The 51,750-nt window shown below is 45.1% G+C and carries 44 protein-coding genes; 21 read left to right on the forward strand and 23 right to left on the reverse strand.

The features are described 5' to 3' along the window. Nucleotides 1–288: 288 nt before the first annotated feature. Nucleotides 289–966 (reverse strand): MotA/TolQ/ExbB proton channel family protein, encoded by a 678-nt coding sequence (locus AAFP11_RS14595; protein ID WP_341737720.1) that lies wholly within the window; start codon nucleotides 964–966, stop codon nucleotides 289–291. Between the two features lie 104 nt (nucleotides 967–1,070). Further along, nucleotides 1,071–1,541, reverse strand: coding sequence for a hypothetical protein (locus AAFP11_RS14600; protein ID WP_341737721.1), 471 nt, complete (start codon nucleotides 1,539–1,541; stop codon nucleotides 1,071–1,073). Between the two features lie 76 nt (nucleotides 1,542–1,617). On the opposite strand from AAFP11_RS14600, the gene AAFP11_RS14605 reads away from it, so the two are divergent. The 3 genes from AAFP11_RS14605 (at nucleotide 1,618) to ppk1 (ending at nucleotide 8,434) form a co-directional block, all read left to right on the forward strand. Continuing rightward, the gene (locus AAFP11_RS14605) at nucleotides 1,618–1,830 is read left to right on the forward strand and encodes a helix-turn-helix transcriptional regulator (protein WP_341737778.1); all 213 of its coding nucleotides are present in this window, start codon (nucleotides 1,618–1,620) and stop codon (nucleotides 1,828–1,830) included. 79 nt (nucleotides 1,831–1,909) lie between these two features. After that, the gene (locus tag AAFP11_RS14610) at nucleotides 1,910–5,896 is read left to right on the forward strand and encodes a HEAT repeat domain-containing protein (RefSeq protein WP_341737722.1); all 3,987 of its coding nucleotides are present in this window, start codon (nucleotides 1,910–1,912) and stop codon (nucleotides 5,894–5,896) included. Nucleotides 5,897–6,253: 357 nt separating this feature from the next. Beyond that, complete coding sequence (gene ppk1 / locus AAFP11_RS14615; protein ID WP_341737723.1) at nucleotides 6,254–8,434, forward strand: polyphosphate kinase 1; 2,181 nt, start codon at nucleotides 6,254–6,256, stop codon at nucleotides 8,432–8,434. 88 nt (nucleotides 8,435–8,522) lie between these two features. Here the strand turns inward: ppk1 and AAFP11_RS14620 are convergent, their stop codons facing one another. The 3 genes from AAFP11_RS14620 to AAFP11_RS14630 form a co-directional block, all read right to left on the reverse strand. Continuing rightward, nucleotides 8,523–8,663 (reverse strand): hypothetical protein, encoded by a 141-nt coding sequence (locus AAFP11_RS14620; RefSeq protein WP_341737724.1) that lies wholly within the window; start codon nucleotides 8,661–8,663, stop codon nucleotides 8,523–8,525. Between the two features lie 19 nt (nucleotides 8,664–8,682). Beyond that, nucleotides 8,683–8,850 carry a hypothetical protein gene (locus tag AAFP11_RS14625; RefSeq protein WP_341737725.1) on the reverse strand — a complete coding sequence of 56 codons (168 nt, stop codon included), beginning with the start codon at nucleotides 8,848–8,850 and terminating at the stop codon, nucleotides 8,683–8,685. A gap of 295 nt (nucleotides 8,851–9,145) precedes the next feature. Next, nucleotides 9,146–9,406 (reverse strand): hypothetical protein, encoded by a 261-nt coding sequence (locus tag AAFP11_RS14630; RefSeq protein WP_340519013.1) that lies wholly within the window; start codon nucleotides 9,404–9,406, stop codon nucleotides 9,146–9,148. Between the two features lie 315 nt (nucleotides 9,407–9,721). On the opposite strand from AAFP11_RS14630, the gene AAFP11_RS14635 reads away from it, so the two are divergent. The 4 genes from AAFP11_RS14635 (at nucleotide 9,722) to AAFP11_RS14650 (ending at nucleotide 11,499) form a co-directional block, all read left to right on the forward strand. Beyond that, the gene (locus AAFP11_RS14635; RefSeq protein ID WP_341737779.1) at nucleotides 9,722–10,273 is read left to right on the forward strand and encodes a DUF2854 domain-containing protein; all 552 of its coding nucleotides are present in this window, start codon (nucleotides 9,722–9,724) and stop codon (nucleotides 10,271–10,273) included. A gap of 126 nt (nucleotides 10,274–10,399) precedes the next feature. Further along, a complete protein-coding gene (locus AAFP11_RS14640) occupies nucleotides 10,400–10,636 on the forward strand; it encodes an NAD(P)-binding protein (protein ID WP_341737726.1) in 237 nt (78 codons plus the stop codon). Nucleotides 10,637–10,705: 69 nt separating this feature from the next. Beyond that, nucleotides 10,706–11,065, forward strand: coding sequence for a hypothetical protein (locus AAFP11_RS14645; RefSeq protein WP_341737727.1), 360 nt, complete (start codon nucleotides 10,706–10,708; stop codon nucleotides 11,063–11,065). Nucleotides 11,066–11,079: 14 nt separating this feature from the next. Beyond that, nucleotides 11,080–11,499: a DUF3598 family protein gene (locus AAFP11_RS14650; RefSeq protein WP_341737780.1), complete on the forward strand. Its 420-nt coding sequence runs from the start codon at nucleotides 11,080–11,082 to the stop codon at nucleotides 11,497–11,499. A gap of 144 nt (nucleotides 11,500–11,643) precedes the next feature. On the opposite strand, the gene AAFP11_RS14655 is transcribed toward AAFP11_RS14650, so the two are convergent. The 3 genes from AAFP11_RS14655 to AAFP11_RS14665 form a co-directional block, all read right to left on the reverse strand. Next, nucleotides 11,644–11,988 (reverse strand): DUF779 domain-containing protein, encoded by a 345-nt coding sequence (locus AAFP11_RS14655; protein ID WP_341737728.1) that lies wholly within the window; start codon nucleotides 11,986–11,988, stop codon nucleotides 11,644–11,646. Between the two features lie 158 nt (nucleotides 11,989–12,146). After that, complete coding sequence (locus tag AAFP11_RS14660) at nucleotides 12,147–13,667, reverse strand: aldehyde dehydrogenase family protein (protein WP_341737729.1); 1,521 nt, start codon at nucleotides 13,665–13,667, stop codon at nucleotides 12,147–12,149. A 318-nt stretch (nucleotides 13,668–13,985) separates the two neighbouring features. Further along, nucleotides 13,986–15,227 (reverse strand): ATP-binding protein, encoded by a 1,242-nt coding sequence (locus AAFP11_RS14665; RefSeq protein ID WP_341737730.1) that lies wholly within the window; start codon nucleotides 15,225–15,227, stop codon nucleotides 13,986–13,988. Nucleotides 15,228–15,431: 204 nt separating this feature from the next. Here AAFP11_RS14665 and AAFP11_RS14670 point away from each other — a divergent pair, with 204 nt between their 5' ends. Together AAFP11_RS14670 and AAFP11_RS14675 are read left to right on the forward strand one after the other, a co-directional pair. Beyond that, nucleotides 15,432–18,113 carry an endonuclease MutS2 gene (locus AAFP11_RS14670; RefSeq protein ID WP_341737781.1) on the forward strand — a complete coding sequence of 894 codons (2,682 nt, stop codon included), beginning with the start codon at nucleotides 15,432–15,434 and terminating at the stop codon, nucleotides 18,111–18,113. A gap of 256 nt (nucleotides 18,114–18,369) precedes the next feature. Then, nucleotides 18,370–19,311 carry a site-specific DNA-methyltransferase gene (locus AAFP11_RS14675; RefSeq protein ID WP_341737731.1) on the forward strand — a complete coding sequence of 314 codons (942 nt, stop codon included), beginning with the start codon at nucleotides 18,370–18,372 and terminating at the stop codon, nucleotides 19,309–19,311. Here AAFP11_RS14675 and AAFP11_RS14680 read toward each other — a convergent pair. Beyond that, entirely contained in the window at nucleotides 19,274–19,825 is a 552-nt protein-coding gene (locus AAFP11_RS14680) for a hypothetical protein (protein WP_340519004.1), read from the reverse strand. The genes AAFP11_RS14675 and AAFP11_RS14680 overlap by 38 nt on opposite strands. Continuing rightward, the gene (locus tag AAFP11_RS14685) at nucleotides 19,815–20,027 is read right to left on the reverse strand and encodes a helix-turn-helix transcriptional regulator (RefSeq protein WP_096828795.1); all 213 of its coding nucleotides are present in this window, start codon (nucleotides 20,025–20,027) and stop codon (nucleotides 19,815–19,817) included. The genes AAFP11_RS14680 and AAFP11_RS14685 overlap by 11 nt, the downstream gene beginning before the upstream one ends. A gap of 382 nt (nucleotides 20,028–20,409) precedes the next feature. Between AAFP11_RS14685 and AAFP11_RS14690 the strand changes: the two genes are divergently transcribed. Both AAFP11_RS14690 and AAFP11_RS14695 read left to right on the forward strand, forming a co-directional pair. Further along, complete coding sequence (locus AAFP11_RS14690; protein WP_341737732.1) at nucleotides 20,410–21,015, forward strand: DUF3038 domain-containing protein; 606 nt, start codon at nucleotides 20,410–20,412, stop codon at nucleotides 21,013–21,015. Between the two features lie 156 nt (nucleotides 21,016–21,171). Next, complete coding sequence (locus AAFP11_RS14695) at nucleotides 21,172–22,809, forward strand: DUF4335 domain-containing protein (RefSeq protein ID WP_341737733.1); 1,638 nt, start codon at nucleotides 21,172–21,174, stop codon at nucleotides 22,807–22,809. Nucleotides 22,810–23,239: 430 nt separating this feature from the next. Here the strand turns inward: AAFP11_RS14695 and AAFP11_RS14700 are convergent, their stop codons facing one another. Next, nucleotides 23,240–24,067: a S1C family serine protease gene (locus AAFP11_RS14700; protein WP_341737734.1), complete on the reverse strand. Its 828-nt coding sequence runs from the start codon at nucleotides 24,065–24,067 to the stop codon at nucleotides 23,240–23,242. Between the two features lie 312 nt (nucleotides 24,068–24,379). Next, complete coding sequence (hemC, locus tag AAFP11_RS14705; RefSeq protein ID WP_341737735.1) at nucleotides 24,380–25,351, reverse strand: hydroxymethylbilane synthase; 972 nt, start codon at nucleotides 25,349–25,351, stop codon at nucleotides 24,380–24,382. Nucleotides 25,352–25,527: 176 nt separating this feature from the next. On the opposite strand from hemC, the gene AAFP11_RS14710 reads away from it, so the two are divergent. After that, complete coding sequence (locus AAFP11_RS14710; RefSeq protein WP_341737736.1) at nucleotides 25,528–25,983, forward strand: type II toxin-antitoxin system antitoxin SocA domain-containing protein; 456 nt, start codon at nucleotides 25,528–25,530, stop codon at nucleotides 25,981–25,983. Between the two features lie 77 nt (nucleotides 25,984–26,060). Here AAFP11_RS14710 and AAFP11_RS14715 read toward each other — a convergent pair whose 3' ends face one another. Then, complete coding sequence (locus AAFP11_RS14715; RefSeq protein WP_341737737.1) at nucleotides 26,061–26,621, reverse strand: hypothetical protein; 561 nt, start codon at nucleotides 26,619–26,621, stop codon at nucleotides 26,061–26,063. A gap of 191 nt (nucleotides 26,622–26,812) precedes the next feature. Here AAFP11_RS14715 and AAFP11_RS14720 point away from each other — a divergent pair, with 191 nt between their 5' ends. Together AAFP11_RS14720 and AAFP11_RS14725 are read left to right on the forward strand one after the other, a co-directional pair. Further along, complete coding sequence (locus AAFP11_RS14720) at nucleotides 26,813–27,898, forward strand: T4 RnlA family RNA ligase (RefSeq protein WP_341737738.1); 1,086 nt, start codon at nucleotides 26,813–26,815, stop codon at nucleotides 27,896–27,898. Between the two features lie 154 nt (nucleotides 27,899–28,052). Then, entirely contained in the window at nucleotides 28,053–28,901 is an 849-nt protein-coding gene (locus AAFP11_RS14725; protein WP_341737739.1) for an AAA family ATPase, read from the forward strand. A 119-nt stretch (nucleotides 28,902–29,020) separates the two neighbouring features. Here AAFP11_RS14725 and AAFP11_RS14730 read toward each other — a convergent pair whose 3' ends face one another. The 7 genes from AAFP11_RS14730 to AAFP11_RS14760 form a co-directional block, all read right to left on the reverse strand. Further along, the gene (locus AAFP11_RS14730) at nucleotides 29,021–32,986 is read right to left on the reverse strand and encodes a CHAT domain-containing tetratricopeptide repeat protein (protein WP_341737740.1); all 3,966 of its coding nucleotides are present in this window, start codon (nucleotides 32,984–32,986) and stop codon (nucleotides 29,021–29,023) included. A gap of 266 nt (nucleotides 32,987–33,252) precedes the next feature. Beyond that, a complete protein-coding gene (locus tag AAFP11_RS14735) occupies nucleotides 33,253–33,636 on the reverse strand; it encodes a DUF5615 family PIN-like protein (protein WP_341737741.1) in 384 nt (127 codons plus the stop codon). After that, the gene (locus AAFP11_RS14740) at nucleotides 33,633–33,893 is read right to left on the reverse strand and encodes a DUF433 domain-containing protein (RefSeq protein ID WP_340551919.1); all 261 of its coding nucleotides are present in this window, start codon (nucleotides 33,891–33,893) and stop codon (nucleotides 33,633–33,635) included. Before AAFP11_RS14740 ends, AAFP11_RS14735 begins: the two co-directional genes overlap by 4 nt. A gap of 149 nt (nucleotides 33,894–34,042) precedes the next feature. Then, nucleotides 34,043–34,867 (reverse strand): DUF1822 family protein, encoded by an 825-nt coding sequence (locus tag AAFP11_RS14745; protein ID WP_341737742.1) that lies wholly within the window; start codon nucleotides 34,865–34,867, stop codon nucleotides 34,043–34,045. Between the two features lie 2 nt (nucleotides 34,868–34,869). Beyond that, entirely contained in the window at nucleotides 34,870–35,793 is a 924-nt protein-coding gene (locus AAFP11_RS14750; protein WP_341737743.1) for a hypothetical protein, read from the reverse strand. A gap of 396 nt (nucleotides 35,794–36,189) precedes the next feature. Then, the gene (locus tag AAFP11_RS14755) at nucleotides 36,190–37,467 is read right to left on the reverse strand and encodes a hypothetical protein (RefSeq protein ID WP_341737744.1); all 1,278 of its coding nucleotides are present in this window, start codon (nucleotides 37,465–37,467) and stop codon (nucleotides 36,190–36,192) included. Between the two features lie 218 nt (nucleotides 37,468–37,685). Then, nucleotides 37,686–38,405, reverse strand: a complete 720-nt coding sequence (locus AAFP11_RS14760; RefSeq protein WP_341737745.1) for a hypothetical protein — start codon at nucleotides 38,403–38,405, stop codon at nucleotides 37,686–37,688. Nucleotides 38,406–38,477: 72 nt separating this feature from the next. Between AAFP11_RS14760 and AAFP11_RS14765 the strand changes: the two genes are divergently transcribed. Then, nucleotides 38,478–39,068: a Uma2 family endonuclease gene (locus tag AAFP11_RS14765; RefSeq protein ID WP_341737746.1), complete on the forward strand. Its 591-nt coding sequence runs from the start codon at nucleotides 38,478–38,480 to the stop codon at nucleotides 39,066–39,068. 143 nt (nucleotides 39,069–39,211) lie between these two features. On the opposite strand, the gene AAFP11_RS14770 is transcribed toward AAFP11_RS14765, so the two are convergent. Next, the gene (locus AAFP11_RS14770) at nucleotides 39,212–40,747 is read right to left on the reverse strand and encodes a mercuric reductase (RefSeq protein ID WP_341737747.1); all 1,536 of its coding nucleotides are present in this window, start codon (nucleotides 40,745–40,747) and stop codon (nucleotides 39,212–39,214) included. Between the two features lie 16 nt (nucleotides 40,748–40,763). Next, nucleotides 40,764–41,495, reverse strand: coding sequence for a TVP38/TMEM64 family protein (locus AAFP11_RS14775; protein ID WP_341737748.1), 732 nt, complete (start codon nucleotides 41,493–41,495; stop codon nucleotides 40,764–40,766). 78 nt (nucleotides 41,496–41,573) lie between these two features. Between AAFP11_RS14775 and AAFP11_RS14780 the strand changes: the two genes are divergently transcribed. The 3 genes from AAFP11_RS14780 to AAFP11_RS14790 all read left to right on the forward strand — a co-directional run bounded on the left by AAFP11_RS14780 (nucleotide 41,574) and on the right by AAFP11_RS14790 (nucleotide 43,387). Next, on the forward strand, nucleotides 41,574–42,590 hold the full coding sequence (locus tag AAFP11_RS14780) for an isochorismatase (RefSeq protein ID WP_341737749.1): 1,017 nt from the start codon (nucleotides 41,574–41,576) through the stop codon (nucleotides 42,588–42,590). 225 nt (nucleotides 42,591–42,815) lie between these two features. Beyond that, the gene (locus AAFP11_RS14785) at nucleotides 42,816–42,998 is read left to right on the forward strand and encodes a hypothetical protein (RefSeq protein ID WP_341737750.1); all 183 of its coding nucleotides are present in this window, start codon (nucleotides 42,816–42,818) and stop codon (nucleotides 42,996–42,998) included. After that, on the forward strand, nucleotides 42,986–43,387 hold the full coding sequence (locus tag AAFP11_RS14790; RefSeq protein ID WP_341737751.1) for a PIN domain-containing protein: 402 nt from the start codon (nucleotides 42,986–42,988) through the stop codon (nucleotides 43,385–43,387). Before AAFP11_RS14785 ends, AAFP11_RS14790 begins: the two co-directional genes overlap by 13 nt. A gap of 178 nt (nucleotides 43,388–43,565) precedes the next feature. Here the strand turns inward: AAFP11_RS14790 and AAFP11_RS14795 are convergent, their stop codons facing one another. Next, entirely contained in the window at nucleotides 43,566–44,588 is a 1,023-nt protein-coding gene (locus AAFP11_RS14795) for a cysteine peptidase family C39 domain-containing protein (protein WP_341737752.1), read from the reverse strand. A gap of 307 nt (nucleotides 44,589–44,895) precedes the next feature. Between AAFP11_RS14795 and AAFP11_RS14800 the strand changes: the two genes are divergently transcribed. The 3 genes from AAFP11_RS14800 (at nucleotide 44,896) to uvrA (ending at nucleotide 51,744) form a co-directional block, all read left to right on the forward strand. Then, the gene (locus AAFP11_RS14800; RefSeq protein WP_341737753.1) at nucleotides 44,896–47,664 is read left to right on the forward strand and encodes an HAD-IC family P-type ATPase; all 2,769 of its coding nucleotides are present in this window, start codon (nucleotides 44,896–44,898) and stop codon (nucleotides 47,662–47,664) included. A gap of 179 nt (nucleotides 47,665–47,843) precedes the next feature. After that, nucleotides 47,844–48,473, forward strand: coding sequence for a 7-carboxy-7-deazaguanine synthase QueE (locus AAFP11_RS14805; RefSeq protein WP_341737754.1), 630 nt, complete (start codon nucleotides 47,844–47,846; stop codon nucleotides 48,471–48,473). A 307-nt stretch (nucleotides 48,474–48,780) separates the two neighbouring features. After that, the gene (gene uvrA / locus AAFP11_RS14810; RefSeq protein WP_341737755.1) at nucleotides 48,781–51,744 is read left to right on the forward strand and encodes an excinuclease ABC subunit UvrA; all 2,964 of its coding nucleotides are present in this window, start codon (nucleotides 48,781–48,783) and stop codon (nucleotides 51,742–51,744) included. Nucleotides 51,745–51,750 lie beyond the last annotated feature (6 nt).

The raw sequence follows: 51,750 nt of genomic DNA on the forward strand, positions 1-51,750 counted from the left end.
TCCATACTTGTAGCTAAAATCAAATCCTGTATTCATGAGAATCATTCACATCTCTCCCCTTTCTCTGGTTCCTCTGCGTACTCTGCGGTAAAAAAAATCCGATAGTAAGCCCATGAGACATCTCCATACTTGTAGCTAAAATCAAATCCTGTATTCATGAGAATCATTCATATCTCTCCCCTTTCTCTGGTTCCTCTGCGTACTCTGCGGTAAAAAAATCCGATAGTAAGCCCATGAGACATCTCCATACTTGTAGCTAAAATCAAATCCTGTATTCATGAGAATCATTCATATCTCTCCCCTTTCTCTGGTTCCTCTGCGGTGAAACAATTCCGATCCAAACCGCTGACGATAAAGCAATTCTAATTGACCCCCATACTCCAGAAACAAAGCTCGTTGCTGCTGATAAAAACCTCGAAACAAATTGGCAAAAAATAAAGTAAAAATAGCAACAATTAACCCCGTGGCTGTAGAAACCAAAGCTTCACTAATACCCCCAGTAACACCAGCCGTACTACCACCACCAACCTCTCCAATTTTGAGCGCAGCAAAGGAGTTAATTAGTCCCAGAACAGTCCCTAATAAACCCAATAAAGGTGCCAGACTAATAATTGTTTCAAAAACTGTATGGAAGCGTTTTAATGAAGCTAATTCTGCATGAGAAGTAGTTTCCAAAGCCAAACGAAAATCTTCAACACTTGGCTGGTGCAATTGTAGCGCAGCTAAAAAAATGCGGGACACCGGAAGGTCGGCATTTTTCTCAAGACAAGGAATCAGCTTTTTTTTCACTACTTCCGACTTAGGAAAACGGGAATAGGAGTTGAGAAATTGCCGGATAATTGCATCTTGACGGCGGAGTATTTGCCACCAAAAGAATAGTCTTTCTAATATGAGAGTGGCTGCGAGGATAGAAAATCCTAGCAGCGGTACCATGACAATACCACCGGAAATTAATAGACGCAGCATATTGATTCTTGGTTGGATAACGCCGTTGCTATTGTCTTCCTGATGGTACGAGAGCAATTCCGTAAAGTTAAGTTATTTTTTTACTCCCTTGAGGCGATCGCACTTTAAAATTTCTCCATCAAGTATTTTTCCTCAGCATAAACATCTCGCAACTGTTGAAGCACTGTAGCAGCAATTACGGATTTAACACTACCCACCACCAAGCCCCACTCCCGCAAGCTGTCAACTGAAACCGCCCCTTTAAAATTGTACGTGTAAAATTTAGTCCAAAATACAGGTGCTTTCGTGCATTTCCAGCGTTTGTACCAGGCGAGATAATCGCGAGGTACGGGGGGATTTACTCCCACAATAGGGGGGAAATCGGCGTAACTGACAAAACGACTCAAGCCTTTTGCGTGAACATATACAATATTGTGACAACATTCGATGCGATAAATCTGCTCTGGTGAGATGTTGAACAATAGCGCTACAGTTTCTTCAGTCACAAATCTCGATCGCGGATTGACAACTAAAGACTTATGAATAATTTTAGATGCGGCGATCGTTGAAGATCTTGACTGATTTTCATATATCATGGTAGTTGCATATCCTGGTGGTACGTCAATTTTTTAGATGCAGCAATAATCGAACGCAATTGCCTTATTGTCAAGTATGGGTTTAGTCAGAATCAGAGTTCGAGAACTAGCAGCCGAAAGAGGCTGGACATTCAAAGAAGTTGCTGAGCGTTCTGGTGTAGTATACAGCACAATTACTACCTATGCTAGGCGATCGTCCATATCAATGGTTGACTTTACCGCAATCCACAAATTAGCGCGGGCTTTTGGTGTGATGATTGAAGATGTAGTGGAAATCATCAAAGAATGAGTTAAGTAGAGCGCCACCAAATGCGATCGGCTATCATAAAAATAACCCCCTTGCAGCAACGCATCAGGAGCACCCTCAAATGTCAGATCCGATTACCTTGGGCTTACTTTTCACAGTCGCTTGGCAAGGCATTCTCGGCACTCAAGTCAATGATGCAGCAAAGCATCTCTGTTTGACCGGGATAAAAAAGATATCACGAAACGGAAAAATTGTCAATCACGATTTAGAAAAAGCACTGAAAACATCTTTCCTGAAAGCTCAACAACAAATCGCCTCAGAATGCCAACAGGAAATCGATCCGAAAAATACAGCTAACCGAGAGAGTTTTGCCTATTCCCTGCAAGATAGGCGCAGGGACTTTGATTGGTTGAAACGAAAGCTCGAAAAGCTCAAATTAGAATTAGAACAAATACATAAAGAAACAATCCCCTCTGGGATTCCCATTGCCGGTTTAGATGAGATAGAATTGCTGCTGACTGCCACAGATGAGTTCAAACAGAATCGGGTTGAAAAACTCAACCAAAAACTGCTGGCAGTCGCCCTAGAAAATTGCGATGTCGCACCCTACAAAACTAAGTTAGAGCAAGAATTATTTGATTTATTATCAGCATACTTTGCCCAAGAAGTAAAGGAAAATGACAAAGTATTTCAGATTTTTACCGGGCAGAGTTTAACGCGGATTGATAGCAGAACCCAAGAGATGTATGATTGGCTTGAGGAGATAGTTAAAAAGAGCCGAATTGTTTACGTGCCGATTGATTGGCGGGATATTTGCCAGCAGATTTTAGACGAGAAAGAACAGCAGCGGCTTAGTAGCAATCAACTAACTTTTGGCAACCATCAAATTGATGATGTTTATGTGCCGCTGGGATTGGTGGAACGGCACAAAGTGACTCAGCAACGCGAGAATCTTGGGGCTGAGGAAGGTTCGGATTTGTATCGAGAAAAAGAAGTCACTCAGACATTTGAACATAGCGAATTTCTCGAACAAGTAATCCAGCAAGGAATTAGCCCTAAAAGCAATGGGAAGCGGTTAGGAATTATTGGGGAACCGGGGGCGGGGAAAACAACGCTGTTGCGGCAAATTGCGAATTGGGTAGCGGCGGGCCTTTCCGAGGCTATTGTAATTTGGGTATCCTTGGCGGATTTGCAGGGGAAGGAATTAGAGCCGTATTTATTTGATAATTGGCTGCTGGCCGCAATTAAGAGAATTGGGAAGGCTGAGGCGACGGCGGAAATTAAGGATGATTTTTTAGCACAGTTTAATGCCGATCGCGTATGGTTGGTGTTGGATGGGGCGGATGAGATGGCGGTGGGAGATGGGAATCCTTTGGCGGAAATTGAGCGGCAAATTAGGACTGGGGGCTGTATTCAAAGGGCGCGAATTGTGCTAAGTTGTCGGCAAAATGTTTGGGATGCGATCGGCTCTGCGTTGGATAGTTTTGATACTTATCGCACTCTGGAGTTTTCCTATCCCGAACAAGTGGAAATGTTTATCGATAAGTGGTTTTTAACTCCCTCTAATCCCCGGTTTGGAACCCCCCCTAACCCCCCCTTGGTAAGGGGGGGGACAAGAGAAGAAGGGGAGATTCTTACTCCCCCCTTACCAAGGGGGGCTGGGGGGGTGCTTTCTCAACAATTACCAGAAGCCGGAGAAACTCTTGCTCCCCCCTTAGCAAGGGGGGCTGGGGGGGTGCTTTCTCAACAGCTACGGGAAGCATTAGCAGCATCAGGAAAAGAGCGAATTCGAGATTTAGTAAAAAACCCCCTGAGATGTTCGCTATTGTGTGGCACTTGGCAATCCTTGGATGGTGATTTGCCGGATACTAAGGCTAAGCTTTATCAGCGGTTTGTGACTACTTTATATCAGTGGAAAAAACCGCACTTGAATTGGATTCAGCAGCAGGATTTGAATGCGGCTTTGGGGAAATTGGCACTTTCTGGGATGTTAAATGAAACGTCGCGGTTTCAGTTGCGAGAAAGTGTGGGATATCGGGTGATGGGTGCATCGCAGTTTGAGTTAGCTTGTCGTTTGGGTTGGCTGAATTTAGTGGCGAGGGATGCGGAGACGCTAGAGGGGATTTATGCTTTTTACCATCCGACGTTTCAGGAATATTTTGCGGCGTTGGCGGTTGAGGATTGGCACTTTTTCTTGAATCCTATTCCTGAAAATCCGCAACATCCTGATGCTAGGTATCGCATTTTTGAGAAGCAGTGGAAGGAGGTTATTTTGCTGTGGTTGGGGCGTGAGGAGGTTGGGAAGGAGGAGAAGGAGGGGTTTATTAAGGCGTTAGTTAAGTTTAAGGATGGGTGTGGTGAATTTTATGGATATCGGGCATATTTTCTAGCGGCTGCGGGGATTGCTGAGTTTAAAGATTGTAGTCTTGCTGATGAGATTGTGTCGCAGATTATTAAGTGGGGGTTTGGTTATTTTGATGAGGAAAAACAGGAATGGGTGAACGTCAATAAAATTGTTTCCCCGACAGCAAAGGAGATACTGAAAGAGATAGATCGGAAAAGGGCGGTCGCCGCTTTAGCCAAGTTAATCCGTAATTCAAGCGATGAACTTACCCGGCGGGTAGCGGCAGAAAAATTAGGGGGAATAGGCAAAGATAACCCAGTTGCGAGCGCCGTTTTAGTTGAGTTAATCCATAATTCGAGTGATGAATTTACCCGATTGGGAGCGGCACAAGACTTAGGGAAAATAGAGAAACATCACCCAGTTGCGAGCGCCACTTTAGCTGACTTAATCCGCAATTCACTTAATGAATCTATTAGGATGCGAGCGGCATCTAGCTTAGGTGAAATAGATAAAGATAACTCAGTGGCGATCGCCGCTTTAGTCGAGTTAATCCGCAATTCAAGTGATGGATATACCCGGCGTGAAGCGGCATCTAGCTTAGGGAAAATAGGCAAAAATAATCCAGAAGCGATTGCTGCTTTAGTCGATTTCATCCGCAATTCTGGTGATGAATATACACGGTGGGAAGCGGCAGCTAGCTTAGGGAAAATAGATAGAGATAACTCAGTGGCTCTTTCCACTTTAGTCGAGTTAATCTGCAATTCTGGTGATGAAAACATCCAGAGGCTAGCAGTATATAGCTTAGGAGAAATAGACACAAATAACCCTGAAGCGATTGCTGTTTTAGTCGAGTTGCTCCGCTATTCAAGCAATAAAGTTACCAGGAACCTAGCGGCAGCAAGCTTACTAAAAATCGGCAAATACAACCGAGAAGTGTTCGCCAAGTTAGCCGAGTTAATTCGCAATTTAAATATTAAGATTAGTCGGAGTAGGGTGACAAAGATCGTAGGGGAAATATGGGAAAATAACTCAAACCCAGAGGAGATCGCGGCTTTAGTCGAGTTAATCCGCAATTCAGGTAATGTATCTGCCCAGAGAGAGGCGGCATATAAATTAAGGAAAATTATGAAAGGTAAAAACTTCGCGATAGCAGTCTCTGGGTTGAATAATTGCCTAACTTCCGAAATCTACGAAAAGGATTTTAATCTCTATGAAAACTGCTTTAAAGTCATCTGGAACTGCGCCCAAAAGATGACTTACCCAGAATTTCATCAAGCATGGCACACCCAACCCACCAATTCCCCAACACCCGATCGCAACCACCCACAAAATCCAGATATCCCCACACTCCTCAAACAACTCCAACCCACCGATAAATCCTTCCCCGTTCCCCTTAACATACGTGCCTTAGAAGGCGAAACCGATACAAGCGCGATCGCCCAAGAGCTCTGTACCCAACTATATCAAACAATCTTCCCCGCAGATACAGACATTCCCGCCATTCGCAACGCCCCCGAATTCAAGCGATTAATTCCCCAACTCAAAAACCGCCTGCAAAAACAGCACATCGCCTTAATTTTGCACTCTTGTCCCTGCGAAGATGCGCTTTCATCTTTCACCCGCAAACTCGCTGACACTCAAATGGGAATTCATATCGCCTGGATTACCGATACACCGCTGGAATTGCCGTTAACAGGTTTTGCGGTGGATGGAGATGATTTGTTTGATGCGGTGGGGAATTGGATTGCGGGGATTGGTTCGTGATTCACAGGCCGGACACCCCACCGTGCCTTTCGTCGGGACAAATTAACGTTAAACCCAGTCACAGATTGCTGTTTGACTCTTAAATCTCGATCCCCCCTAGCCCCCCTTAGTAAGGGGGGGACAAGAGTCCGATCAAAGTCCCCCTTCTTAAGGGGGATTTAGGGGGATCGAGATTATGGTAAAAGCGAGATTTCTTAAAGGTTGGAGTCTTAAGTTGACACCTATGGGCAATGCCGTTTCCCGAAAGGTATTACAACAACGTGCGATCGACCAAAAACAAATATCAACAAATCCTTTAACCTACAATAATAATTTACCGATGCCATCAACCGAGCCTCCCCAAGACCCTCCCAAACCATGTCCAAGCAAAAAAAGACTAGCCCCAAAAACTACACTGAAATCAACCTCAGTGACCCCCAATACTACTTCAACCGAGAACAAAGCTGGCTAGAATTCAACAACCGAGTCCTCCACGAAGCCCTAGACCCCCGCACACCCCTCCTAGAAAGACTCAAATTTCTGGCTATTTTCAGTTCCAACCTCGACGAATACTTCATGGTGCGAGTAGCAGCCCTCAAACAGCAAGTAGAAGCAAAAGTCAGCAAACTCACCTCCGATGGCAGCACCCCCCAACAACAACTAGATGCCATTAGCAAACGACTTTTGCCCATGGTTTCCCAGCAACACTCCTATTTTGAGCAAACTCTCCGCCCCAAATTAGCAGCCAGCGGCATCCACATTCTCGACTACATAGACCTCAATCAAGAACAACGCACATACCTACATCGCTACTTCAAAGAACAAGTATTCCCCGTACTCACACCCCTAGCCGTTGACCCCAGTCACCCATTCCCCTTTCTTTCCAATCTCAGCCTCAATTTAGCAGTAGTAGTCAGGGACCCGGATACCCAGGAAGAATTGTTTGCCCGCGTCAAAGTACCGCAAGTCTTGCCGAGGTTTTTGCCCTTGCCGGCCGATTTGCAATGGCAACAAAGAGGCAAATCTGCTGTCTGGACTGGGGTGCCGCTAGAACAGGTAATTGCTCACAATTTAGATGCCCTGTTTCCGGGGATGGATATTCAGGAATATCACCCCTTCCGTATTACTCGTAATGCAGACTTGACAGTGGAGGAAGATGAGGCAGAGGATTTGCTGCTAGCCATCGAACAGGAACTCCGCAAACGCAGGTTTGGAGGTTCTGCGGTACGCCTGGAAATCCAAGCGATTATGCCACCTGGTCTGCGAGATATGCTCATGGACGAGTTGGATCTAGGAGAGCAAGATGTTTACGTCGTAGAAGGGCTGCTAGGCCTCAAGGATTTGATGTCCTTTGTCGGACTGCCTGTGCCGGAACTGAAAGACCCCCCATGGAGTCCCGTAGTCCCTGTCCGTTTGCGAAACCCGGAAGCCGGAAGAATTGACGAGTCCATCAGCCATTCTGAGGAGATGGAAGATATTTTTACCGCCATCCGCCGGGGCGATATTATGTTGCACCATCCATATCACTCTTTTGCTGCTACGGTGCAGCGGTTTATTACTGAGGCGGCGCACGATCGCTCTGTATTAGCGATTAAGATGACTTTATACCGCACTTCTGGTGATTCGCCGATCGTCAGTGCCTTAATTGAAGCAGCACAAAATGGTAAGCAGGTAGCTGTTTTAGTAGAGCTCAAGGCTAGATTCGACGAAGAAAACAATATTAATTGGGCTCGCAAGTTAGAACAGGCCGGAGTTCATGTAGTTTACGGTTTGGTGGGGCTCAAGACCCACACCAAGATTTTGATGGCGGTACGACGAGAGGACGGGTGCATTCGGCGCTACGTCCACATCGGTACTGGAAATTATAATCCGAAGACGGCGGGACTTTATACGGATGTGGGTTTGTTGAGTTGTCGGGAGGATTTGGGTTCAGATTTGACGGACTTGTTTAATTATTTGACTGGCTATTCGCGGCAGGTATCTTATCGTAATTTATTGGTAGCACCGGTCAATATGCGCGATCGATTTTTGGCCCTCATCCGTCGCGAGGCAGAATTTTGTCGCTTGAATGCTGAAAATGGCAACGGTAGTTGTGGGCGCATTGTCGCTAAAATGAATGCTTTAGTTGACCCTCAAATCATTGTTGCTTTGTACGAAGCTTCTCAAGCTGGGGTGAAAATTGATTTGATTATCCGGGGGATTTGCTGTTTGCGTCCCGGCGTTGAAGGTGTTAGTGAAAATATCAGAGTTATCAGTATTATCGGTCGCTTTTTGGAGCATTCTCGGATGTTTTATTTTTTCAACGGTGGCAACGAAGAGGTTTATATTGGTTCTGCTGATTGGATGCAGCGCAATCTCACAAGACGAGTTGAGGCGATAGTTCAGGTGGAAGACCCGACAATTGCTATGGAGTTGCAAGAAATTTTGGGGGTGATGCTGGCGGACAACCGCCAAGCTTGGGATTTGCAGCCTGGAGGTCACTATTCTCAGCGACGGCCACCTGTTAATTGCCCGGAAGTGAGTTCTCAGCAAATTTTGATGGATATGGTAATGAATTAGTTATTGGTTATTGGTTATTGGTTATTGGTTATTGGCTGATTCCCAATCCCCAATTCTTTCCCCCCTTGGGGGGGGTAGGGGGGGTTGCTCAATCCCCAACTCCCAATTCCCAACTCCCAATCCCCAACTCCCAACTCCCAACTCCCCATTCCCCATTCCCCATTCCTAATTCTTTCCCCCCTTGGGGGGGGTGGGGGGGTTGCCCAATCCCCAACTCCCAATTCCCCATTCCCAATCCCCAATTCCCCTTAACTAAAAGTGCGTTTGAATTCTTCTAACAAATCATCAATTTCTTCTATCGCCTGACTCACATCTATTCTCAAGGCACCCAAATCGGTTCTATCTAGTAGTCGCACTAGCGATTCCCGCTTGCTCTCGATTTCTGCTACCCGCTCTTTGATTGTTTGTGCATCCATGGTTTTTTCCCTTATTTACTATACATTACCAGCATTTTTCTTGTAGTTATTCTTCCCAAATCAACCTCAAACATTCCATGACATTGAATTGGTTGGAATCTCTGTATTTTACAACAAAATCTCTAACCTTGTCTAGTATATAGCCATTAATGTTGCGTTTTTACTCCATCAATATAGGAATTTTCTGGCTATTTTTCCCTCAATTAGCCTTTTCTATAAATTTCAAATTCAGCAACGAACTTGAAGTTTTAGGCCCCCACTACCCTAGCGCCGGCAACACCAGAGTTGGCGAACATCAGCGCAAAAAAGGAGGACGTTTGCTATCTGTGGTCTTGTTTTTCATCATTTCAGCTAAAAATCGCTTGAGGGCTTTTTCACGATTTTTCATAAACGCGGCCCAAAACCCTGGTTGATATTCATCCATTGTCTTGGCTAGGGCCCAGACATCTATGGCTAAGATGTTGTAAAGTCTTTCATCTTCGCGCTTGAGCGAGTTAATCTGCTCTAGAACTGACTTGCTTGCTCCAGGAGTTTGTTTGTCTTCGTCTTTTATCATGTCTAAAAAATTGGTTAAAAGGGCAAGAGGGTCGATCGCAACCCAAATCTATATAATTTAATGATACTGGTGATATCGATCGCCTTCTGGAAACAAAGACACACCATGAACACGGATATTTACAGGTGTTGGCGACAAGTCGATCGGGAGAATTTTTTTGAAGCTAGAGACCAGATGTGGGATGTATCTGAGCCCGCGCTCTTAGAGCTTAGCAGTTTTTGCAGGTATTTTGTGTAAAATTTTGAATTTATTCAAGACTTTTTGACTGATAATAATAAAAGTATCTTATTGCTTGCAGCTAACTACCTCACTGATATGTTCCGTAAAATTTCTTTAGCAAACTTAGCCTTAGTTGTGGGCTTTATTTTAGCAGCAGTCGGTTTCGGCGCCTACTTCACAGACCGACCGACTCTGAATCTGGCGGGTTTTTTTTATGGTATTCCACTGTTGCTGGGGGGTTTAGCCCTCAAAGCTGCGGAACTCGAACCTGCGGAGTTTAGCGAACCCACTACTCCTGAAGTTCAACTCCTGAGAGAACACCAGGCCACGGAGACTCAAAACCAAGTTCGCAAAGATGTTACCCGATTTCGTTACGGCCAACCGGCTCACTTGGATGATGCTCTGGAACGCTTGGGTTTGGCCCCTACCGACGAGGAAAGACCGATGCTGCGAGGGTTACGGGAAGTTTCTCTCGATGGTGCCTATGGATTAATTCTAGAGTTTCATTCCCCCTTAATCCCGATCGAACTCTGGGAAGAAAAACAGGCAAAAATAGCTACTTTTTTCGGTCCAGGTTTACACGCAAAAGTGAGTCAAACCGCTGAAGACCAAATCGAATTGGCTTTAATTACTGATGCGAAAGCTTAAATTAGTTAAAGAGAAGAGTTTGGCCTTGGGCCTTGGGCCTTGGGCCTTGGGAATTGGGCCTTGCAACCAACTAATAACTAATAACTAATAACTAACGACTTCCTGATTAAATCACAAGAGGTACAGATGGTTTCTTTAAACAGCAGGATAGGTATTATCGGCGCAGGAACATCGGGAGTTTATCTGGCGATTTTGCTGATTAAACAAGGGTTTCAAGTTACGTTATTTGAAAAAGCACCAAATCCGCGCACCGATGGATGTGGTATTCTGATCGTACAAGCAGGTATGGAAGCACTGCATCGGGGAAACCATCAAGTAACCCAAAAAATTATTAACTCCGGCGATGCGGTCAAAGTATTCTAGTTTCGCAACCTGCGCGGCGGTGTCATCAATTCCGAACCAGTCACCTATGAGGAAAATGAACTCCCAGGAATGCTGGTACACCGCAAAGCCATTCTAGAAGCCCTCCTCGATGAGTTACCCCCTGGCTGTATTCATTTTAATGCAGAATTAGCCTCGATCGCCCAAACCGATTCTAGCGAGATCGCCCACTTTAAAGATGGAACCCAGTGGGAAGGTGACTTATTAATTGGCGCTGATGGAATCGTCTCCAAAGTTCGTCAATTTATCGTTCCAGGCGTAGAATTGTTTTATTTAGGCGATATCGTCTGGCGAGGAATAGTCGAAGACAATAGCTTCTGTCCAGAAGGAAACTTTTTTGTGTATGTACGCGGTAGAGGAATTTATGCCAACTTCTTTATATCATCAGCCCTATCAACCCTCCCGATTTAGACAAAGTTCCTGAAATTTTTACGCGCCATCTCGGTACGTGGAAAGGAGAGTATATTAAAACCGATACTCGTGGACATTTTCTGCGCAGCTTCTTCGGTAATTTTACCATCTCCATTGAGGGAAGTCACTACCGACAAGTTAATAATTATGAATACTCAGATGGTTCTCGCCTCCAGCTAAACTTTCAAGGTGAATTTGAAAATAGAATTCTGAAACTATTTTCTAGCAGTTATTCAGATTTTGCGGCGATTGCGTGGGATGCTGGCCAAGAAACAATCTGCTTTCGCGCCACAAAAACCCAAGATAACGCACTGATTACTTTTATGGAAACAATGACATTACTGGCAGAAAATCACCGAGTTCGTAGCACTCAAGCTTTTAAAGATGGCGTTTTTGATGGCATCTCATTTATTGAAGAACTGCGTCAGCCCTAAACAAATTACAATTAGCAAAAAACGGCTAATTTGTCAAGATAAATATTATGTGTCGGCTGCCTCTTTCTCTGCGCCCTCTGCGCCCTCTGCGGTTCAAGAGAAATAAGATTGCTATAGTGCCAAAATGAGGCTAACCAAACTTAATTAGCATTGACTTGCTAAGCGGGAACGAGTAATAAAACGTTCTCCCTCCGGCCCTTCTAGGGAAAAATCGCTGCCTCCTGGTCCCGATGCTACATCTATAATTAACTGCGTATGTTGCCAATATTCGTATTGCTGTGCTGCGATATAGAAAGGACAACCGCCTATTTCGCCGAGTAATACGTCCACATCACCAACTATCAATTCGCCCTTGGGAAAGCACATGGGGGAACTACCGTCGCAGCAGCCGCCGGATTGGTGAAACATCAATTCTCCGTGTTGGGTTTTGAGATAGTTGATTAATTTTAAGGCTGTTTGGGTGGCAGTGACTTTGGCGATTGTTTCCATTTTAGTCTGTTTGTTTAGCAGTTTTATTTCGTTTTTGAATTAGCTTTTTTTTATTAACCGCAGAGGGCGCAGAGGGCGCAGAGGGCAGAGAGGAAGAAGGAGTTGAGTAATTTTTTAAGTTGGTCTTTTTTGCTTCTTCCTTTCTGGACTTTAAAATTTTAGAAGAAACCTAAAGCTTTGGGGCTGTAACTTACTAACAAGTTCTTGGTTTGTTGGTAGTGGTCTAACATCATTTTGTGGTTTTCGCGGCCGATTCCCGATGATTTGTAGCCGCCGAATGCTGCGTGGGCTGGATAGAGGTGGTAGCAGTTTGTCCAGACGCGACCGGCTTGAATGGCGCGGCCCATGCGATAGGCGGCGTTGATGTCGCGAGTCCAAACTCCTGCGCCTAAACCATAGAGTGTATCGTTGGCAATTTCTAAGGCTTGGGCTTCGTCTTTGAAGGTGGTGACTGCTAATACTGGTCCGAAGATTTCTTCTTGAAAAATCCGCATTTTGTTGTCACCTTTAAAGACTGTGGGCTGGAAGTAATAGCCTTCTTTTAAGTCGCCGGATAAGATGTTTCTTTCGCCGCCAATTAGGCATTCGGCGCCTTCTGCATGGCCAATTTTGATGTATTCGGCGATTTTTTCCATTTGGTTGATGGATACTTGTGCGCCTAGGGTTGTTGTGGAGTCTAAGGGGTTGTTTTGTTTGATTTGGCGGATGCGGGAGAGGGCTTTTTCGATAAATTGGTCGTAGATTGATTCGTGAATTAAGGCGCGAGAGGGACAGGTGCAAACTTCTCCTTGGTTGAAGGCGAACATCACAAATCCTTCGATGGCTTTGTCGAGGAAATCGTCGTCTTTGGCGCAGATGTCTTCACAGAAAATGTTGGGGGATTTGCCGCCTAATTCTAGGGTTACTGGGATGATGTTTTGAGAGGCGTATTGCATGATTAGTCGCCCGGTGGTGGTTTCGCCGGTGAAGGCGACTTTGGCGATGCGGCGGCTGGTGGCTAGGGTTTTGCCGATTTCGGCACCTGGTCCGTTGACGATGTTGATTACGCCGTCTGGTACTAAGTCGGCGATGATTTCCATTAAGACTAGGATTGAGGCGGGGGTTGGGCCTGCTGGTTTGAGGACGACGCAGTTTCCGGCGGCGAGGGCTGGGGCTAGTTTCCAGGCGGCCATGAGGATGGGGAAGTTCCAGGGTATGATTTGTCCGATGACGCCTAGGGGTTCGTGGAAGTGGTAGGCGACGGTGGTTTCGTCGAGTTGGCCGATGGACCCTTCTTGAGCTCGGATGCAGCTTGCGAAGTAGCGGAAGTGGTCGATCGCCAGTGGTATATCTGCTAATGTGGTTTCGCGGATTGGTTTACCATTGTCCCAGGTTTCGGCGATGGCTAGGCGATCGAGGTTTTCTTCCATGCGATCGGCTATTTTGTGTATAATCCGCGCCCTTTCTGCGGGGTTAGTCTTACCCCAGTTGTCTTTCGCTGCGTGGGCGGCATCTAGGGCTAATTCTACATCTTCGGCGGTCGATCGCGGGATTTGACAAATTGGTTTTCCGGTAATGGGAGACAGGTTTTCTGAGTATTTTCCTTTGACTGGTGCTACCCATTTCCCACCGATAAAGTTGTCGTAACGAGCTTGAAAAATCGACTGATTGCCCGATAGAACTGGTGCTGCTATTACCATTTTATTACCTAATTAAAATTTGTTTTTGCGTAGTTCTTAATATCTAGCATCTCCTATTTTTGGATTTTTTGCCCCAGGATATACAAAATTTTACATTACCTAAATATTGAGGCTCGGATTTGAAGATATAATATGAAAACATATTTTAGTGGCACTCGCACTGAATTAGCCCGGAAGCATCCCGATTTTGCATAGGCGAAGCATGACCGCTGTAAATCTCTGGTTATCACTAATAAATTGTCGGCGGTCATGCTTCACCCCTAGGAATATTTGCAAAACAAAGCCTGTTCAATAACTGGCTTTTGTGGAGATTTTTAATTAACTGTGTCGCTGGGGTAGTTCGATCCGAAATTGAGTACCTTTACCCGCTTGGGAAAAATACTTCAATTCCCCTTTGTGCTGCTCGACAATTATGTCATAACTGATAGCAAGTCCTATGGTGCTGGCATCCATGGCAGGTTTCGTAACAAAAAATCGATCGAAAATTTGGGTTTTTATCTCTTCGCTCATGGCGATGCCATTATCAGCAATCTCAATGGCAATGCGCTGACCACTTACCACCTGAGTGCGAATCAAAATCACGGGTTTAAAGTTGATTGCTTCGGACTCGTTCAATTCTTGACTAGACTCTTCCAAAGCATCGATCGCATAACTCATAATATTCAGAAAAGCTTGATTTAGTTGACCGGCATAACACTCAATTTGTGGCAAATTGCCGTAGTCCTTCACCACCTTGATATCGCGCCTGCCTTCGCGAGCAGGTAAGCGGTGTTGCAATAGTAAAAGAGTATTTTCTAAACCGTCGGAAACGTCAAATAATTGCCAACCGGAGCGATCGCTGCGGGAAAATTCCTGTACCGACAAGATAATTTGGCGAATGCGATCGCTCCCCGTGCGCATGGAACTGACAATTTTCAAGAAATCATCCAGCAGGAATTCCACATCCATGTCTTGTTGTTTTTGCAGAATCTCTTGGCTAGGATTAACTAACTGTTTTTGATACATTCGCAAGAGTTCTATCAAATCAGTAGCGTAAGTTTGTATGTGAGTCAGATTGCTGTAAATAAAAGTAATCGGATTGTTAATTTCGTGGGCAATGCCAGATACTAATTCCCCCAGGTTAGACATTTTTTCATTTTCTATAATCCGATGGTGGAACTGTTGCAATTCTTGGTGCGATCGCTCCAACTGTGCCCTCAACTGGCGCGATCGAAAACCACCTCGTACCCGCCCCAACAATTCCTGCTTAACTATGGGTTGCAGCACAAAATCGTCCACTAGCACATCTAATTTTGTGGAGTCAAACTGGTCTGATGCAGCCAGCAAAATCACATAAATGGTACCAAATTCTGAGTTACCCGCCCGCATCCGGTACAAATCTAACCACTCAATTTGAGGTGAAGTCCCATCAAAAATTACCAAATCTGGGGAGGTTTGCTCAGCTAAATCTAACCCGGACTGAGCATCAGGCGCGACTATTACTTGATGTCCCTCCCCTGAGAGGCACTCTTGGAGGACTTCCAAAGTCAGAGCATCCGCGATCGCCAAAATCTTTCCCATAACACCAGCTCCACAAATTACCTTTCAGGATACAACAGCCCGAATTATCACTGTATATTTAAAATTAAAATAATTAAATGTTACCAAAAATTACCAATAACTACCCCAGGAAACCCCAAAAAACTTTAAAATTAATTGATATTATCGTCAATAACCCTTCTCGGTCAGCGCCTGGGAATGCCAATTACCAACAACCCGTCAACTTTGATTCAATCCGAAACACTCGAACTATTAGAATGGTCGCGCTTGTGTCAGCACTTGGCTACCTTCGCGGCCACCAAACTGGGTGTCGCCGCCGCCCTCGACCTCCAAATCCCAGCAACTCAAGCTGAAACAGCAGAATTGCTAGCTCAAACTCAGGAAGCTTATCAGTTGGATAACCGTCCCGGCGGTGGTTTGGCTTTTGAAGGCATCCAAGACATCGGTACTTCCCTGCAACGAGCGGAACTTCAAGGTTTGCTCAGTGGTGAAGAATTGCTGGCGATTGCTACCACCCTGGCGGGAGCGAGGCAATTGCGCCGCATCATTGACAGCCAGCCAGATGTGCCGACACTCAAGGATTTGGCTGCTCAATTACGGACTTATCCTGAAATCGAACAAGAAATACATCGGTGTATAGACGATCGCGCCCAAGTAGCCGATCGAGCCACTCCTAAGTTAGCAGGAATTAGAGTTCAAATACGACAGTTGCGCGATCGCATTTATCAAATACTACAAGGAATTTTGCAGCGACAATCCAATGCCGTCCAAGAACAAGTAATTACCCAAAGAAACGCGCGCTTTGTAATTCCAGTCAAAGCTCCCCAAAAAGATGCAATACCGGGCATCGTTCACGACTCCTCAGCCAGCGGCGCGACACTGTATGTAGAACCCCACAATACAGTAAATCTCAACAACCAGATGCGGCAATTTCTCAGACAAGAACAAGTCGAAGAAGAAGCAGTTCGCCGCGCTCTGACGGAGCAAGTAGCAGTAGTCAAACCAGACTTAGATAGATTGTTGGTGGTAGTGACAACTTTAGATTTAGCCACAGCCAAAGCGCGTTACGGCTTTTGGCTAGAAGCAAATCCACCTAATTTTATTGAATTGGGCAATACAGAATTAGCAGCAAACAAGGGAGAAATAGCAGAGGCAGAAAACTCCGAAAACTCCGAAAACCCCAAAGTACAAATTCCCAACTTGCGATCGCAAATCACCCTGCGCCAGTTGCGCCATCCCCTGTTAGTTTGGCAACAGCAATACGAACAAGGCTTTCCAGTAGTGCCGATCGATTTAACCATCGCACCGCACATTCGCGTCGTCGCCATCACCGGCCCCAACACCGGCGGCAAAACTGTCACCCTCAAAACCTTGGGATTAGCAGCTTTAATGGCAAAATCAGGAATGTTTGTTCCCGCCCGCGAACCTGTAGAATTGCCGTGGTTCGACAACATTTTGGCAGATATTGGTGACGAACAATCTTTGCAGCAAAGTTTGTCTACTTTTAGTGGTCATATTCGTCGCATCAGCCGCATCTTAGCAGTTTTAGGTAATAAATCGCAGGCCCCAGAGGCAGAAAATTCAAACCTCCCAATTCCCAATTCCCCACAGGAGGAGGGGGAATTCACTGAGACACAGATAGCTGTTTCTGCTCTCCCAATCCTCAAACCTAAATTACAAATTCCCCAATCCCCATTCCCAATTCCCCATTCCCAATTCCCCATTCCCAAATCTTTAGTTTTGCTAGATGAAGTAGGAGCGGGGACTGATCCATCAGAAGGTAGTGCATTGGCGATCGCCCTGTTGCAATACCTCGCCCAAAACTCCCTATTAACAGTCGCAACTACCCACTTTGGCGAACTCAAAGCCCTCAAATATCAAGACTCCCGCTTTGAAAATGCCTCAGTGGAATTTGACGATAGTTCCATGCAGCCAACCTATCGGCTACTGTGGGGAATTCCCGGACGTTCCAACGCCCTCAGCATTGCCAAAAGACTCGGTTTGCTACCAGAAATAGTTGCAGAAGCTCAAACCTATGTTGGCGGAGCGTCTCAAGATGTCAATCAAGTAATTGCTGGACTCGAAGCCCAGCGGCGGAAACAGGAAACCAAAGCCAGAGAAGCCACTCAACTACTGCACGCAACCGAACAACTGCACCGAGAAGTTTCTGAAAAAGCAGCAGCTTTGAAAGAAAGGGAGCGAGAACTAAAAATAGCTCAGGAAGTGGCGGTAAATGAGGCAATAGGCACGGCAAAATCAGAAATTGCTCAAATCATTCGTCGTTTACAATCTGGCGACCAAACGGCTCAAAATGCTCAAGTTGCGACGGAAACCTTAAATCAAATTTCCGCCAAACACTTACCATCGCGGAAGGAACCGGCGAAACCGAAACCGGGTTTTATGCCAAAAGTGGGCGATCGCATCCGCATTCCCAGCTTGGGCCAAACCGCCGAAGTTCTCAGCGGGCCAGACGCTAACGAAGAATTGAGCGTCAGGTTTGGGATTATGAAAATGACAGTCAAACTAGCAGAAATTGAATCCCTCGATGGTCAAAAACCTGAAACCAAAGCCCAATTAGCCAAGATAGCCGCCCAAGCACAGGCTACTGCTAAGGCGAAACAAGTTCAGTCGGAAGTTGCGAAACCCAATCCTGAAATCGCCATTCGGACTGCTAATAATACGATCGACTTGCGAGGCGCGAGAGTTTCCGATGCGGAAATTGAAGTAGACAGAGCTCTTTCCAAAGCCTTTGAATACGGAGTGCTGTGGATAGTTCATGGCAAAGGTACGGGACAGTTGCGACGGGGTATTCACGAATTTCTGGACACTCATCCGCAGGTTTCTCGCTATGAGTTGGCTAGTCAAAAAGAGGGAGGTGGAGGTGTGACGATCGCATTTTTGAAGTAGTCAGGATTGAGGTGTTTCTGGTGGATTACTGATTATAGGTTTGTAGGCAGCAAAACAAGCTGGATTGAATCTATGATTGGGACTGCCTATAGCGAGTGTAAATGAGTTGTGATTTTTTTTTTAACGAACCGCGAAGACGCAAAGAACGCGAAGTTCGGAAAGAGAAGAGAGTTTCACAACTCATTTATACTCGCTAGATACTGCAAATGTGGCATAATTGAAATTTGAGTTCTCAGTTGAGTAAACTGCCTGATTAATGAAAAAAACTCCCTCAAATGAAGTTTTGGTTGGCGACTGTCGTGAAGTGATGAAGACATTGCCAGAAAATTATATTTCTGCGTGTATCACTGACCCACCTTATAATTATGAATTTATTGGTCATAAATGGGATGACTCGGAAATTCAAAGACGTATTGAAAAAGTCAATGGCAAGGGAAGTAAAACCCTTGTTAAAAACATTCCCTATGGCAGTGGTTTAGCAGGTGGAGTCAGAAACGAAAAATGGTATCAAAGGAATCGTAACAACACTCTGGATTATGAAAAGTGGTGCTTTGATTGGGGTGAGCAGCTTTTTCGGATCTGCAAACCGGGTGCAACAGTTTTAGTTTTCAACAGCACGCGAACTGTTGCTCACGTACAAGTAGCCCTTGAAAATGCTGGTTTCTATGCGAGAGATATGCTTGTTTATAAAAGATCGAGTGGTATTCCTAAAGGTGTCAATATCAAACAACAGTTCGAGAAAAAAGGATATGAAAATCCTGAAAAATGGGATGGTTGGCACAGTTGTCTGAGAAATGAATGGGAAGCAATCTGCGTACTTCAAAAACCACTGGTCAATAATTATTTGGAAACTCTACAGGAGTATGGTACTGGTCTATTTTATACTAAAGATCGGTTTGGTGGTTTTCAGTCAAATATTTTAGAAGGTATACAGCGTGAGAAAACCGAGGAGTTTAACGTCCATTGTACGGTTAAACCGATCGCTCTCATGAGACAACTGGTCGAAATATTTGTACCGCGTTTGGAAAATTCTATTCTAATCGATCCTTTCGCAGGATCGGGAACTACATTAGTGGCGGCGCAAGAATTTGGCATTAGGTATGTTGGCATTGAAATAGTACCTGATTACATAGAAATTATCAACAAGCGCCTAGATAGTTTCAGCGGTGTACAGGGAATTCTCCCACTCTTTCAGTAAGAAATGACTTTAAATCAAACCCACTTATTGTTTGTATAAAATCAAACGAAGCATCGCCAGTGTAAACTCTCCAAGTCCCTACTTGGCAGGCTGTAATAGCTGCGGGCAAATTATCTTGTCTAAGTATTAAAAAAACTGGCTCGTAATTATGAGTACGAAGTAGTGGGCCATAGGATTTGAACTTTTTCAGTGTTCCAGAATCTCCTGAGCCAATACGATATTTTGTATCGATCGCGTACCCATCAACAATCAGATCGCACGGCTCATCACTTCCCACTTTAAATGCTGGCTGAAAACTACTGCAATATGCTTTGCAGGTTTCCGTAACTAACAATTGCCAACACATTCCTAACTCACGTCCCCAATATTGCTTATTTTCTTTTTTTATTATGGGAGAGATACCAAACACATCCATTAAAATATCGTGTTCTTCATTCTCTTCTGTGTAAACTTTCTCGGTAAATGAATTTTGGTATCTTGCTAAAATTTGCTCTAGTTTTTTTTCAGTCATCATCAGTTACCAGTTCAGCTAAACTAACGGATAATGCCTTGGCTATTTTGTTTGCATTAAGCAGCGTTATATTCCTTTCACCTCGTTCAACTGAGCCAATATAAGTACGATGTAATTCAGATAGTTCTGCAAGCTGATCTTGGGAAAGATTTCTGAGCTTTCTGAAATGTCTAACTTTTTTGCCAAATTGCTCCGTAATATCCATAGATTGCGCCAGCTTAAGCAACGACAACTATAATCTGACAGACTATAAGTAGCGACAGACTATAAGTAGCATTCGAGATAGCTAGAATCTTTGGATTGATATAGGTCCCGATCGCTTCAAAACACTGATTTGATTTTGGTCACTCTGTGGAGTAGCATAGTTGGGGGGAAATTTTGGTTATGGGCTTGTTTCGGGCGATCGCACTTAAAAACGCAACTTTGCAACTCGCAATTCCGTCTAACAGTCAGGGCTACCGGAATCAAAGCTCATGGGTGTGGATCAAAATTAACAGAGTTGTTTTTGCGATGCTGGTCACAAGCGCCATCACCGCACACTGTTAGAGATCCAGCCTGAACCTGTCTTAATTTTCAATGCTGAAGCTATGCGCTCGATCGTAAAGTCCTCCACTCCCACCAACGAAGCGGGCACATCTCCCAACTGGGAAGAATTGACCCAAAAAGCACCAGAACCTACCCAGTTGGACAACATTAAATCTCAACTGGATTTAGTGCTGTTAGCCCTAGAGGCACTGGCGGGGATTGGCTCGGAGGCAATACTCAAGGTGGCAGTCGAACTGAATTTAGAGTCAATGGTGGCCGATCGCGTGGCATTATGGCGACTACGCCAGTCTAACCCGCTGCGGAAAGGCCAGGGGGGACGGAAAAAACTGGATGTGGAAGAAGCCCGATCGCTGGTTTTGATTAGCTGTCATTTGGCAAAACAGCACCAAGCCTTAATCCGTCGCGCTGTAGCACTGCTAGAACAAATGGCAGAGCAAAATCGCGAACCTCACACCGTCGCTTTGCTGGGAGATTATATCGACAGATTCAGTAATACTTATGGCGATCGCATGGAAGATGCAGAAAACTTATCCGGCGCACAACTAACCAATTTAGCCCTCAAACTATTGATCGATCTACTTTTTTACAGCAGTCCCGGCGGCCACCGTCGCCTCTGGTTAGCTCTGCTCGATCGGGCTAAAAATTAAGTATAAACTCATGAAATGGAGGCAGAGCCTCCGGATCTGCGTTACCAGGCAGAGCCTGGTAACGAGAATTCCTTCTTCTTCCTGAATTTCCCCCCTAGGGGGGGGGCAGGGGGGGGTGACTTCTTCCTTCTTCCTTCTTCCTTCTTCCTTTCTTTTATGGTTCTAAAACGGTACACGCCCCCCACTTGCACGCTGGAAATTACAGCTAAAAGTTCGCCCCTATCTCGTTGGGCGGGCAAACCCGTGTTGAAATCTCTGAGTTTTGAACTGCGACTCGACGATCCGCGACTGCCAGATACCGAACACGTTACTCTCAAGGGCGATCGGCTGCAACTAGAAGCCCTCCACGAAGCAGTCAACTTCTACATTCAACACTTTCTGGGCGAATCCCGCCCTTGGGAAACCAGCCTCACATCTGAAGCTAAGGATAGCCTGGGGAAAACCGACTCAGCACCAGCCCGCAGCGCCGTCATCCTGCGTGAATCTTTAAACCCTTCAGAAACAACAATTTTTGAGTCAAACTCTTCAGAGGCACAAAAAAATGCGGATATTCCGGTTCATCCCCACTTGAAACCCCGCGGCCTGCTCTCCCACAACTTATTCTTAGGCTCTTTGACAGTGGCAGAATCCGGGCCGGTAGTTCCCTTGAGTACCGTCCAACTGTTTGACTTAGCCACAGCTTTGGATCAATATAGCAGCGAGGTGATGGCACTCCCGAACCTCGGTCGATCGCCCCAACGCCCCCTGGCCTCACCTTGGGTCAAAGTGGCTGCAATGGTTGTAGCCAGCGTCGGTTTAACCACAGGTGTCATCAAAGTGCTTCAGCAGAGTCGATCGGCAGAAATCGCCTCAGCCCCCGGCACTCAAGCATCCAGCCCAACTCCCCAGCCCAACCTAGCCGTAGGGGTGTCTCCCAGTCCGACCCTAGCAACACCAACGCCCCCAGCGCCAACCCCCTCAGCCACACCAACCTTGCCACCCCTGCCGCCCCCGCCCCTCAACAGCAACCCATCCTCCAGTCCCAGCTTACCCCCCATCGCCGCCTCTCCAACTCCCGCCATTAACAAACCCAGCCCCATCCAGCAGCCCGCCGTGCTATTTCCACCTAACAACAGCGCACCCAATGCCGCACCAAATGCAGCACCCAATGCAGCACCCAATCCTCAAGGGCAAATAATCACCATTCCCGCACCCCCAGAACTGCCAATTTCTGCCCCTTCCCAGCCACCCTCAGCACCCAATGCACTCCCCCCCGCCCCACGGGCGCCACAGAGACTAGCTCCCCCCGTACCACCCAGGCTAGGGCCCACCGCAGCGCCACCCCTGCCGCCCTCCCTATCTGCTTCGCGGCTCCCAATTGAGCCCCAAGAATCAATCCCTCGTCCCATCGGGCCGATTGTTCCCCCAAGCAGTACGGAACTACCACCCCTTGAGGATGCTCAACCCAAAACTGAGTCAGACAACAACAAAGTAGCAAGTGGGAGCAAAGCAAATCGCACTTTATTTGATACAATCCCCCAAGTTTCTGAAGCGAAAACTTATTTTGAGCAACGCTGGAAGCCGCCAGAAGGTATGCAAGAAACTTTGGAATACAGTTTGCAGATAGATGAAACAGGGTCTATCCAAAATATTATGCCAATGGGAAAGGCAGCAGGAGATTATATCGATCGCACAAATATGCCTTTAGTCGGTGAGCCTTTTGTTTCTGCTGTTTCTAATGGCACTCCCCCCAGAATTCGAGTTGTTCTGCGGCCCAACGGTCGAGTCCAAACTTTTTTGGAACAAAGTAATTAAACTTTGTTATTGGTTATTGGTTATTGGTTGTTTGTTATTGGTTGTTTGTTATTGGTTATTTGTTATATCAAATCCGGTAGCATCTTAACTATTCATCTCTCTATTCTCTCCCTCTGTGTTCTCTGTGTTCTCTGCGGTTAAATCATTCCGATGCAACGGTCAACAATATTATTGGTTGTTGCTTGTTGGTCATGATAACTATATCGTACCTGTAGGGGCGGGTTCACCGACAATTTTTATCACCCACAAACAATCTTAATAAACCCGCCCCCACCCAAGGAATAACCCCCAACCACTTACTCCATAGCGAATCACCATATAATCTGCAAAAAAGAACGATCGCCCTTTCCATCCATCCCCGCCAATCTACCTAGATTTAGGGTGACAAAAAGTGCGATCGCCCTTTTGACAAATCACCAATAACTACCAACTAATCATCAGAATCATCCTCAAAAGTCTCCTCAAAACCTGCTAAAAAGTCATCCAGGGCGATGGAGGCGATCGCCAAATTAAAACTATCAGCATCTTCCAATCCCCACGTATTCACCCCCACCACTTGACCGGCCATATTAATCAACGGGCCACCAGAATTTCCCGGATTAATCGACGCATCAGTTTCTAACACCTTCACCTCAGCCATATCATCCTCATCATCCTCACCTTCCTCATACTCCTCCGGTTCCCGAATTCCACTAATAATCCCCTGACTTACAGCAGCAGCCAACTGTCCCAAAGGATTTCCCACAGCAATTACGCGATCGCCCACTTTCACATCAAAACACAACTCTAAAGGAGGATATTCTTCAGGAGATTCTACTTGTTCGCCAGTCTTCGGATCGAGCACAAAACCAGTAATCAACAGCAAGGCTAAATCCTCTTCCGCATTACCAGTAAATATCACCTCAGCCATTCTCAACTTGCCGTCATTAGTTTCCACTAAAACCTGTTCGACTTCATCTTCCTCATAGAAATAATCCTCATCAGCAATATCTTCCACAACGTGATAGTTAGTCACAATCGTGTCCGGCGTTACAAAAAAACCACTACCCGAAGAAATTTCTTCTCCCGTATCCCAATCCATCACATAAACTGAAACTACAGACGGCAAAACTTGCTCAACTACATCAGAAAAGTTGCCAGTCTGAGTTTTGAACTCTTTCAATTGCTGCTGCAAAGCTTTTTTATCTGCCTGCATTTTGCGATAAAGTTGCTGAACCTTTGCCAATTCTAGCCTTAATTGAGTTTCCCGAACGCTCATATGTTGCCTTTCCCTGAAATAGATTGATTGATCTTGGCTGTTTGATTGTAGATTTCTGCTCGGATGTTTACTGTTATTAAGACTGACGCAGAGAAACCCGGTTTCTAGAAAAAATCGTTGATTTTACGACCTGATATAGAAGAATCCGGGTTTCATAAATCCAGGGTCTAAGTCCTATTTAAAACTCCCATCTAAAATCTACAAGCAGACTGCTAATGTACCTGTTTTGCCAAAGCGAATCGCCAATGATTTTATTGTACAAAAGGCGATAATTCGCGTCTAAAACCGTAAAAAATAGAGCTATTGAAAAGTTCAAGAGCCTCGTTGAACTTCCCTAAAAATTTCCTCCAAAATTTCACTAGCTCCCTGGGCACGCAAGCGGTGCGCGAGGTCAATCCCCAGCAGTTCAGCAGTTTCTGCTGCGCCACTAACAGTATCTTTCACCAAGCGCAAACCGTCTAGACTAGATACCATTCCGGTTAAAGTTAATTGACCGTTTTCAATTTTGGTATTGACACCGATCGGTACTTGACAACCGCCCTCCAATTCCCGCAGAAAAGCCCGTTCAGCATAACATCTTTGGGCAGTTTCCGAGTGTTCCAGAGCTTTAATCACTTCCAGAATTTCTGGATCTCCGGCGCGGCATTCGATGCCCAAAGCACCTTGTCCGACGGCGTGGAGGGAGATTTCCGGGGCGATAACTTGGTGAATGCGATCGGCCATACCCAATCTTTCCAATCCCGCCACTGCCAAAATAATCGCGTCGTAACCACCATCATCTAATTTAGCAAGTCGAGTATTTAGATTGCCACGAATATCTTTAAATTCAAAATGAGGGAAATGATGCCGCAGTTGAGCAAGTCGTCGCAGGGAAGAAGTGCCAATAACTGCACCTTTTGGTAGTGTGTCAAGCTGCTTATCTTTGTGTTTTTCATGAACGACAAGAGCATCAGCAGGATTTTCCCGTTCGGTGACACATCCTAAAATTAAACCTTCGGGCAAATTTGTCGGCAAATCTTTCAGGGAATGAACGGCAAAGTCCGTTTCATTGTTCAGCATTCCCGTTTCTAATTCTTTAGTGAAAAGTCCTTTATCACCAATTTTAGCGAGGGCAACATCAAGAATTATGTCCCCTTGGGTGGACATCGTGTGGACTTCAAAAGTGTGTTGCGGGAAATGTTTCTGTAGCTCTGCTTGCACCCAGTGTGTTTGAACTAGAGCGAGTTGACTTTTGCGGGAACCGATGCGGACGGTTCGTGAGGGAGCAGATGCGGTTGTAGACATAAGATCGAGCTTGAAATGAGCCAATATATTCACCTGATCTAGCCTACCGCAGGTGGGGACTTTAATCAATCATGATATGAATTTTTATTGCGCTGTTTGCGATCGCAACTGGTAGAAATACACGAAATAGCTTACAATGCTAAGTAAATCAATCAAATTGCGATCGTATTAAAACTATGAAAAGTGCTATTGAGATAGCTGGTTACTTTTTATGCCGAGTCGATCGAGAAGTCGGTGATACAATTTCTCTTCTCAAGCTGCAAAAACTCGTATATTATGCCCAAGCTTGGAGTTTAGTATTTAGAAGCCAGCCACTATTTTATCAAGATATTGAAGCTTGGGTTTCCGGCCCAGTTGTTCGTGATGTTTGGCATGAGTATGAAGCTTATAAGTACAGCGATATTCCATCTCCCAATAATTTTAATGAAGAATTTGACGAAGATGAGAGCGAGGTACTCGAAGAAGTCTGGAATGCTTATGGAGAATTAAGTGCTAAACATTTAGCAGAATTAACACACTCAGAGATGCCTTGGTTAAACGCCCGCAAGGGATTAGAAACTGCTGAAAAATCAACGAACATCATCTCTCACTATGACATGAAATCTTGCTATGCACCTTTAGTGGAGGCATAGATGGGAAAAAGTGCATTTATTACTATTTTCAAGAACAGGCTTTCCGGCCTGTTCCACAAACTAGACCCCATCAAAACTCAACGTTTCCCAGCTTGAATCGCCGAATTTGCCATCTTAATTACATCAGCTTCCCGTCCGTTTTTAATTGCTACGGTATAAAGAAATCCCTGACTTTTCCACTCAACCGAAGCTGTGCAATAAGCCCCACAACCGTTATGAAAAACTCCTTTCATACCCCCCGCAAGTTGCACATTTTTTAACGTCTTAGTTACCCCTTCGATTTTTGTCGAAAACTCACCACCTTTTTGAGCTCGAATTTCTCCAAAACTGCAAGCTCCCGCACCACGACAATCTGCTGTATACTCCATAGAAATCGTATAGCTGTCTGCTTTTGCCGTGATTTGATAGTAAAGTTTTTGCGAAGCAGAAATACTGCTGGGAATAAAAATTGGTACTTGCGTTTTACCTTTTAACTTTGGCAAAATTTCATTGACTGCAACAGGAGTACCGGCTTGAGCAAGTTGTTGTGTTTCCGGTTGTCGCTGCGACAATTCCGAGGCTCCAAAAACTACCGATGCAGGTACTAAAGCAGTCAATAGACACGCAGAAGTCGCCAAAACTAATAATTTTTTGTTCACTGTATTTTTCCTTGATATTGAAACAGTCCAGTTGTTCATAGAACCGGATTCACCTAGGTAAAACCATAATTCAAAATACAGAAGCAATAATAGCTTTTCAGCAAAAAAATATTTTTATATTGTCTTGACAAAGTTGCTAAAATATGCAGTCATATATAATATAGAGAAGGCGAGTAATTTAGGAGTACATCGTGGAACTGCAAGAGTATTTACGCCAGCACGGATTAGAAAATTTGTCCGAAACTTATCATATCAAGGTTACGCGCGATCGGCAATATCCTCATCTCGTCTGTCTGAAATACTCGCAGATAGAATCCCCGCTGGGCGAAAAAATAGTCCAACAGTGTCGGGGAATCATTTTAGATTCATCCCAAGATTGGCAGATAGTTTCTTATCCCTACGACAAATTTTTTAACTACGGAGAAAGCCACGCCACTACAATTGATTGGAAAACCGCCAAAGTTTACGAAAAACTCGATGGTTCTCTAATTGTACTTTATTTTTACAATGGAGAATGGAGAGTGCAATCTAGCGGAACTCCCGACGCAGCAGGCGAAGTTAACGGTTTTGGATTTAGCTTTGCGGAACTTTTTTGGAAAGTCTGGCAAGAATTGGGATATCAATTGCCGTCAGAAACCGACCTATGTTTTATCTTTGAGTTGATGACTCCTTACAATCGAATAGTTGTCCAGCAAAAAAACAATCAAATTGTGTTTCACGGCGTTCGTAATACTCAAACATTGCTAGAAACAGAGCCGACTACTTGGGCTAATAAATATGGATGGGAATTAGTCAAATCTTATGCTTTGACTAGCTGGAAAGAAGTTATCGAAGCGTCTCAGCAGTTAGACCCGATGGATTCGGAAGGATATATTATCTGCGATGCTAATTTTAACCGAGTTAAAGTTAAGTCTCCTCAATATGTGGCGATTTCCCATCTGCGCGAAGGGTTTTCAACTCGCAGGATGATCGAGATTATTTTAACTAATGAAGGGGAAGAGTTTTTAGCTTATTTTCCTGAGTGGACTGAATTGTACCAAAAAGTTAAGGACAAATATCAATCTTTGGTGCAAGAAATTGAGGAGGTTTACCGACAGCATGAATCTATCGAAGTGCAGAAAGATTTTGCGTTTGCTGTGAAACATTTGCCCTATTCTGGGATTTTGTTTTCCTTGCGGGCGCGCAGAGTTGCGGGGGTGAAAGAAGCTCTCCGTGATGTTACTATTCATAAGATAGAGGAGTTGTTGGGCTTGGATTATATCCATTTGGGATTGTAGAAGAAGGTGCTTCGACTTCGCTCAGCAACCGCAAGCAGTACCCTGAGCGTAGTCGAAGGGTTCAGGGCGACGCTTCGCTCAGCAACTGAACCAAGGTGCTTCGACTTCGCTCAGCAACCGAACCAAATTACCAATTACCAATTACCAATTTACCATGAAAAGAGTTATTGTACTTGTCGGTTTACCAGCTTCTGGAAAATCTCAATTTGCGCGAGAGTTGCTGCTGTCTGAACCTGCTAGATGGGTTCGTAGCAATAAAGATTTGTTGCGAGAAATGGCTCATGCTGCTCATTGGTCGCCGGCGAATGAAAAGTTTATTGTGCAGTTGAGAGATACGATTATTTTGATGGCTTTGGAAAGTGGCAAACACGTCATTGTTGATGATACTAATTTTGGCCCGCATATCGAACATATTAAAGAGTTGGTCAAAGGTCAAGCTGTTGTCGAAGTTAATGATTCTTTCCTGCAAGTTCCGGTGGAGGAATGTATTAAACGGGATTTGAAAAGACTCAATTCTGTTGGCAAAGATGTGATTATGAAGATGTATAATAGGTATGTGCGGGTTCTGGTTTCGCCACCGGAATATAATCCCGATTTGCCGGATGCAATTATTGTGGATATGGATGGTACTTTATCGCTTTTGAATGGTAGAAATCCTTTTGATGCTTCTAAGTGCGATCGCGATTTACCGAATCAGCCCGTCTTAGATACCATCCACAAGTGGCAGTCTAGCGTTAATATTATCGTAGTTTCGGGCAGAACCGATGACTGTCAGCCTCAAACTGAGAAATGGTTGCAGCAGTATGAGGTGAATTATGCTGGTATTCATCTGCGGAAAACGGGAGATATGAGGAAGGATGCGATTATGAAAGAGGAAATTTATCGGCAGCATATTGATGGGAAGTATAACATTAAGTTTGTTTTGGACGATCGCCAGCAAGTTGTTGATATGTGGAGAGGCTTGGGATTGACTGTATTCCAAGTAGATGAAGGGGATTTTTAAAGAAGACTCGGCGGTTGAAACCGCGTCTACACAAACGAAGTCCGCCTTCGCGGACTAAGAGATAAACGCGGTATTTAAGCTGGGTTTCTTTGATTTTTACGGCGGGAGTCCTAAAGAAATTAATGCAAACCCTGACAAATAAACCCCGACCAATAACTCAAATCAGCAAAAGGATTTGACATAGTGTAAAGATTTTCCTGCCAACTTTCATATCCTTTCTTTCGATCCTGAATCTGATTCTCCTGCTTCACTATTGTCGTCAACTCCCGATCCAACTTCTTAAACTCATCCGTCCCCTTATTGTAGGATTTATGCCGCAATCTCAACTCCTTTTTGTCCTTTTGAACCACAGCCAATTTTGATGCTAAATCCTTAATAATCCTCTCAAGCAGCGGATCGATTTGCGGTTGATAAAGCCCTTTCAACTCCGCCCCCGAAATCCTCCGCAACCGCACCTGCGCCCGCCACAAAGCCTCTGGGCGACTCAAACCTTCCCGACGATACTGATAGTAAAAAATCGAAAACAACGAAGTAGCAAAATCATCCACCGCCCACAAAGTGCTCACCACACTGCGCGCCCCCGCACACAAAAACCCCGTACCCAAACTCAGCAGATTATCGGTGATTTCCGTGGAAGCTAAATTAGTTTCGCAGCAAGACATAAACACATCTGATAACTGTGGCAAGCGCCAACCGGGAGTCATCAATTCCCCTAACGTGATACTTCCATCCCCTAAAAACAAGCGCGATTCTAAAGGATTGTCCAAACGCGAGACAGCGTGGTGACTGGAGTGGATGACATTCACATTTTGGGCCAGTTTTCGATAGGTGGCGACTGTTGCTTGTTGACTTCCTTTTAAGCGTTCAGATTCAGTCACAATTTCGGCAATTTGTTCGCACTCAAAAGGAGTGAAGTACAAATCATCCGTGGCATTTTCTACAATCCCGTATTTCGGCGATTCGATAGTTGGGCGTTGATGGCAATACTCCAAAATTCGGCAACTGGGAATATAACGAATCAGGAATTTATCACCAAGAAACCGGGGGTTTTCTTGCCCCCCCCTTCTTAAGGGGGGCTGGGGGGGATCAATCGGCAACGCAGCCAGCGGAATCTGATGCAAATACAGATGCGGAATCACAATCAATTCCTGAATTCCCTCCAAACAATTACCAATCAACTCATCAACCTTCAACCGCCGCGACAACTGAGACAAAAACTCACCCATGCCATGTTTCCAAGCTTTCTTATCCCCCAAATAAGGCGACAACCAACCCTCACGAATCCACTTCTGAAAACTTCCCCAACCCTCTCCATGACAAGTGTGAATCTGCGGCGCTTTATCCTTGTAAATCACAAAAATATGAGTGTCATCATCCGTCGTATAAAAACAAAGAATCGCCGTCTGGGAATTATCAATCAGTTGCTGCATCGCCCCAAACTGCATCGGCACAACTTGAACTTGTCCCGCTAAAACCGGATCTAAACGGCGGATGTTTTCCCAGATTTGCTGTTTCTCCCCTTCCAATTCTTGAATCTTCTTCGTGTAAGCAGAAGTATCCGCCCGACTCCGCGACTGACTCCCCACACTGGCTAATCCCTTATTCCCCTCAGATGGATTGCGGAGTTGTTCGACTTCTGCGTCAATTAGCTGCTGCTTCGCTTTAAATTCATCCAAATACTTTTGCACTTGCTGTAAATACTCTTTCGCTGCGGGCGGAATTTCGCCTTTAGCATACAAGTCATTGCTGTGCATTAAATCGACTAACCGCTGAGCACGGGTTCTATCGCAATATTCGATCGCTTTTTCCAGTTGGTTGTTGTTGACAGCAGCTTGAATTGCCTTTTCGTAAACACCGATGGATTCTGCTATCATCTGTTGGCGGATATTATCGGAAGTTGCCCAACTTCTGCTTTTTTCTACTGCTTGAATTGCTTTCTCGAATCCTTCAATGGCGATATCCCAGAAGCCAGCAGTGAAAGCAGTATCGCCGAGGTTTCTACCCGATTGCAAGCAGTCTAAAGGGAAAGCAGTAGGGGTACGGACTATTAAGGCTTCCCGATAACAGGCGATCGCAAGTTCAATATTCGCCGCCCTGACACCCTCTATTCTGTCACTATAGGCAGTCCCCAAATTATTTTGAGTCGTTGCCCATTTTTCGGGATAATTCTCGCGCTTACGGACTTTTAAAGCTTCCCGATAACAGGCGATCGCCTCTTCTATATTCGCCCCCCTGACTCCCTCTATTCTGTTACTATAGGCATTCCCCAAATTATTTTGAGTCATTGCCCATTGTTCGGGATAATCCTTGCGCTTATAGACTATTAAAGCTTCCCGATAACAGGAAATTGCCTCTTCAATATTCGCCGCCCTGACTCCCTCTATTCTGTCACTATAGGCTGTCCCCAAATTATTTTGAGTCATTGCCCAATCTTCGGGATAATCCTTGCGCTTATAGACTATTAAAGCTTCCCGATAACAGGAAATTGCCTCTTCAATATTCGCCGCCCTGACTCCCTCTATTCTGTCACTATAGGCATTCCCCAAATTATTTTGAGTCATTGCCCAATCTTCGGGATAATTCTCGCGCTTATAGACTTCTAAGGCTTCCCGATAACAGGCGATCGCCTCTTCTATATTTTCCGCCCTGACTCCTTCTATTCTGTTACGATAGGCATTCCCCAAATTATTTTGAGTCCTTGCCCATTGTTTGGGATAATACTTGCGGGTATGGACTTCTAAGGCTGCGGTATAACGGGCGATCGCCTCTTCTATATTCTCGGCCCTTAGTCCTTCTATTCTGTCACTATAGGCAATCGCCAAATTGTTTTGAGTCGTAGCCCACTGTTCGGGATAATCCTTGCGCTTATAGACTTCTAAGGCTGCGGTATAACGGGCGATCGCTTCTTCAATATTCGCCGCCCTTAGTCCTTCTATTCTGTCACTATAGGCAGCAGCCAAATTGTTTTGAGTCATTGCCCAATCTTCGGGATAATTCTCGCGGGTACGGACTTCTAAGGCTGCGGTATAATAGGCGATCGCCTCTTCAATATTCGCCGCCCTGACACCTGCTATTCTGTTTGTATAGGCTTCCCCCAAATTATTTTGAGTCATTGCCCAATATTCGGGATAATCCTTGCGCTTATAGACTTCTAAGGCTGCGGTATAACAGGAAATAGCCTCTTCAATATTCTCGGCCCTGACTCCTGCTATTCTGTAACTATAGGCAGTCCCCAAATTGTTTTGAGTACTTGCCCAATATTCGGGATAATCCTTGCGCTTATAGACTTCTAAGGCTGCGGTATAACGGGCGATCGCTTCTTCAATATTCTGTGCGCTGACTCCTGCTATTCTGTGACTATAGGCAACCCCCAAACAAATTTGAGCCGTAGCCCATTGTTCGGGATAATCCTTGCGCTTAGAGAATTCTAAGGCTGCGGTATAACGGGCGATCGCTTCTTCAATATTCTGTGCGCTGACTCCTGCTATTCTGTCACTATAGGCAGTCCCCAAACAAATTTGAGCCGCAGCCCATTGTTTGGGATAATGCTCGCGCTTATAGACTTGTAAGGCTGCGGTATAACAGGCGATACTTATTTCTAAATTCCATGCCCGCTGCCCCAGGGGAAACTGCTGAATAAAGTTGCCAAATTCGCAAATAACTCCTGCGATGGATGCAGCTTGTTCTGAGGTAACTTGCGTGAATGTGGATCTTGCCCAACCTTGTAAGATTTGACCAAAAATCAAATTCAATTTGTCTAAATTTTGTTGTAAAATAGGATAGACAAATTCAGGATTTCCACCACTATCTGACGTTGCTTGCAACACCTCCATCAAGAAAGATAAATACTCTTCAGGAGTTGCCGTATTGCTAACATAATTTGCTAATAGAGCCGCCAGATTCTGCAACCAACCTGCATTGGATTCGTCCTCTGCTGCCATATTCGCCGCCACTGCTTCCATGACTTGCACAAAATCGGCATCAACTAACTCTCGATGGGCGTTGAGAATATCATTTGCACCGTTAGGGCACTCAAGCAGGGCTTGAATCAGTTGGTAATAGGCGGCGAGGCGTTGTTCATCCATTGGAGTTTACCTTTGATTGTGTGTATATATATGTATCGGCAATTTGGGGGGAAATTATGCAAAATTCCCGAAAAATTATAGGAATTACGCATGGGTGCCCCAGAAACCGGGTTTTTACGACAATATTTCGTTTCCATCCGCAGATGTGGCCAAAAACCCGGTTTCTTCAGTTGGTGGGTATCTGGTAGGGTGCGTCGCTGTGAGACTTTCGATTTTGTTTCGAGATTGTTGATAGCGACGCACCCTACACTATTTCTGGTAAGTTCTTAATCAGATTCATCTTCCGATATTGCCTGATACTCCAAAAGCTGTTCCCCTCGAATAATCCACAATTTACCCGCAACTTCTGCCGCATCCAATCCGCGAATTAATATTTCTACAGCCGCTTGCAAATCTTGCGGTTTCGCTTGAGAAGGCAGACGCAATACCACAATCCCAGAATAATCAGAAGGATTGTAGCGGAGGCGATTGCCAAACCCCCTATCCAAAGTCACCAAACATCTACCTTCCATCCGACAGATATCAATTAACAATCCATCCGCCGTTGAAGTCAAATTTTGTTCCCGTACAGTTGCAACATCGTGGCCCGCCAAACGTAACAGCGAAACAACGCGAATGCTGCCCAAATTTTCATCAAGTTTTAACTTCACCCTGCAACTACCTTTGTTTCACCAACAGGAATTTCGACATAACAATCTCTTGCCAACTCAGCCGCATAAGCAATGCAAGCAAAAATATCTTCTCGTTCAATTCCCGGATATTCCTCAAGCAATTCTTCCACAGTCATGCCGCCAGCGAGAAAATCAAGAATCAGAGAAACCCAAATGCGATGGCCGCGAATACAAGGTTTGCCAAAGCAGATATTCGATTCGATTGAGATGCGAGACAGTAAATTATTTTGAGTCATATCTGTTCAATGAGATATTTTCCATTGATTCATTGTAATGAATTTTAGGGTTGATTTGTGGGAACCCAGAAACCGGGTTTTTTACGACAATATTTCGTTTCCACCCGCAGATGTGGCCAAAAACCCGGTTTCTTTAGTCGGTGGGGGGCCTACAAATCATCACCATCTCCCCAAATCTCAGATAACTTTTCCAACAACTCTTCAGCAATCAGATTCAGTTCCGCTTTCACCTCCTCCTCCATATCTGAAACCTTCTCAACAGGTGAAGATTTATGACTTGAGAAAGATAGATTTCTACTTCCCGCCAAAGCCTTCCCCCCTTCATATCCCCAGTCAGATTTCTCACTACTGCGATAAACTCCATTCAAAATTGCCACAATTTCCGAAATAGATTTGTTTTGCAACTTCTCCCGGACTTGTGCTTGTACGGGGTCATCTTCTGCCAAATCCGATAGCAACTCTTCAATTTCACCTTGCAACAGCGGAATTGCCAACTCAATCCGATCCAAATAATCCAACAATTCCTCAATTGGTTTGAGATTAGTGAGAGAAATCGCTTCAGTTTCATCCACAATTTCCACAGCGGGAATAAACCCCAAAAGTTTGACTTTATCGAAAGGTTCCGCAAACCCAACGGCGAGATAAGCAATCCGATTTTCGCGCACTTCCGGCAGAGAAATCGCCGTTTCTCCAAGCATAACCGGACAGCATTCAATCTTGCCAATTCCCGGTAAGACTAAATCCGCGACATTGTGAAACATTCTGAGCACCGGATGCCAACTTTCCCCGGCATCCAAGTCAGTTTCATAACGTAATTCTTGCACGAAAGTGTTCACCGCTAAAACAGCCAGAGTATTGCGATAAACTTGTTGATTTTTCTCAGCATTCGGTTGAGAAGCAGCGAATTTTTCCGCCAACTCGTAGTCTTGTTTATGAAAACGAATTGTGATACAATGTTCAGTAGTGTTAGTCATGATTATTCCTCATCCTCTTTTTGTTTGATTTTTTTGACATCGATTTCATAGCCAATTTCTCCAGCTATCTCTGCCAACAGAGGGACACACTTGTCGTACCAAAGCCTGGTAACATTGTCTGGAGGAATATTCAGGTCTTTTTTGATTTGTTTAAAGGTCTGGGGCGGGGATGTGAAAATCCTGCGCTTAATCAGTTCCCAACAGTTACAAATCGGGTATTTCCGACTACAGCAGTTACGCAATCTTTGTTCCGGGTCTTTCTCTAAATAAGCTTTTAGTTGCAGAAAACGCTCTTGTTGTTCTACATAATCGATGGGCGGTTTTGGTCGTGTATCGGGTATAATTTCTTCTTTGGTTGTGGCATTTTCTTCGCTTGTCGGTTCGTCCAAATGGACAAATCTGATTTTTTTGTGCCTGCGTCGCACATCTATGCAATCAGTTTTTATATTGAGGTTGTACCACCGAACAAAACACTGACACACATCAGAATCGGTGGCATTGTCAACATCAATATCGTACCTTTCTAAAAATTTCTCCAGATTTTTGGTCATGTATTTGACCGTCATTTGGAGTGCGTCATCATAATAGGTTTGTAAACCCATGTCGATGCGCTCTTTAGTCTTGCTTTTTGGCAAGTAGTCAATTAAATCGAGTAGAGATTGAATCTTTCTGAGTCGCTGGGAGTATTCAGGCTCAGCCAGTGCTTGCAAGATCAGGTTTTTGACCTTTAAATCGAGTTCGTTGTTCACAGGCACGTTATGGCATGGGGATAATTCCATTATCCCAGAGAAAATAGCGCAGTAACGTGCCAGGAAGAACAAAGTCAAGGAAATCGGCTTGAGTTCCGAAGGTGGCCACAAGTTGAAGTTTGTGGCTACAGGAACCAAGCCTGGTAAGGGTTCGACGGGGGTATCATGTCTCGTCATAGTCTAGTTTTTTGGGGTTGATATATTGATGTCGCAGGGGTTGGGGGGTTTATGCAGATTTAGGGAAAGTTTTTTTTGCGGTGCCCCGATGGAAGGACATCGCACCGCGCCCTTCTTCGTGTCAAGTTAAGGTTAAACCCAATCAGAGACGGCTGTTTGACGATTAAGGCTAGATCCCCCCTAGCCCCCCTTAAGAAGGGGGGGACAAGAGCATTCAAAGTCTGTCAAGAAGGGGGGGACAAGAGCTTTCAAAGTCTGTCAAGAAGGGGGGGACAAGAGCATTCAAAGTCTGTTAAAAAAGGGGGGGACAAGAATCGGATCAAAGTCCCCCTTCTTAAGGGGGATTTAGGGGGATCTAGACTGCGATACAAACGAGAGATACAGAGGGTTTCAGTCTCAAACAGTATCCTTCATTGCATCAGAATGTCGTTCTTGCCGCCACCGAGATTCGGCTTCTGCGTAACGCTGTCGCGCTGTGGTGATTTCTTCCTCGTAATGCTTGATTTTGTTCCCGTATTTGTGATTCAACCACTGAATGTCATGGGCGAGAATTTCCTTCAATTTTTGTTCTTGGACTTCCACCCATTCATTTTTCAACTGCGCCATTTGTTCCGGTGAGTAAGTACCAGCGGGCGGTTCATACTGTTCGGCAATTTGAGCAACATCGGCTTTAAACTTAAAGTAACGCTGTTCTCGTTTTTCGTCCTGTTCTTTTTCAATTTGATGTTTTTCTTTCTCGTACCACCCGATTTGAAAGTCGGCTTCTACCATGTCCCAATTCTTCAGTCGCCCGCTGGTATCGCCTTCGCTGACAAATTTAGAGCGACGCAGGTTTAAGGCTTGCTCGTAGGCGAGTTCTCGCTGTTTGAGAGTAACTTCTTCGTCGATTCCGGCAATCTGATTTGCCTCCAATTCGGTGATTTCTTGGGGGAGGCTGCTTTCGTATTGCCCAATTAGGGAACGGGCGTGTCCGGGCATTTCAAAGGCGTCGTTTTGCAGTGATGCTGCTCCCCATAACATTACTACGGGTAGGCTGGCTGCGATCGCATTTAACACAATTCCCCCCGGTAATCCCAACCCGATCACAATTCCCAGAGACATCGCATATTCGGTGCCGCTCAATCCCAGGGCTAAACCGACATCGCTAAAGGGTAGTTTGTTCAAATATTGACCTTCCACTTGTAGCACTAAGGTGGTTTGAGATTCGTAATAAAGTTCGCCAAATTCATTTTTGGGGGGATGAGCTTGTTTTTGTTTTTGGATATCTTGCAATGCTTGCTGAGTGCTACTTTTCTTGCGATGGTGTTCCATAACTTTCATCACTTTTTTGTCCGCTACTATCCCCGCAGCGCCGCCGATGAACAAACTCGCTGGAATGCTCATACTTCCCCAGCGAGAAGTCAGTATTTGCGCTCCCGCACTGAAGGTAATTGTACTCATTACCGCTACCAAAATATTGACTATTTTCTTGGTTTCAGGGTTGGGGGTGCGCTGTGCTAAAGGTGTTAAATCGTTAATCCGATTTTTGGCTTTTTCTCCTTCTGCATATCGTTTTTCCCGCTGACTCATTTGGGATTTGATTTGTTCGGGGAGTAGGGCGGTTAATTGTTGGGGAAGGTATTGCCATGCGACGATGCTGGCGGTAGAGTTATGGTTATGATTGGTAGAAGTCATTGGTGTTACCTCAATTTTTTTGCTTTATAAGATAGTGTCGCTACGGGTTGAAGGTTTAGGCAGAATTCGGGGAAAAAAGTTCGGCAGCGGATTTTGTAACGGATGTAACGGATGTAAGGGAACTGCTTTGGCAGTTGTTGTAGATACAGGAAATTCTAGGTTCGTAGTCAGGACTTTAGTCCTCAAAAGAAGGAATAAAGTCCTTATTACCAACCCAATTAATTTGATTTAGGTGTCATTTTTCTGGCTTTGGTGAAGGCTGCATCAATGCAAGGTGTCATCGATCGCCTCACTGCATCTTCGTCTTTACTTTCATCTAAAACGCACACACTCTCTTTGCTGCTCAACTCGTTAGTTAAGTTTTCGTATAATTGACCTTGAGGTATGATGAATGAGATGACTACTCCCTGTTTTTCGATGTCGTCAACGAGGGTTTTGACTCGACTAAAATCGATCGCACGCTCCCCTTGACGTGGCTCAAAGTCATTGGCTACAATGGTGAGGATGCCTGGATTTTTGTTGGTTTGATGTTGTTGTTGAATGGTACTTTGACTGCGTTCCAATAAGGCAACAAGAGAGGTTCCGGGTTGTTTGTTGGTAATCGATCGCCCATTGTGTTGACATTCCCCCATTAGCGTTAAACTATTGGCAATGGAGATGGTTTTGGTGACGACGGCCCGATCGGCAAACGGAATGCTGACAGCGGTATCTCCCGGTTTATAATGTTGGCTGCTGAGTTGACAGTGGGTTTGGCGCTGCAAGGTGTAGCGATCGGCAGAGGAGGAATTATCGTCGGCGCGGTAGTGTACGATCGGTTGAGTGGCGAGTTCTGGGTAAATGAAAGCTGCAAGGGCGATCGCGCTGACACCCACAGCAGCTACAATCGCAGGAGATTTGTACCAAGCTTTCTCTGATTCAGTTGTATAATTAACCATCATAGGGACTTCTCCAATTGCGCTTTTGAAGAGATGTCGCAGGAGTCACCCAGTTTATGCAGTATTCATTTTGTTATGATAGCCATTCCCCAAACACCCCAAAAAATGTCCGTTGAGGAATATCTCGAATGGGAAGCTCAACAAGAGATTCGCCACGAATATGTCAACGGCGAAGTTTTTGCCATGACGGGTAATACAATTCCCCATAACGATATTGCACTTAACTTTTATACTGCATTACGCCCGCATCTACGTTCCACAGGCTGTCGGATGAACGTGTCAGATGTGAAATTGCAAGTCAGTTTTCAAAGCCGTTACTACTATCCTGATGTGATAGTTAGTTGCGATCCTCAAGACTTGAATTCTCGCACATTCATTCAGAATCCTAAAATCATTGTGGAAGTTCTTTCACCCAGTACAAGTGCTAAGGATAGGGATGAAAAATTCACTTGTTATCTAAAAATTCCGACTTTACAAGAATATATCTTGATTGATGCAGAAAAGATTTTTGTTGAGCGTTACTGTCGGGGAGAGGGCCGAATGTGGCTGTATTATTCTTATACTGCTGGGGAGATTATCACTTTATCAAGTATTGGGTTTAATTTGCCGATCGCACTTTTGTATGAAGGCGTTCAATTTGAAACAGAAACAGCAACAGAAGCATAAACACATATTTCATCTTGAATATCTGTTAGCAACAGGCAAGATGCCTGTTCCACAAAGACTCAATTTTCTTGTGGGGTGGGCTTCTAGCCCGCCCATAAAATCCTGTTTTGAACAGGCAAGATGCCTGTTCCACAATTATTTATCTACCGCGTCCAAGCCAGCCATTTATTAAACAAATTCTTCACAAACGGTGTCAAACGAGTGCGATTGTACGCATCCCCAGCTTTCCGAATTGCGTCAGCTTGCGTCGGATACGGGTGAATTGTACTCGCAATTTTTCCTAAACCAATATTGTTAACCATTGCTAAAGTAATTTCGCTAATCATATCCCCGGCGTGTTGTGCTACAATAGTCGCACCTAATATTTTGTCGCTGCCTTTCTTGACGTGAATTTTCACAAAACCTTCCTCTTCGCCGTCAATAATTGCTCTATCGACTTGACTGAAAGGAATCAAAAATGTATCAACATCAATCGCTTTGGCTTGAATTTCAGCTTCGCCAATTCCGACATGAGCAATTTCCGGGCTAGTATAAGTACACCAAGGTATCGTCAAAGCACTGAGTTTTTTGCGTCCAAAAAACAGCGTATTTTGGATGACCATTCTCGCCGCAAAATCAGCAGCGTGAGTGAATTTATGCTTCATGCAGATATCGCCAGCGGCATAAATGCGGGGATTAGTCGTTTGCAAATTGTCGTTGACAAATACGCCCGTTTGTGTATCGTAATCAACGCCCACAGCCTCCAAATTCAATCCTTCCACATTTGGCGATCGCCCCGCACTCGCAATAATCTCATCTACGGTGACAGATGCTTCCTTACCCTGAAATTGATAATAAATTACTTTGCCTGTATTTGTTTGCTCAACGCGCTCTATTTTGGATTCAAGTATTAACTGAATTCCTTCCCCCACAAACGCCTGCTGCACAATGTTAGCAGCATCGACATCTTCCTTGTCCAAAATCTGAGCATTTTTGTGCAGCAACACGACTTCCGAACCCAGCCTGCGGAAGGCTTGAGCTAATTCGCAGCCGATCGGACCTGCGCCAATTATTGCCAAACGTTGGGGTCTTTCCGTGAGGTTAAACACAGTTTCATTAGTCAGATATCCAGTTGCTTGTAAACCGGGAATTTGTGGTTGTCGCGCCCTTGCGCCTGTGGCAATTACTGCTTTTTTAAACCGGAGAGTTTGACCTGCAACTTCTATAGTATTATTGCTAGTAAAACGACCAGAACCTAGAAAAACATCGACTCCTAATTTGTGCTGATATCGTTGAACAGAATCAACATCGCTGATTCCCGCCCTAATTCGGCGCATTCGTTCCATTACAGCAGGAAAATCCACCTCTACACTGTTAGGAACATTCACACCAAATTTACTGGCTTCCCAGATATCGCCGACAGTACGAGACGAACGAATCAGTGCTTTTGAAGGTACACAACCGACGTTTAAACAATCGCCACCCATTAAATGTTTTTCAATCAAAGCAACTTTCGCACCCAAACCTGCGGCACCTGCGGCCACAATTAATCCAGCGGGGCCGGCACCAATTACTACTAAATTGTAACGGCTGGCTGGCTGCGGATTTACCCAGTCAGACGGATGTAAATAGGAGACTAATTTTTGGTTGTGTTCGTCCATCGGAGGGACTGTTACGCGATCGACTTTTGACTGCGACATTGGCAAATCCTGCTAATTAAACACTTTCTTCCAAAGCTTTGCTGGCGATCCGAGTGATCGAGACAGTAACAGCGACAGTAGCAATAAAACTGATGATATTAATCAACCATTTTACTGCTAAGGCTTGCGGATTTGTAGACCCAGTTTCCGCGCCGATCGCAGCCAAATCTCCTACCAAAGAACCGGAGTAAACATACATGACTGTTCCCGGTATCATGCCGAAGGAACCTAGTACATAATCTTTGAGAGAAACCTGGGTAATTCCTAAAGCGTAATTCAATAAATTGAAAGGAAATAAAGGACAAAGACGAGTCAAAAATACTATTTTTAATCCTTCTTGAGAAACTGCGCGATCGAGGGATTTAAATTTGGGATGAGCTTCCATATATTTTACCACGCGATCGCGCGACAGGTATCGCCCGATCAGGAAAGCAAAGGTAGCCCCTAAAGTTGCAGCCACAAACACGTAGATTGAACCCCACCACAGACCAAAAATCACCCCGCCTCCCAGAGTCAGCACCGAACCAGGTATAAACAGCACTGTAGCTAAGTTGTAGGTGACAATAAAAGCTACTGGGCCCCATAAGCCTAAATCCTCGATCTGGATTAACACAGTTCTTAAAATATCTTGAATGTAGGAAGATTTAGTTGCTAGAATTAAGAGAGCGAGAAAAAGGGCGATCGCAAACAGCAAGAATATTCGTTTAAAATTCACCCTAACAAAATCTTGAATCTTTTTTGTTGGCATGACTCACCCATAAATAGCTATCCGTATTATACTCACAACTTAAATCATTCGCCCAAATCCCTCCAAAACTAATCAACCATGACAGCACAGACTAAACTCCCAATTCCCGCTCATTTCGATAGCAAAAAAGTCAGCGAAGTCTGGCGAGTATCCTATCAACAACGCGCCATTGACGCTAAAAACTGGGCCAAACAACACAGCATCAAGCCAGCAGCCAGCGACATAAGCCGCATTTGTTTGTTGATAATCGATGCCCAAAACACTTTTTGCTTGCCCGAATTTGAGCTATTTGTCGGCGGGCGTTCCGGTAGCGGTGCTGTCGATGACAACCTGCGGCTGTGCGAATTCATTTACCGCAATTTACACTTAATTACAGCTATTGCGCCGACAATGGACACGCACACGGCTATGCAAATTTTCCATCCCATCTTTTGGATAAATGAAGCAGGCGAACATCCGCAACCTGCCGCCACTTCCATTACTCTAGAAGATGTCCAAAAAGGCATCTGGAAAGTTAATCCAGCCGTCGCCTACAGCATCAGCGACGGTAATTTTTCGGCACTGGAAAAACACGCTCTGCACTACGTCAAAAAACTTAGTGATAATGGCAAATATCCCCTGACAATTTGGCCCTATCACTCGATGCTGGGCGGCATTGGACACGCCCTGGTTTCTGCGGTGGAAGAAGCGATATTTTTTCATAGTATTGCTCGGAATAGCCAAGCACTTTTTGAAATTAAAGGTGGGAATCCACTGACAGAAAACTATTCAGTTTTGCGGCCGGAAGTTTTAGATGGATTTGACGGGAATCCGATTGCGGAAAAAAATGTTAGTTTTATTGATAAGTTGCTGGATTTTGATGCGGTAATTATTGCGGGACAAGCAAAAAGTCATTGCGTTGCTTGGACAATTGATGATTTGCTGACGGAAATTTTGGTGCGAGATTCGCAGTTAGCAAATAAGGTTTATTTGCTGGAAGATTGCACTTCGCCTGTGGTTGTTCCGGGTGTTGTTGATTTTACGGAAGCAGCAGAGGCGGCTTTTCAAAGATTTGCGGCGGCGGGAATGAATGTGGTTAAATCTACTGAGTTTTAGGTAGGATAAAGATAAGTACGCCAAGTCCGTTAGTGAACACTGCCGTGTCCGACAGAGTTTGAAACCCCTGTCTAATAGCTAAAGTCCTCTCAAAGAGGACTGAAGAACTCATTAGTCGTCTTCAGATAATTATGGCAGAATAAATCAATTGATTCTTAATCTTGTGATATCTGGAGAGAAATGGCTATGTTAAAAAGTTACGAAGCAATCTATGAAAACGGGCAAGTGAAGTGGTTAAGTGAACAACCTACTGTTCGATCAGCCCGTGTGATCGTGACCATCTTGGAAGAGATGGAGCCTCCTGTGAAACGGAGATCGCCTCCTGCATCAATGGCTGGTAAAGCAAAAATCCTGGGTGATATTGTCAGTCCGATAGTCGATGAAGAGGACTGGGAATGTCTGAAATAATTGTGCTTGACACTCATATTTGGCTCTGGTTCATTAATGCCAACTTCGATCAGTTTCCCACTGACTGGCGAGATCGCATTGAATTAGCCGATCGGGTTGGCGTTTCTCCACTGTCCTGTTATGAAATTGCTTTCGCTCAAAAGCGTGGACGATTGGCATTACTTTGTAGCGCTGAGGAATGGTTTCAGGGTGCTTTAAAACCGGCAGGAATTGAACTATTTCCCCTAACCAGCAAAATTGCAACCCGATCTGTTGATCTATCCCCTGTGCATAAAGATCCATTTGATCGATTGATCATTGCTACAGCACTAGAGTATGAGGCAAATCTTGCCAGCATGGATGGCTTGTTTTCTCAATATTCAGAACTTGATAACTGTCTGATGAAATAGCTAGCTAATGATCGCGTACAAACTCCTAATTTCGGGCAATATCATCAAAATAATACGGGATGTGGGAAACTCGCTAGGGAAACTAATTGAATGGAAACTAATTTATCCTGACTATTTTTCAAGTCTGGGTTCTTTTTTTATCCCTGTTTTTTCAAAACAAATATCTGATTTTTAATAGTTATTTGCCGTCCAATCTCGGCACGCCTTCCCAAAAATGGCCGCTTAACATTAACTCACTCATCCGGTCTAACTTGCCGCTGATTTTTAAATTTTTATCTTTTTGAAACCGCTCGATATCTGCTTGCAAATTACCAGAATTATATCCTAATTTAGTTAAAAAAACAATTGCTTGCTGATTGGTTAACAAGATATCGGCAGAACGAAAAATCGGCACGTATTCCTCTCGCCAAATCTTCGCAAAAGTTGCCCTATCTAAATAGAAAATCCTGCCCCTCGCCGGATCTCCAATGACAGCTACATTGTCGTTCATTCCCAGCAAAGCCACCGCGTGGGGAAGTTTGCGAGGGCCGTCAAACAGCCAAACTGCTAATATTCCGGGGCGATTAATTTGCTGCATTTGTTCCCAAGTTGGAGTCAGCTCAATTCCTTGCATTCCCAAAGCTCTTGCTGCTATGATTAACTGCGGCATGGAAGTTCCCAAACGACTGGTTCCGGCCTCCTTAGCGACACTCGATTCCGTCGCATTCATTCCCCAGCGTCTCAATACTGTTGCTAGCGCGGCGGGGGCGCAACTGCTGTTAGATGTTTGGCGAAACACACCGTTTGGCTGCAAATTATCGATTAAATCACCGTAAATTGGTGCCAGAAAATAGGCTTCGGCGCCGGTAAATCCGCCCAATCCCAGCAAGCCAATTAAGATTACTGCGATTACTTGCGATCGCGCTGTCAACCAACTTATACTAAACCCAATACCGCAGACTCCCATCAACATCACTCGCAGCAAAGTCCAAGTGACTCGCATCCCGTGCACGCGCCACTCGATCGGCAAAGCCGGCATTTGTGGCAGGTTTAGAGCCAGTAGCAGCAAGGCAATATAAAAACCTAAAAACAGCAGGGCGATCGCATTTCGGCCCTTGAACAAGTCATTAGCCGTCACTCCCGATCGAACTAACACCCGCCCGAAGCGCATTCCCCAGACCAACAGCACCGAACCCAGCACCAGCGTCACAAGTATTTCCATAAGTTCAGAATATGGTCGCTTAACTAGGTTGTAACACGCTGGGCGATCGGCTTGCACCCAAAAATCAAGAGTGGGGGAGTCTTCGAGGGGAGAATGCGACAGAATTTAAGGAATTCCCAAAATCTATTGCAGCAGACGGACATATCCCTTGTAATATTGATCTAAGTCATACCCCGTTAAAGCAATTAACAAAACATTAGGTCGCTCAATATATTCACGCTCTAACCAGTGCTGATTTTTATTAAGCCTGCCTATTAAGGAGCTATAAAAGCTCACTTCTACGCCCAGCAAAAATTTAGGAATAACTATGCCAGCAAAAGCCGCCAACGATGTAGACGTAGCAGAGCAATATTGGCACTACTTAGAAAGATCAAAGGTTGCAACTACATTAGAAACCAACCTCGAAAACGGTTTAGATCCGGCAGAAGTCAACCATCGCCAACAGAAATTTGGCTCCAACGAACTAACAGTTAAAGCCGGGAAACCGGCCTGGTTAAAATTCATCCTGCAATTTAACCAACCACTGCTAATTATCTTGCTGAGTGCAGGTTTAATCAAAGCACTGATTGGAGAATGGCTGAATGCCTCCGTAATTTGGGGCGTAACAACTACCAACGCGATTATCAGTTTCGTCCAAGAAGCTGGGGCTGAGAAAAAAATCGATGCCCTAGCTAAAGCTGTCACCACAGAAGCCACAGTCATTCGAGGTGGCAAAAAATTAAGAGTTCCCTCAAAAGAACTTGTTGTTGGTGACTTAGTAACCCTGACTTCCGGTGACAAAGTACCGGCAGATTTGCGCTTAATTAAAGTGCGCGATTTGCAAATAGATGAATCGGGACTCACCGGCGAATCCGTTGCTGTCGAAAAAGAATTAGGACAATCGGGAGACTTGGTTCTGCCGCAAGAAACCCCGCTAGCAGAACGCGATAACATGGCTTATGCCGGCAGTTTTGTCACTTTTGGGCAAGGTAGTGGGATTGTAATTGCGATCGCCAATAAAACCGAAACCGGCAAAATCTCCCAACTATTAGACAGACACATCGATCTCACCACGCCCTTAACCCGCAAATTCAACGAATTCAGTCAAAACTGGCTGTTATTCGTGTTGGGAATGGCAACCTTGACCTTCGCAGTCAGATTGGGAAGACCAGTTCCAGCCGGAGTTTCAGCCTTCAAGGAAGCAGTCGAACCCGCAGTCGCCCTGATTGTCGGCGCAATTCCCGAAGGCTTACCCGCCGTCATCACCGTTACTCTAGCGGTGGGCGTTTCCCGGATGGCAACTCGAAATGCGATCGTCCGCAAATTACCCGCTGTAGAGACTCTAGGCGGCGCTACAGTCGTCTGTTCCGACAAAACCGGAACTTTGACGGAAAACCAGATGACGGTGCAAGAAATCTATTCTGGTGGCAAATCCTACTCAGTTACGGGGACGGGCTACAGCCCGGAAGGTGAAATTCAGCTCAATCAACTGCCAATTAGTGTGAGTCAATCTCCAACTTTGGCAGAATGTTTGCAAGCTGGATTAATTTGTAATGACACTCACCTGGAATTCAAAGACAATAATTGGGTTGCGATCGGAGATCCGACAGAAGGAGCGTTAATTGCTGCGGCTAAAAAAGCTGAATTGAGTCAGCAAGTTTTGGAAAAATCCATGCCGCGACTGGATTCAATTCCCTTTGAATCGCAGTTTCAATACATGGCAACTTTGCACCGAACTCCCACTGGTGGCAAAGTTTTGTACGTCAAAGGTTCCGTAGAATCAGTTCTGAGCCGCTGTGGTTCTAGTCTGGATACGGAAGGAAATCCGGCCGAAGTCGATCGCGAACAAGCTCACTTTTCTGTCGATGAAATGGCAAAGCAAGGCTTGCGCGTCTTGGCTATAGCGAAAAAAATAGTACCCGAAAGCCAAAATTCCGTCAATCATTCTGACTTAGAATCTGGGCTAATTTTCTTGGGACTCCAGGGGATGATAGATCCGCCACGGGCTGAGGCGATCGCGGCTGTTCAAGCTTGTCAAACGGCTGGAATCCAAGTCAAAATGATTACCGGCGATCACATCGCGACAGCTAAGGCGATCGCCCGTCGCATGGGATTCCGCAAAACTAAGCACAACAGGGAACTGGTAGCTTATACAGGCGCTCAACTTGCCGAAATGAGCAAAAGCGAACTCGCCGAAGCTGTAGAAGCTGGTTCAGTTTTTGCCCGTGTCGCCCCCGAACAAAAACTCCGCCTGGTAGAAGCTTTGCAACTTCAAGGCGAAATTGTGGCGATGACGGGAGATGGTGTTAACGATGCGCCCGCCCTGAAACAAGCCGATATCGGGATTGCGATGGGTAGCGGTACGGAGGTTTCTAAGGAAGCCGCCGATATGATTTTGACTGATGATAACTTTGCGTCGATCGAATGTGCGATCGAAGAAGGGCGATCGGTTTACAAAAATCTGCTCAAAGCAATTAGCTTTATTCTGCCAGTCAACGGCGGAGAATCGATGACAATTTTGCTCAGCACCCTGCTTGGCCGAGAATTGCCGATTTTGTCGCTGCAAATTCTGTGGTTGAATATGCTCAATTCGATTACGATGACTGTACCGCTGGCTTTTGAGCCGAAGTCACCGGGAGTGATGCAGCAACAACCGCGATCGGCAAATGAACCTTTACTGACTCCAAATCGGATCAAGCGAATCATCGCTATTTCTCTTTACAACTGGACTGTGATTTTCGGAATGTTTGAATGGGTGCGCCAAGCCGATTGGGGAACCATCGAACTCGCCCGCACCATGGCCATTCAAGCTTTAGTAATGGGGAGAATTTTTTACCTATTAAGCCTCAGCCAATTGTTACCTTCTTTGATGGCTAAATTTAGCGGTTCTCAGGAAAAAGTTAGTGGTGCCCCCGCCCTCGGTGTGGGAATTGTAGTAGCGGTGATTTTGCAGATTATCTTTGCCAATTCTCCGTTTATCAATAGCATATTTGAGACGGCTCCCATGAACTTGGATCAGTGGCTCATTTGTTTCGGTGTAGCTTTACCCATGATCGGTGTTGCTCTCTCCGTCAACCGCTTTGACCCGCCTAACTAATATAACTTGTAGGTACTGCAATGTTCTCACCAATCGGGTAAGGTAGATGCGTCGGCTGTGCCTCCACTAGACTCCACTCTTCGAGGCACAGCAAGAGTGACATGGGTTCCCAGGAAGAGCCTGGGAACCATTTAATACTATATTCAAATAACATAATTAATTGGTTTAAAGCAGAAATTATGGTGTCTAATTTACAAGTAAAATTGCCAATTCACGAAACTTTTCAGTCTACCGTTCAAGGCGAGGGATACTGGACGGGGACTTTAGTTGATTTTATCAGATTGGCTGGTTGCCCTGTGAGGTGTCCTTGGTGCGATACTGGTTACTCCAATGGTGGCAAAGGTTTACCCGCAGTCCCACAGTCGATCGCCCAATTGATCGCTCAGTTGCAGTCAAGAAGAGTTGTGATCACTGGCGGTGAGCCTTTCCTTCACCGGGATTTACCTCAGTTAGTACAAGCTTTGTTAGCAGCCGATAAGCAAGTGAGTATTGAAACTTCCGGTGCTTACTGGCTAGATGTTTCACCCCAGGCTTGGATTACTCTTTCTCCTAAAGAACACGTCAGTCCTAAATATCCCGTACAAGAGCTTTTTTGGACTAGAGCTAATGAAATTAAATTGGTGGTTAGCACTGGCAAAGAAGTTGAATTTTATCAGAAATATTTGGAAATTAATGTAGATGTTCCAGTTTTTATACAACCGGAATGGAACTCTAAAGATGCAGCTATTCCGATTATATTGGAATTGCTAAAACAAAATCCTCGTTACAGGTTATCTTTGCAAACTCACAAGTTTATTGGCGTGCCATAGTTCCCAGCATCTCATATCAATTCCGGTTGTATCGGAATGATTTAACCGCGAAGGCGCTAAGGACGCGAAGGAAGAGAAGAGAAGATTTTGTATCACCTAGGAAGACCAAGGATAATTTTTTCTTTGTCCCTAAGCTGACCATGATTCGTACAGAATAGGGAACTGGATTTGAAAAATCAAAGATTCAAGGTTTTGCTTCACGGGGCGACGGAAACTTATTTGACAATTATTTGATATTCTTGAGTTTGGATGCCAGCTATTCCAAAGGCAGCGCTAAGATAGTTAAGCACTGTTTTGCACTACTCCCATGTCCCAACGCCCCGAAACCTCAAACAGCCAGCCAAGTGCATCCCTCAACGGGCATAATCTGACGACTCCTAACTCTCAGAACCAAAATACGATTCGGGTTCGTGGCGCCAGACAGCACAACCTCAAGAATGTGGATTTGGAACTGCCGCGCGATCGCCTGATCGTGTTTACGGGTGTCTCCGGTTCTGGTAAGTCTTCCCTGGCTTTCGATACAATTTTTGCCGAGGGACAGCGCCGCTACGTGGAGTCTCTCAGCGCCTACGCCCGCCAGTTTTTGGGACAGTTAGACAAACCCGATGTGGACGCGATTGAGGGCTTGAGTCCGGCTATCTCGATCGACCAAAAGTCCACTTCCCACAACCCGCGATCGACTGTGGGCACTGTTACAGAAATTTATGATTACCTGAGACTACTCTACGGCAGAGCTGGCGAACCCCACTGTCCGATTTGCGATCGCTGCATTGCACCACAGACAATAGATGAAATGTGCGATCGCGTCATGGCCCTTCCTGACGGTACTCGCTTTCACCTTCTCGCCCCCGTGGTACGCGGAAAAAAAGGCACTCACCGCAAATTATTATCCAGTTTAGCCACAGAAGGATTTAGTCGGGTCAAAGTTAACGGCGAGATTTTAGAACTTTCGGAAAATATCGAATTAGATAAAAATCTAACGCACAACATCGAAATAGTTATTGACAGGTTAATTAAAAAACCTGGTTTAGAAGAACGTTTAGTTGATTCTCTCTCGACTTGTCTGCGTCATTCAGAAGGAATTGCCATCATAGAAGAGTTACCAGCAGAGGAAAATTCCGAACCAAATCCACCCATCGTATTTTCCGAAAACTTTGCGTGCCCGGAACACGGCGCAGTAATGGAAGAACTGTCGCCCCGGTTATTTTCATTTAATTCGCCCTATGGTGCGTGTCCAAACTGTCACGGTTTGGGCAGTTTACGCACCTTTGCGCCAGAGTTGGTAGTCCCGGATGCGAAAGCGCCTATTTATTGTGCGATCGCCCCTTGGTCTGACAAAGACAATTCCTATTATCTCTCTTTACTTTGCAGTGTTGCTGATGCTTGCGGATTTAATATTGACATTCCTTGGTATCGTTTAAGGCCGGAACACCAGCGGGTACTTTTGTATGGCAATGAGGAAAATCAAACAAGAGAAAATAAGAAACGCGACCCCAATTCCAGCGATTTAAGAAGAGATTTTAAAGGTGTAATTGCCATGTTGCAACGCCAGTATGAAGATACTGGTTCTGATTTGATTAAGCAGAAGTTGGAACAGTATCGCGTTGATAAACATTGCCATGTTTGTCAGGGTAAACGCTTGAAACCAGAAGCACTTTCAGTGCGGTTGGGACAGTACGGCATTGTAGATTTAACCAGTATTTCGATTCGGGAATGCCGGGAACGAGTAGATAATTTAGGATTGAGCGATCGGCAATTTCAAATATCCGATTTAGCCCTCAGAGAAATCAAAGCCAGACTGCAATTTTTGCTTGATGTCGGATTAGATTATTTGACTTTAGACCGCGCAGCAATGACCCTTTCTGGCGGGGAAGCCCAGCGAATTCGACTAGCTACTCAAATCGGTTCCGGTTTGACTGGAGTGCTTTATGTTTTGGACGAACCCAGCATTGGTTTGCACCAAAGAGACAATTTTCGACTGCTGCAAACTTTAACAAAGTTACGAGATTTAGGCAATACTTTGATTGTAGTAGAGCATGATGAAGAAACAATGCGATCGGCAGATCACATTGTGGATATCGGACCGGGCGCCGGCGTACACGGCGGCAAAATTATATCCCAAGGAAGTTTAGCAGACTTGCTAGCCGCTGAAGAATCCTTAACTGGTGCTTATCTGTCAGGAAAGCGAGTAATTGAAACCCCAGCCCAAAGGAGAAAAGGCAATGGCAAATCCCTCTCCATCACCAATGCGAGGCGCAATAATTTAAGAAATATTAATGTAGAAATTCCCCTCGGAAAACTTGTCTGTGTTACGGGAGTTTCAGGTTCGGGAAAATCTACATTAATCAATGAATTGCTGTATCCTTCCTTACAACACTACCTCACCAAAAAAGTTCCTTTACCACCCGATATGGACGCGCTCAAAACCAAAGGTGAACGCTCTATAGAAGATGTAGTTGATAAGGTAATTGTCATCGATCAATCTCCCATCGGTCGTACACCACGTTCCAATCCCGCCACTTACACGGGAGTCTTTGATGTGATTCGAGATTTGTTTTCCGAAAGCATTGAAGCTAAAACCAGAGGTTACAAAGCCGGACAGTTTTCTTTCAACGTAAAAGGAGGCAGGTGTGAAGCTTGCAGCGGTCAAGGTGTTAACGTCATTTCGATGAATTTTCTGCCGGATGTTTACGTCCAGTGTGAGGTTTGTAAAGGGGCGCGCTACAACCGGGAAACCCTGCAAGTGAAGTATAAAGGCAAGTCAATTTCTGATGTTTTGAACATGACTGTGGAGGAAGCTTTGGAAATGTTTAAAAACATTCCTAGGGCGGGGGCTAGACTGCAAACTTTGGCTGATGTTGGCTTGGGTTACATTCAGTTGGGACAACCCGCACCGACCCTTTCTGGGGGCGAAGCACAGCGGGTGAAATTGGCAACGGAATTGTCCCGTCGCGCTACTGGGAAGACGCTTTATTTGATAGATGAACCGACGACTGGTTTGTCGTTCTATGACGTTCATCATTTGTTAAATGTGTTACAAAGATTAGTGGATAAGGGGAATTCCATTTTGGTAATTGAACACAATTTGGATGTGATTCGGTGCTGCGATTGGGCGATCGATTTGGGGCCGGAAGGGGGAGATAAGGGAGGTGAGATAATTGTGGCTGGAACGCCGGAGGACGTGGCGGCTAATCCTCGTTCTTATACTGGGAAATATCTGCAAGTTGTTTTGCAGGAACATCCTTTGGGTGAGGCTGTAGCTGTCACTTGATTCGGC

The organism is Microcoleus sp. CAWBG640 (genome assembly GCF_020883015.1).
Taxonomy (GTDB): Bacteria; Cyanobacteriota; Cyanobacteriia; order Cyanobacteriales; family Microcoleaceae; genus Microcoleus; species Microcoleus anatoxicus.

Excerpts from the sequence above, each read along its gene's own strand:
- AAFP11_RS14710 (WP_341737736.1), top strand. The coding sequence starts at position 25,528 with ATGAAAAGTGCTATTGAGATAGCTGGTTACTTTTTATGCCGAGTCGAT.
- AAFP11_RS14690 (WP_341737732.1), top strand. The coding sequence starts at position 20,410 with ATGCGCTCGATCGTAAAGTCCTCCACTCCCACCAACGAAGCGGGCACA.
- AAFP11_RS14755 (WP_341737744.1), bottom strand. The coding sequence starts at position 37,467 with ATGACTTCTACCAATCATAACCATAACTCTACCGCCAGCATCGTCGCA.
- AAFP11_RS14620 (WP_341737724.1), bottom strand. The coding sequence starts at position 8,663 with ATGGGGAATTGGGAGTTGGGGATTGGGCAACCCCCCCACCCCCCCCAA.
- AAFP11_RS14790 (WP_341737751.1), top strand. The coding sequence starts at position 42,986 with ATGTCTGAAATAATTGTGCTTGACACTCATATTTGGCTCTGGTTCATT.
- AAFP11_RS14760 (WP_341737745.1), bottom strand. The coding sequence starts at position 38,405 with ATGATGGTTAATTATACAACTGAATCAGAGAAAGCTTGGTACAAATCT.
- AAFP11_RS14610 (WP_341737722.1), top strand. The coding sequence starts at position 1,910 with ATGTCAGATCCGATTACCTTGGGCTTACTTTTCACAGTCGCTTGGCAA.
- AAFP11_RS14695 (WP_341737733.1), top strand. The coding sequence starts at position 21,172 with ATGGTTCTAAAACGGTACACGCCCCCCACTTGCACGCTGGAAATTACA.
- AAFP11_RS14660 (WP_341737729.1), bottom strand. The coding sequence starts at position 13,667 with ATGGTAATAGCAGCACCAGTTCTATCGGGCAATCAGTCGATTTTTCAA.
- AAFP11_RS14725 (WP_341737739.1), top strand. The coding sequence starts at position 28,053 with ATGAAAAGAGTTATTGTACTTGTCGGTTTACCAGCTTCTGGAAAATCT.
- AAFP11_RS14680 (WP_340519004.1), bottom strand. The coding sequence starts at position 19,825 with ATGATGACTGAAAAAAAACTAGAGCAAATTTTAGCAAGATACCAAAAT.
- AAFP11_RS14595 (WP_341737720.1), bottom strand. The coding sequence starts at position 966 with ATGCTGCGTCTATTAATTTCCGGTGGTATTGTCATGGTACCGCTGCTA.
- AAFP11_RS14685 (WP_096828795.1), bottom strand. The coding sequence starts at position 20,027 with ATGGATATTACGGAGCAATTTGGCAAAAAAGTTAGACATTTCAGAAAG.
- AAFP11_RS14770 (WP_341737747.1), bottom strand. The coding sequence starts at position 40,747 with ATGTCGCAGTCAAAAGTCGATCGCGTAACAGTCCCTCCGATGGACGAA.
- AAFP11_RS14775 (WP_341737748.1), bottom strand. The coding sequence starts at position 41,495 with ATGCCAACAAAAAAGATTCAAGATTTTGTTAGGGTGAATTTTAAACGA.
- AAFP11_RS14625 (WP_341737725.1), bottom strand. The coding sequence starts at position 8,850 with ATGGATGCACAAACAATCAAAGAGCGGGTAGCAGAAATCGAGAGCAAG.
- AAFP11_RS14750 (WP_341737743.1), bottom strand. The coding sequence starts at position 35,793 with ATGACGAGACATGATACCCCCGTCGAACCCTTACCAGGCTTGGTTCCT.
- AAFP11_RS14800 (WP_341737753.1), top strand. The coding sequence starts at position 44,896 with ATGCCAGCAAAAGCCGCCAACGATGTAGACGTAGCAGAGCAATATTGG.
- AAFP11_RS14600 (WP_341737721.1), bottom strand. The coding sequence starts at position 1,541 with ATGATATATGAAAATCAGTCAAGATCTTCAACGATCGCCGCATCTAAA.
- AAFP11_RS14675 (WP_341737731.1), top strand. The coding sequence starts at position 18,370 with ATGAAAAAAACTCCCTCAAATGAAGTTTTGGTTGGCGACTGTCGTGAA.
- AAFP11_RS14795 (WP_341737752.1), bottom strand. The coding sequence starts at position 44,588 with ATGGAAATACTTGTGACGCTGGTGCTGGGTTCGGTGCTGTTGGTCTGG.
- uvrA (WP_341737755.1), top strand. The coding sequence starts at position 48,781 with ATGTCCCAACGCCCCGAAACCTCAAACAGCCAGCCAAGTGCATCCCTC.
- AAFP11_RS14635 (WP_341737779.1), top strand. The coding sequence starts at position 9,722 with ATGTTCCGTAAAATTTCTTTAGCAAACTTAGCCTTAGTTGTGGGCTTT.
- AAFP11_RS14605 (WP_341737778.1), top strand. The coding sequence starts at position 1,618 with ATGGGTTTAGTCAGAATCAGAGTTCGAGAACTAGCAGCCGAAAGAGGC.
- AAFP11_RS14665 (WP_341737730.1), bottom strand. The coding sequence starts at position 15,227 with ATGGGAAAGATTTTGGCGATCGCGGATGCTCTGACTTTGGAAGTCCTC.
- ppk1 (WP_341737723.1), top strand. The coding sequence starts at position 6,254 with ATGTCCAAGCAAAAAAAGACTAGCCCCAAAAACTACACTGAAATCAAC.
- AAFP11_RS14730 (WP_341737740.1), bottom strand. The coding sequence starts at position 32,986 with ATGGATGAACAACGCCTCGCCGCCTATTACCAACTGATTCAAGCCCTG.
- AAFP11_RS14765 (WP_341737746.1), top strand. The coding sequence starts at position 38,478 with ATGATAGCCATTCCCCAAACACCCCAAAAAATGTCCGTTGAGGAATAT.
- AAFP11_RS14745 (WP_341737742.1), bottom strand. The coding sequence starts at position 34,867 with ATGACTAACACTACTGAACATTGTATCACAATTCGTTTTCATAAACAA.
- AAFP11_RS14780 (WP_341737749.1), top strand. The coding sequence starts at position 41,574 with ATGACAGCACAGACTAAACTCCCAATTCCCGCTCATTTCGATAGCAAA.
- AAFP11_RS14640 (WP_341737726.1), top strand. The coding sequence starts at position 10,400 with ATGGTTTCTTTAAACAGCAGGATAGGTATTATCGGCGCAGGAACATCG.
- hemC (WP_341737735.1), bottom strand. The coding sequence starts at position 25,351 with ATGTCTACAACCGCATCTGCTCCCTCACGAACCGTCCGCATCGGTTCC.
- AAFP11_RS14630 (WP_340519013.1), bottom strand. The coding sequence starts at position 9,406 with ATGATAAAAGACGAAGACAAACAAACTCCTGGAGCAAGCAAGTCAGTT.
- AAFP11_RS14740 (WP_340551919.1), bottom strand. The coding sequence starts at position 33,893 with ATGACTCAAAATAATTTACTGTCTCGCATCTCAATCGAATCGAATATC.
- AAFP11_RS14655 (WP_341737728.1), bottom strand. The coding sequence starts at position 11,988 with ATGGAAACAATCGCCAAAGTCACTGCCACCCAAACAGCCTTAAAATTA.
- AAFP11_RS14645 (WP_341737727.1), top strand. The coding sequence starts at position 10,706 with ATGCTGGTACACCGCAAAGCCATTCTAGAAGCCCTCCTCGATGAGTTA.
- AAFP11_RS14700 (WP_341737734.1), bottom strand. The coding sequence starts at position 24,067 with ATGAGCGTTCGGGAAACTCAATTAAGGCTAGAATTGGCAAAGGTTCAG.
- AAFP11_RS14805 (WP_341737754.1), top strand. The coding sequence starts at position 47,844 with ATGGTGTCTAATTTACAAGTAAAATTGCCAATTCACGAAACTTTTCAG.